The organism is Caballeronia sp. SL1002, from assembly GCF_057814995.1.
The window spans coordinates 1209105-1266775 of sequence record NZ_JBYMUW010000002.1 but is presented as its reverse complement, the minus strand read 5'-3'; the positions used below and the strand labels follow the sequence as shown (position 1 = coordinate 1266775).

General features: G+C 62.2%; 42 protein-coding genes and 1 pseudogene (2 of these 43 cut by a window edge). 31 read left to right on the top strand and 12 right to left on the bottom strand.

What is annotated here, in order from left to right:
* The 4 genes in view from AC3D25_RS08515 to pelG are tightly spaced (at most 37 nt apart) and all read left to right on the top strand, a layout consistent with a single transcriptional unit that may run on beyond the window.
* Nucleotides 1-623, top strand: the final stretch of a protein-coding gene (locus AC3D25_RS08515; RefSeq protein ID WP_488887979.1) for a PelD GGDEF domain-containing protein. Its footprint begins 874 nt before the window's first position; the window shows 623 of its 1497 coding nt (coding positions 875-1497); its start codon lies off the left edge, out of view; the stop codon is at nucleotides 621-623.
* 37 nt (nucleotides 624-660) lie between these two features.
* A complete protein-coding gene (locus tag AC3D25_RS08510) occupies nucleotides 661-1689 on the top strand; it encodes a tetratricopeptide repeat protein (RefSeq protein ID WP_488889642.1) in 1029 nt (342 codons plus the stop codon).
* Nucleotides 1686-3245 (top strand): GT4 family glycosyltransferase PelF, encoded by a 1560-nt coding sequence (gene pelF / locus AC3D25_RS08505; protein ID WP_488887978.1) that lies wholly within the window; start codon nucleotides 1686-1688, stop codon nucleotides 3243-3245. The genes AC3D25_RS08510 and pelF overlap by 4 nt, the downstream gene beginning before the upstream one ends.
* Nucleotides 3246-3281: 36 nt before the next feature.
* Complete coding sequence (pelG, locus tag AC3D25_RS08500) at nucleotides 3282-4652, top strand: exopolysaccharide Pel transporter PelG (protein ID WP_488887977.1); 1371 nt, start codon at nucleotides 3282-3284, stop codon at nucleotides 4650-4652.
* Between the two features lie 307 nt (nucleotides 4653-4959).
* Here the strand turns inward: pelG and AC3D25_RS08495 are convergent, their stop codons facing one another.
* Nucleotides 4960-5178: a hypothetical protein gene (locus AC3D25_RS08495; protein ID WP_488887976.1), complete on the bottom strand. Its 219-nt coding sequence runs from the start codon at nucleotides 5176-5178 to the stop codon at nucleotides 4960-4962.
* Nucleotides 5179-6060: 882 nt separating this feature from the next.
* Here AC3D25_RS08495 and AC3D25_RS08490 point away from each other — a divergent pair.
* From AC3D25_RS08490 to AC3D25_RS08450, 9 genes are all read left to right on the top strand, one after another.
* Nucleotides 6061-7026 (top strand): sugar ABC transporter substrate-binding protein, encoded by a 966-nt coding sequence (locus AC3D25_RS08490; RefSeq protein WP_488887975.1) that lies wholly within the window; start codon nucleotides 6061-6063, stop codon nucleotides 7024-7026.
* A gap of 358 nt (nucleotides 7027-7384) precedes the next feature.
* A complete protein-coding gene (locus tag AC3D25_RS08485; protein WP_488889641.1) occupies nucleotides 7385-9061 on the top strand; it encodes a sugar ABC transporter ATP-binding protein in 1677 nt (558 codons plus the stop codon).
* Nucleotides 9058-10062, top strand: a complete 1005-nt coding sequence (locus AC3D25_RS08480) for an ABC transporter permease (protein WP_488887974.1) — start codon at nucleotides 9058-9060, stop codon at nucleotides 10060-10062. The genes AC3D25_RS08485 and AC3D25_RS08480 overlap by 4 nt, the downstream gene beginning before the upstream one ends.
* Before the next feature lie 415 nt (nucleotides 10063-10477).
* The gene (locus AC3D25_RS08475) at nucleotides 10478-11530 is read left to right on the top strand and encodes a LacI family DNA-binding transcriptional regulator (RefSeq protein ID WP_488887973.1); all 1053 of its coding nucleotides are present in this window, start codon (nucleotides 10478-10480) and stop codon (nucleotides 11528-11530) included.
* Nucleotides 11531-11880: 350 nt separating this feature from the next.
* Entirely contained in the window at nucleotides 11881-13620 is a 1740-nt protein-coding gene (locus AC3D25_RS08470; RefSeq protein WP_488887972.1) for a methyl-accepting chemotaxis protein, read from the top strand.
* A 193-nt stretch (nucleotides 13621-13813) separates the two neighbouring features.
* On the top strand, nucleotides 13814-14575 hold the full coding sequence (locus AC3D25_RS08465; protein WP_488887971.1) for a 2-keto-4-pentenoate hydratase: 762 nt from the start codon (nucleotides 13814-13816) through the stop codon (nucleotides 14573-14575).
* Between the two features lie 768 nt (nucleotides 14576-15343).
* Nucleotides 15344-17266: a PrkA family serine protein kinase gene (locus AC3D25_RS08460; RefSeq protein ID WP_488887970.1), complete on the top strand. Its 1923-nt coding sequence runs from the start codon at nucleotides 15344-15346 to the stop codon at nucleotides 17264-17266.
* A gap of 212 nt (nucleotides 17267-17478) precedes the next feature.
* Nucleotides 17479-18744 carry a YeaH/YhbH family protein gene (locus tag AC3D25_RS08455; protein WP_488887969.1) on the top strand — a complete coding sequence of 422 codons (1266 nt, stop codon included), beginning with the start codon at nucleotides 17479-17481 and terminating at the stop codon, nucleotides 18742-18744.
* Nucleotides 18745-18872: 128 nt separating this feature from the next.
* Nucleotides 18873-20396, top strand: a complete 1524-nt coding sequence (locus AC3D25_RS08450) for a SpoVR family protein (RefSeq protein ID WP_488889640.1) — start codon at nucleotides 18873-18875, stop codon at nucleotides 20394-20396.
* Nucleotides 20397-20486: 90 nt separating this feature from the next.
* On the opposite strand, the gene AC3D25_RS08445 is transcribed toward AC3D25_RS08450, so the two are convergent.
* Nucleotides 20487-21548, bottom strand: a complete 1062-nt coding sequence (locus AC3D25_RS08445) for an AI-2E family transporter (RefSeq protein ID WP_488887968.1) — start codon at nucleotides 21546-21548, stop codon at nucleotides 20487-20489.
* Between the two features lie 245 nt (nucleotides 21549-21793).
* Between AC3D25_RS08445 and rarD the strand changes: the two genes are divergently transcribed.
* Entirely contained in the window at nucleotides 21794-22684 is an 891-nt protein-coding gene (rarD, locus tag AC3D25_RS08440) for an EamA family transporter RarD (protein WP_488887967.1), read from the top strand.
* 34 nt (nucleotides 22685-22718) lie between these two features.
* Here the strand turns inward: rarD and AC3D25_RS08435 are convergent, their stop codons facing one another.
* Nucleotides 22719-23714 carry an aldo/keto reductase gene (locus AC3D25_RS08435; protein WP_488887966.1) on the bottom strand — a complete coding sequence of 332 codons (996 nt, stop codon included), beginning with the start codon at nucleotides 23712-23714 and terminating at the stop codon, nucleotides 22719-22721.
* A 308-nt stretch (nucleotides 23715-24022) separates the two neighbouring features.
* Here AC3D25_RS08435 and AC3D25_RS08430 point away from each other — a divergent pair, with 308 nt between their 5' ends.
* On the top strand, nucleotides 24023-25273 hold the full coding sequence (locus AC3D25_RS08430) for an IS256 family transposase (RefSeq protein WP_488887153.1): 1251 nt from the start codon (nucleotides 24023-24025) through the stop codon (nucleotides 25271-25273).
* On the opposite strand, the gene AC3D25_RS08425 is transcribed toward AC3D25_RS08430, so the two are convergent.
* Entirely contained in the window at nucleotides 25270-25701 is a 432-nt protein-coding gene (locus AC3D25_RS08425; RefSeq protein WP_488887965.1) for a hypothetical protein, read from the bottom strand. The two genes, AC3D25_RS08430 and AC3D25_RS08425, sit on opposite strands and share 4 nt — an antisense overlap.
* Nucleotides 25702-25988: 287 nt before the next feature.
* The gene (locus AC3D25_RS08420; protein ID WP_488887964.1) at nucleotides 25989-27389 is read right to left on the bottom strand and encodes a DHA2 family efflux MFS transporter permease subunit; all 1401 of its coding nucleotides are present in this window, start codon (nucleotides 27387-27389) and stop codon (nucleotides 25989-25991) included.
* A gap of 129 nt (nucleotides 27390-27518) precedes the next feature.
* On the opposite strand from AC3D25_RS08420, the gene AC3D25_RS08415 reads away from it, so the two are divergent.
* Both AC3D25_RS08415 and AC3D25_RS08410 read left to right on the top strand, forming a co-directional pair.
* Complete coding sequence (locus tag AC3D25_RS08415; RefSeq protein ID WP_488887963.1) at nucleotides 27519-28379, top strand: LysR family transcriptional regulator; 861 nt, start codon at nucleotides 27519-27521, stop codon at nucleotides 28377-28379.
* A 361-nt stretch (nucleotides 28380-28740) separates the two neighbouring features.
* Entirely contained in the window at nucleotides 28741-30318 is a 1578-nt protein-coding gene (locus AC3D25_RS08410) for a tannase/feruloyl esterase family alpha/beta hydrolase (RefSeq protein ID WP_488889639.1), read from the top strand.
* Between the two features lie 22 nt (nucleotides 30319-30340).
* Here the strand turns inward: AC3D25_RS08410 and AC3D25_RS08405 are convergent, their stop codons facing one another.
* Nucleotides 30341-30670 carry a DUF2917 domain-containing protein gene (locus AC3D25_RS08405; RefSeq protein WP_488887962.1) on the bottom strand — a complete coding sequence of 110 codons (330 nt, stop codon included), beginning with the start codon at nucleotides 30668-30670 and terminating at the stop codon, nucleotides 30341-30343.
* Between the two features lie 377 nt (nucleotides 30671-31047).
* Nucleotides 31048-31287 (bottom strand): alkylphosphonate utilization protein, encoded by a 240-nt coding sequence (locus AC3D25_RS08400; RefSeq protein ID WP_488887961.1) that lies wholly within the window; start codon nucleotides 31285-31287, stop codon nucleotides 31048-31050.
* 223 nt (nucleotides 31288-31510) lie between these two features.
* Between AC3D25_RS08400 and AC3D25_RS08395 the strand changes: the two genes are divergently transcribed.
* On the top strand, nucleotides 31511-34876 hold the full coding sequence (locus AC3D25_RS08395; RefSeq protein WP_488887960.1) for a DEAD/DEAH box helicase: 3366 nt from the start codon (nucleotides 31511-31513) through the stop codon (nucleotides 34874-34876).
* Nucleotides 34877-34993: 117 nt separating this feature from the next.
* Here AC3D25_RS08395 and AC3D25_RS08390 read toward each other — a convergent pair whose 3' ends face one another.
* Both AC3D25_RS08390 and AC3D25_RS08385 read right to left on the bottom strand, forming a co-directional pair.
* Complete coding sequence (locus AC3D25_RS08390) at nucleotides 34994-36898, bottom strand: hypothetical protein (RefSeq protein ID WP_488887959.1); 1905 nt, start codon at nucleotides 36896-36898, stop codon at nucleotides 34994-34996.
* A gap of 19 nt (nucleotides 36899-36917) precedes the next feature.
* On the bottom strand, nucleotides 36918-37091 hold the full coding sequence (locus AC3D25_RS08385; RefSeq protein WP_488887958.1) for a hypothetical protein: 174 nt from the start codon (nucleotides 37089-37091) through the stop codon (nucleotides 36918-36920).
* A gap of 414 nt (nucleotides 37092-37505) precedes the next feature.
* Here AC3D25_RS08385 and AC3D25_RS08380 point away from each other — a divergent pair, with 414 nt between their 5' ends.
* The 7 genes and pseudogenes from AC3D25_RS08380 (at nucleotide 37506) to AC3D25_RS08350 (ending at nucleotide 49189) form a co-directional block, all read left to right on the top strand.
* A complete protein-coding gene (locus AC3D25_RS08380; protein WP_488887957.1) occupies nucleotides 37506-37859 on the top strand; it encodes a YciI family protein in 354 nt (117 codons plus the stop codon).
* 195 nt (nucleotides 37860-38054) lie between these two features.
* Entirely contained in the window at nucleotides 38055-38453 is a 399-nt protein-coding gene (locus tag AC3D25_RS08375; RefSeq protein WP_488887956.1) for a VOC family protein, read from the top strand.
* A gap of 62 nt (nucleotides 38454-38515) precedes the next feature.
* Nucleotides 38516-39739, top strand: coding sequence for an RNA polymerase sigma factor (locus tag AC3D25_RS08370; RefSeq protein WP_488889638.1), 1224 nt, complete (start codon nucleotides 38516-38518; stop codon nucleotides 39737-39739).
* Between the two features lie 173 nt (nucleotides 39740-39912).
* Complete coding sequence (locus AC3D25_RS08365) at nucleotides 39913-41373, top strand: ISNCY family transposase (RefSeq protein ID WP_488887955.1); 1461 nt, start codon at nucleotides 39913-39915, stop codon at nucleotides 41371-41373.
* Nucleotides 41374-41610: 237 nt separating this feature from the next.
* Complete coding sequence (locus tag AC3D25_RS08360) at nucleotides 41611-42042, top strand: SRPBCC family protein (RefSeq protein ID WP_488887954.1); 432 nt, start codon at nucleotides 41611-41613, stop codon at nucleotides 42040-42042.
* 789 nt (nucleotides 42043-42831) lie between these two features.
* Nucleotides 42832-48324, top strand: coding sequence for a YadA-like family protein (locus tag AC3D25_RS08355; RefSeq protein WP_488887953.1), 5493 nt, complete (start codon nucleotides 42832-42834; stop codon nucleotides 48322-48324).
* 301 nt (nucleotides 48325-48625) lie between these two features.
* Nucleotides 48626-49189 (top strand): annotated as a pseudogene (locus AC3D25_RS08350) (hypothetical protein).
* A 207-nt stretch (nucleotides 49190-49396) separates the two neighbouring features.
* Here AC3D25_RS08350 and AC3D25_RS08345 read toward each other — a convergent pair.
* Nucleotides 49397-49537: a hypothetical protein gene (locus AC3D25_RS08345; protein ID WP_488887952.1), complete on the bottom strand. Its 141-nt coding sequence runs from the start codon at nucleotides 49535-49537 to the stop codon at nucleotides 49397-49399.
* A 130-nt stretch (nucleotides 49538-49667) separates the two neighbouring features.
* Here AC3D25_RS08345 and AC3D25_RS08340 point away from each other — a divergent pair, with 130 nt between their 5' ends.
* The 5 genes from AC3D25_RS08340 (at nucleotide 49668) to AC3D25_RS08320 (ending at nucleotide 56171) form a co-directional block, all read left to right on the top strand.
* Complete coding sequence (locus AC3D25_RS08340) at nucleotides 49668-51614, top strand: putative bifunctional diguanylate cyclase/phosphodiesterase (protein ID WP_488887951.1); 1947 nt, start codon at nucleotides 49668-49670, stop codon at nucleotides 51612-51614.
* Nucleotides 51615-51702: 88 nt separating this feature from the next.
* A complete protein-coding gene (locus AC3D25_RS08335; RefSeq protein ID WP_488887950.1) occupies nucleotides 51703-52605 on the top strand; it encodes a DUF3034 family protein in 903 nt (300 codons plus the stop codon).
* Nucleotides 52606-52619: 14 nt separating this feature from the next.
* Complete coding sequence (locus tag AC3D25_RS08330) at nucleotides 52620-53057, top strand: group I truncated hemoglobin (RefSeq protein ID WP_488887949.1); 438 nt, start codon at nucleotides 52620-52622, stop codon at nucleotides 53055-53057.
* Nucleotides 53058-53198: 141 nt separating this feature from the next.
* Complete coding sequence (locus AC3D25_RS08325; RefSeq protein WP_488887948.1) at nucleotides 53199-53813, top strand: methylamine utilization protein; 615 nt, start codon at nucleotides 53199-53201, stop codon at nucleotides 53811-53813.
* An 18-nt stretch (nucleotides 53814-53831) separates the two neighbouring features.
* Entirely contained in the window at nucleotides 53832-56171 is a 2340-nt protein-coding gene (locus AC3D25_RS08320; protein WP_488887947.1) for a putative bifunctional diguanylate cyclase/phosphodiesterase, read from the top strand.
* A gap of 26 nt (nucleotides 56172-56197) precedes the next feature.
* Here AC3D25_RS08320 and AC3D25_RS08315 read toward each other — a convergent pair whose 3' ends face one another.
* Nucleotides 56198-56479: a hypothetical protein gene (locus AC3D25_RS08315; RefSeq protein ID WP_488887946.1), complete on the bottom strand. Its 282-nt coding sequence runs from the start codon at nucleotides 56477-56479 to the stop codon at nucleotides 56198-56200.
* A gap of 214 nt (nucleotides 56480-56693) precedes the next feature.
* A complete protein-coding gene (locus AC3D25_RS08310) occupies nucleotides 56694-57158 on the bottom strand; it encodes a hypothetical protein (protein ID WP_488887945.1) in 465 nt (154 codons plus the stop codon).
* On the opposite strand from AC3D25_RS08310, the gene AC3D25_RS08305 reads away from it, so the two are divergent.
* Nucleotides 57123-57671, top strand: the 5' end (the start) of a protein-coding gene (locus AC3D25_RS08305) for a hybrid sensor histidine kinase/response regulator (protein WP_488887944.1). The gene runs 1332 nt beyond the window's last position; only the first 549 of its 1881 coding nucleotides appear in the window; its start codon is at nucleotides 57123-57125; its stop codon lies off the right edge, out of view. The genes AC3D25_RS08310 and AC3D25_RS08305 overlap by 36 nt on opposite strands.

The following is a 57671-nucleotide window of genomic DNA, read 5'->3' as shown; positions in this document are numbered from 1 at the left end:
TCGTGCTCGCGCATCCGCAATCGGTGGAGAGCGCGAGCGAGTTGCGCACGCGCTATCAGGTCGTCGCGCCCTTGCTCGATGCGGGCGGCGAGCGCGTCGCGCTGCTGGTGGTCGAGCGCATGCCGTTTCTCGCGCTGACCCGCGACAATCTCCAGTTTCTGGTCGTGCTGTGTGGCTACTACGCCGACGGCGTGCGCCACGCGGGCATCACGCGCGCGGTGATCGACGCGTTTCCGCGCTGTCCCTACGACTTCGCGCTCGACTACGCGCGGCTCGTGCGGCTTTATCAGGATACGAAGATCGAGTCGTCGCTGGTCGGGCTGGTGTTCGATTCGAGCGAGCGGAGCGCCTCGCTCTACGATCACGTGCTGCGCTCGCGCCGCTCGCTCGACGTGCAGTGGCCGGTGCGCACCGACGCGGAACGGATCGTCGTCACGCTGATGCCGCTCTCCGGCGAAGGCGCGGTGGACGGCTATCTGCTGCGTATCGAAGATAACCTGCGCGCGCAGTTCGGGATCGACTTCGAGGCGGCGCACATTGGCACGTATTCGATCCGGGTCGGACGCGCCGAGCCGGTCGATGCGTTGCGCGGGTTCTTGAGGCTGTGCCATGCCCACGCCTGAAACGCGCCGTTCCGGACGCTTGAGCGCGATGCTGGCGATGGTCGCCGCGCTCGCGGGCGTCGTGCTGCAAGCGAGCGTATTCGCGCTCGCCGCCGGCGACGGACCGCAAACGGCGTTGCTGCTGCGCTGCCTCGGTGTTCAGGCGGTCGCCGCCGCGCTGATCGCCTTCGCGTCGTGGCGCGTGCTGCCGCGCCGCTACCGGATGCCCGCGACGGGCGCGTGGTTCTATCTGTGGGTGTTCAATTTCGCGGTGCCGGTGGGCGGCGTCCTCGCGAGCGTCGCGGCGATGGCGCTGGCGCTCGCGTTGCCGAGACGAATCGAAGCGCGCGGCGTGGAATACGTGGAAGAACCCGAATTCGCGACGCATCTGATCCCGCACGTTTCCTACGGGCGCGGCGCGCGGCTGAAGGCCGAATTGCAGAACGCGGAGGCCGCTACCTCGCTGCGCATGACCGCGCTGCTCGCGATGCAGTCGATGCCCGCGCATACCATCAGCCCGCTCTTGCGCGGCATGCTGGCCGATCCGCTCGACGATATCCGGCTGCTCGCCTACGGCATGCTCGATAGTCAGGAAAAGGCGCTCACGCAGAAGATTCTCGCCGAGCGCCCGAAACTCGCGAACGCGACCGATCCCGACGAGCGTTATCGCGCGGGCAAGGCGCTCGCCGCGCTCTACGGCGAACTGATCTACGCGCATCTCGTGCAGGGCGACGTCTACCGTAACGCCGCCGATCAAGCCGACGGCTACGCCGCCGCCGCGCTCGCCATCCGGCCGGACGACGCCGCGCTCTGGCGCATGCGCGGTCGGCTCGCGCTGGACCGGGGCGCGCTCGACGACGCCGATCACATGCTCGCCCGCGCGATCGAGTGCGGTTTTGCCCGCGACCGCATGCTGCCGTATCTGGCCGAAGCGGCGTATCTGCGAGGCGATTACGATCGCGTGCGCGCGCTGCTCGCGCAGATGAGCCTGTCCGCCACGCTGCCCGTGATGAAGCCGGTGCTTGGCTACTGGACGCCCGCCGCTTCGCCCGAGCCGCCAATCCTGAACGTGAATCGACCGACATGAATACCACCGCCACCTGGCCCGCGCTCGATACGAACCTGCTGAAAGCGTCGAAAGCGGACGTCGTCCTTCTGCTGGAAGGCACGTTTCCCTACGTGAGCGGCGGCGTGTCGAGCTGGGTGAACCAGATGATCCGCGCGTTTCCGGATCTCACGTTCGCGCTGTGCTTTCTCGGCAGCCGGCCGCAGGATTATCCGAAGCTCTCGTTCGCGCTGCCGGACAACGTCGTGCATCAGGAAAACCATTTTCTCTACGATTTCCCGCCGCCGCCGCGTGTGGAAGGCGGACGCGGCGATGCGGCGGCGTTCGGCCAGTCCGCCGAACTGCACGACGCGCTGCGCAACCCCGCCATGCGCGAGGCGGCCGGGCAGATGCTCAAAGGCATGCTGAAAGACCTCGCGCCCGGCGGCAAGCTCTCCGAAGGCGAATTTCTGTACTCGCGCGAAGCGTGGAACACGATCACCGAGCAATATCGGGCGCGCTGCACCGACCCGTCGTTCGTCGATTATTTCTGGACCGTGCGGATCATGCACAAGCCGCTCTGGCAACTCGCGCGGATCGCGGAAAGTTTGCCGATGGCGGGCGTCTATCACACCGTGTCCACCGGTTACGCGGGCTTTCTCGGCGCGCTTGCACATTACCGCACGGGCCGGCCGCTGCTCGTGTCGGAGCACGGCATCTATACGAAGGAACGCAAGATCGACTTGTTCCAGAGCCAGTGGATTCGCGATAACCGCAGCATTTTCGAGCGCGACGTCTCGCAGGTCGGTTATTTCCGCGACCTCTGGGTGCGTTTTTTCGAGACGCTCGGGCGCGTGTGTTACGACGCCGCCGCCGACATCATCGCGCTCTACGAGGGCAACCGGCTGCGGCAAGTGGACGACGGCGCGAACGCCGCGCGCACCGCGAATATCCCGAATGGCGTGAACCTGCCGCGCCTCGCGCCGCTTCGTGCCCAGCGCGCGGCGAAGGTGCCGAAGACGCTTTGCCTGATCGGCCGCGTGGTGCCGATCAAGGACATCAAGACCTTCATCCGCGCGATGCTCACGGTGACGCGCCAGGAACCGGACGCCGAAGCGTGGATCGCCGGTCCCGAGGATGAGGACGAAGGCTACGCGAACGAATGCCGGAGTCTGGTGGAGAGCCTGGGCCTCGCCGACAAGGTGAAATTCCTGGGCTTTCAGAAAATCGACGAACTGCTGCCGAAATGCGGCGTGCTGATCCTCAGTTCGATTTCGGAGGCGCTGCCGCTCGTCGTGCTCGAAGGGTTCGCGGCGGGCGTGCCGTCGGTCACGACCGACGTCGGCTCGTGCCGTCAGTTGATCTACGGGTTGCCGGGCGAGGACGCGGCGCTCGGCGCGGCGGGCCGGGTGGTGCAGATCGCCGATCCGCGCGCGCTCGCCGACGCCGCGCTCGATCTGCTTCAGGAGGACAACTGGCGCGCCGCGCAGGCAGCGGGGATCGCGCGGGTGGAGCGCTTTTATACGCAGGACATGATGATCGGCGCGTATCGCTCGCTTTACACGCGGCTGATCGCGGAGCCGGATTCGGCGGCTTGACGGCGCCACTTTACTTTCAGTAATCGAGGAACGGGCATGGCCGGAATCGGCTTCGAACTGCGCAAGATGCTCAAGCGCGACACCCTCACCGGGATGATGCAGGCCTACGCCTACGCGGGCCTGATCAGCGCGGGGCCGTGGATTCTGTCGATCGTCGGGATTTTGCTGATCGGGATTTTCAGTCTGCCGTTCGTGCTGCCGACCGCGCTCATCACGCAGTTCCAGGTGTCGGTGACGTATCTGATTTCGCTCAGTCTCGTGCTGACCGGTCCGCTGCAACTGGCGTATACGCGCTTCACATCCGACCGGCTTTTCGAGAAGCGCGCCGATCTCGTGCTGCCCAACTTCCACGGCGCGGCGCTCGTGATCTCGGCGGTGGCGGCGCTTCTGGGCGGACTCGCGGTCGTGCTGCTGTTTCCGGCGCAGAGCGCGGCGTATCGGCTGCTGATGCTTGGCGGTTTCGTCGTGATGAGCAACATCTGGCTCGCGACCATTTTCCTGTCCGGCATGAAGCAGTACATGTCGATCCTGTGGGTGTTTTTCTTAGGCTACGGGCTGACGACGGGCGCGGCGATCGCGCTTAACGGCTTCGGCCTGACGGGACTGCTCGGCGGGTTCGTCGGCGGGCAGACGGTGTTGCTGGCGGGACTGCTCACGCTCATCTACCGCGATTACACCGGCAGCCGCTTCATGTCGTTCGAGCTGTTCATGAAGCGTTACCGCTATCCGACGTTGATGGCGACCGGCCTGCTGTACAACCTGGGCATCTGGATCGACAAGTTCATGTTCTGGTATGCGCCGGGCACGGGCCAGGCGGTGATCGGGCCGCTGCGCGCCTCGATCATCTACGACATTCCCGTGTTCCTCTCCTATCTCGCGATCATTCCCGGCATGGCGGTGTTCCTGATGCGTATCGAGACGGATTTTGTCGAGTATTACGACGCTTTCTATGGCGCGGTGCGGGAGGGCGCGTCGCTGCAGCACATCGAGCGGATGCGCAACGCGATGGTGGAGTCGTTGCGCAACGGGCTCTACGAGATCATCAAGGTCCAGGCGACGGCCGCGCTGCTTTTGTTCGCCATCGGCACGGCGTTGCTGCAGTGGCTGCGCATTTCGCCGCTTTATTTGCCGCTGCTTTATGTGGATGTGATCGCCGCGAGTTTGCAGGTGATGTTCATGGGCGTGATCAACGTGTTCTTCTATCTCGATAAGCGGCGGGTCGTACTTGCTTTAGTCGGGCTGTTTGTTGTGCTCAACGTGGTCTTTACGGGGGTGACGCTGGCGCTTAATCCCGGGTGGTACGGGTATGGGTTTGCCGGGTCGCTGCTCGTTGTGGTGTTGCTGAGCCTGGCTTGGCTCGATCGGAAGCTTGAGACGCTGGAGTATGAGACTTTTATGCTGCAGTGAGGGGTCGCTGGCGCTTGGGGTTTGGTTTGGGTACTTTACGGGCTTTGGCTTTGCTGGCACCCATTGCTTTTGTTTGCTTGCGCTTTTCGGGAACCTGCTTTCGTGTAGGTTTATTAGCACGCCGCCATGCGCGGCAGGAGTCACTTTCTTTGGCTAGCTGCAAAGAAAGTAAGCAAAGAAAGCAGCACGAGTTCGGCGCCGTGGGTCGGCTTCAGGGTGGGCGGGGTAAGCCGTTTGATGCTCGGGCGCTTTTTTGTGAACTTGCTTTCGTGTCGGTCTATTTGCACGCCGCTATGCGCGGCAGCAGTCACTTTCTTTGGCTAGCTGCAAAGAAAGTAACCAAAGAAAGCAGCACGGGATTTGGCGCCGTGGGGCGGCTTGAGGGTGGGCGGGTTACACCGTTTGATGTTCGGAAGCTTTCTGGGAACTTAATTTCGTGTAGGTCTATTAGCACGCCGCTATGCGCGGCAGCAGTCACTTTCTTTGCTGCTGCAAAGAAAGTAACCAAAGAAAGCAGCTTATCCATCTAAGTGTCCACCACACATAACCTCGCGGATAGGCGCGCAAGCTGATTAGGCTAACTCGCGTTCGTTCGGATTGGCACAGCTCCCGTCAGTTCCATCCTCGCTGCGCTCGGACGACGGGCCCACTCAAAAACCGCGGCTTCCGTTTCCTCCATGGCCTCGAACTGGCATTGGCATTGGCATTGGCATTGGCATTGACGTTGGTATTGGCAACGGCAACGGCAGTGGTAGTGGTAGTGGCAGTGGCATTGGCATTGGCAGTGGCATTGGCCGTGGCATTAGCAGTGAAAGTGGCATTCGTGTTGCCGTTAGGTTTTTAATATTGCCGTGCTGGCAGGCACTTTGTGCCTGCCGGGATGAATGAGCGGTTCCACTCTGTAGTGTGGTGCGATGGCCGAATCAGCTTGCGCGCCACTCCCGGATACGGTTCGTGGTGGACACTTAGACGGATAAGCTGCTTTCTTTGGTTACTTTCTTTGCAGCAGCAAAGAAAGTGACTGCTGCCGCGCATAGCGGCGTGCTAATAGACCTACACGAAAGCAAGTTCCCAGGAAGCACAAGCAAACAGAAGCCAACAGCGCCAGCAAATCAACCGAGTGCAAGTTCCCTGAAAGCGCAAAAAAGTCAGTGGGTGAAACCAAACGGAACCGAAGCCAAACCTAAACCCAAACCCAACCCAACCCAACCCAGGCACACAACGTGCCGCACTAGGGCCGACAGCAATTGCAGCAACGCGTCGATTCCGCCACGCTCAGAGTTCGGGCACCCGGCGGCACGTCCGTTCGTCGCAACCGCCGCCCGAACCCCAAAAAAACGCTGCCAGCGTCAACCCCGGCTGCCCAAAAAGCTCAAAAACTCGAACACCGATAAAAACGGAGATCCGCATGAACAAAATCATTCGACGGCGCGTGCTGCGCGCCACGGCTGCGCTCGCGGCAGTCGCCATCCTGCCGCTTTCGATCACCGAGGCGCTCGCGCAAGGCACGAAAAAGCCAAAAGTCGCGCTCGTGATGAAGTCGCTCGCCAACGAGTTCTTCCTCACCATGGAGACCGGCGCGAAGGAGTATCAGCAGCACAACCCGAACATGTTCGACCTCATCACCAACGGGATCAAGGACGAAACCGACACCGCCAACCAGATCCGTATCGTCGAGCAGATGATCGTCTCGAAAGTCGATGCCATCGTCCTCGCGCCCGCCGATTCCAAGGCGCTCGTGCCGGTCGTGAAGAAAGCGGTGGATGCGGGCATCATCGTCGTGAATATCGATAACCGGCTCGATCCCGACGTCCTGAAATCGAAGGATCTGAACGTGCCGTTTGTCGGCCCGGACAACGCGAAGGGCGCAAAGAAAGTGGGCGATTACCTCGCTAAGCGTCTCAAGTCCGGCGACGAAGTCGGCATTATCGAAGGCGTTTCCACCACCACGAACGCGCAGCAACGCACAGCCGGCTTCAAGGAGGCGATGACCGCGGGCGGCATGAAAGTGGTCGCGCTGCAATCCGGCGACTGGGAAATCGACAAAGGCAACGCCGTCGCCTCGCAAATCCTGACCGCCAATCCGAACGTGAAGGCGCTGCTCTGCGGCAACGACAACATGGCGATCGGCGCGGTCTCGGCCGTGCGCGCCGCCGGCCGCGCGGGCAAGGTGCAAGTGGTTGGCTACGACAACATCAATGCAATCAAGCCGATGCTCGCCGATGGCCGGATTCTCGCCACCGCCGACCAATACGCGGCGAAACAGGCGGTTTTCGGCATCGATACCGCGCTCAAGGCGCTTTCCGGCCATAAGAAGCAGTCGGAACTGTCGGGCGTCGTGGAAACGCCGGTCGATCTCGTCGTGAAGAAATAAGCGCCTGCATGCGCGGTTTTGCGGCTCCCGACGGCTTTCAATCGGCTTCCGCGAAAGCCGCAAATGAGCGGCAAAACGAGGCGCGAAACCACGGCCGAACGCGACGCCGGGCGTTTTCCCCGCGCCCGGATACGCGTTTCGCGGGGCGCGATTTCTCTTCATATGAATGCTCAAGTTTCGCGCCGGGCCGCCGATAAAGCACTGACGAGCGTATGGATCAGGACAGCCGGCGGCACGGGACGACGCGTTCCCAGCCGTTGCTAAACGCGCCGTCAGCGTTTCTCATGCACACCGCTTATCACCGGTCACCGCCGCGCGCGGTGGCTGGCCGACCGGCGGGCGTACCGCCAGGAACATGATGCAGAACGACGCTCAACCTGTCACTGCCGATGCTTCTACCGTATTGACCGTTCGCGGGGTCGGCAAGACCTACGCCGAGCCGGTGCTCGCGGACGTCTCGCTCGATCTGCGCGCGGGCGAGGCGCTCGCGCTCACTGGCGAGAACGGCGCGGGCAAAAGCACGCTATCGAAGATCGTCGGCGGGCTGGTCGTGCCGAGCGCGGGCACGATGACGCTCAACGGCGCGGCCTACGCGCCCGCGAGCCGCAAGGACGCGGAAGCGCTCGGCGTGCGCATGGTGATGCAGGAACTGAATCTTCTGCCGACGCTGTCGGTGGCGGAAAACCTGTTCCTGAACCGTTTGCCGTGGCGCGGGCCGGGCTGGATCGACCGGACGAAGCTGCGCGAGCAGGCGCGCCACGCGATGGCGCAGGTCGGACTCGACGCGATCCATCCGGATACGCTGGTCGGCGGCCTCGGCATCGGGCATCAGCAGATGGTGGAAATCGCGCGGAATCTGATCGGCGATTGCCGTGTGCTGATCCTCGACGAACCCACCGCCATGCTGACCGCGCGCGAGGTGGACCTGCTGTTCGAGCAGATCGACCGGTTGAAGGCGCGCGGCGTCGCGCTGGTCTACATTTCGCACCGGCTGGACGAATTGCGCCGGGTCGCCGAGCGCGCGGCCGTGTTGCGCGACGGCCGGCTCGTGCATACCGGCGACATGCAGGGCCTCTCGAACGACCGGATCGTCACCCTGATGGTGGGCCGCGATATCGGCGAGCGGATCGATCTGGGCGAGCGGCGGATCGGCGATACGGCGCTCAAAGTGACCGGCATGACGCGCGGCGAGGTCGTGCGCGACGTCTCGTTCTCGGTGCGCGCGGGGGAGATTTTCGGCATCAGCGGGCTGATCGGCGCGGGGCGCACGGAACTGATGCGGCTCATCTACGGCGCGGACCGGGCGGACGCGGGCACGGTGGAAGTGGTGAACGGCCATATGCTCAAGCCGGTGGCAATCGCGTCGCCTGCCGACGCGGTGAACCACGGCATTGCACTGATCACCGAAGACCGCAAGGGCGAAGGCTTGCTGCTGCCGCAGCCGATCGCCGCGAACATTTCGCTCGGCAATTTGCGCGCGGTGTCGGCGCACGGCGTCGTGGACGGCGCGCGGGAAACGGCGCTCGCGCGGCGGCAAATCGACGCGATGCGGATCCGCAGTTCGGGTCCCGCGCAGCCGGTATCGGAACTGTCGGGCGGCAACCAGCAGAAAGTGGTGATCGGCCGGTGGCTCGCGCGCGATTGCCGCGTGCTGCTCTTCGACGAACCGACGCGCGGCATCGACGTCGGCGCGAAATTCGATATTTACGGCCTGATGGGCGCGCTCGCCCGCGAAGGCCGGGCGCTGGTCGTGGTGTCGAGCGACCTGCGCGAACTGATGCTGATTTGCGACCGGATCGGCGTGATGTCGGCCGGGCGGATGAACGCCGTGTTCGAGCGGGAAGGCTGGACGCAGGATGCGCTGCTGGCCGCCGCTTTCGCCGGCTACGCGAATCGCGAGGCGATCCTCACCGCGCCGATCGAGCCCGACGCGAAGGCGCCCGACACCGGCGCGGGCACCGGCGCGGGCACCGGCGCGGGCACCGGCGCGGACACCGACGCGGGCACCGCCGCGGACACCAGGAGCACTGAATGACGACGCAACCGGAACAATCCGGAAACAAGCCGGACGCGGCAGTCGTGAGCGCGAAGCCCGCGGGCACGCGGCTCGGCTTTTCGAACTATCTCGGGCTCGCGGGCGCGCTCGCGGCGATGATCGCGCTCTTTTCGGCGCTCAGTCCGCATTTCCTGACCTACGACACGTTCAGCACGATCGCGAACCAGATTCCCGATCTCGTCGTGATGTCGGTGGGAATGACCTTCGTGCTGATCATCGCGGGGATCGACTTGTCGGTCGGCTCGGTGCTGGCGCTCGGGGCGTCGGTCGTGAGCGTCGCGGCGCTGCAGTGGCACTGGAGCGCGTTTCCGGCGGCGCTCTTGGGCCTCGCCGCCGCCGCGCTCACCGGCACGGTGACCGGGCTGGTAACGGTGGCCTGGCGGATTCCGTCGTTCATCGTGTCGCTCGGCGTGCTCGAAGCGGCGCGCGGCCTCGCCTACCAGATGACCAATTCGCGCACGGCGTATATCGGCGATGCCTTCGATTTTCTTTCGAATCCGATCGCCTTCGGTATCTCGCCCGCGTTCTTGATCGCGGTCGCCGTGATGGTGCTGGCCCAACTCGTGCTGACCAGAACCGTTTTTGGCCGCTATCTGGTCGGGATCGGCACGAACGAGGAAGCGGTGCGGCTCGCGGGCGTCAATCCGCGTCCGTACAAGGTGGTCGTGTTCGCGCTGATGGGCGCGCTCGCCGGCCTCGCGTCGCTGTTCCAGATTTCGCGGCTCGAAGCCGCCGATCCGAACGCGGGCTCCGGCCTCGAACTGCAGGTGATCGCGGCGGTGGTGATCGGCGGGACGAGCCTGATGGGCGGGCGCGGTTCGGTCATCAGCACGTTTTTCGGCGTGTTGATCATTTCCGTGCTGGCGGCGGGACTGGCGCAAATCGGCGCGAACGAGCCGACCAAGCGGATCATCACCGGTGCGGTGATCGTGGTGGCCGTCGTGCTGGATACGTACCGTAGCCGACGGACGCGCATCTAATCCGTTGGTATTTTATGCAGGACACGGCGCATAAGCCGAGCCAGCGCGAGGCGGGAAGGGCATTGAAAACGGAGCCTTCCCATCGCACCGGCATAAATTTGTGTAGAAAATTGTGGAAATAGACTAAATAAGGGCGCTTTTTTGGCGTTATACAGGACTGGAAGCTGTGGTAAAGCGGGTTGCAAGGCCGAATTAGCTGGGAGCAGGCGAGAGCAGGCTCAAGCAGACGCCGGGCAGGCGAAAATCCAGCGGCAAGCAGGCGCATAAGCGTGTAGGCAAGCAGTAGCACGGTCGGGGTGTATTGCCGTGTACGTGGCCGGTCTGACCGGTTGCAAACGCGTGAGCGGCGTGGATAACGCGCTGCCCACCATTAAAAGAGCAAAGAAGCAGGACCAAAGCTAGAGAAGGACGAAGTATGGCGACGATTAAAGACGTGGCAGCCATTGCGGGAGTGTCGTTCACGACGGTCTCCCACGTAGTGAATAATTCCCGGCCCGTTTCGGCGGATGTCCGGGCGAAAGTCGAGCGCGCAATCCGCGAACTGGATTACGTGCCGTCGGCGGTCGCGCGCTCGCTGAAGGCGCGCTCCACCGCGACGATCGGGCTGCTCGTGCCGAACGCGACCAATCCGTATTTCGCGGAACTGGCGCGCGGTGTGGAGGATGGCTGCGCGAAGAACGGCTACTGCGTGTTCTTCTGCAATTCCGACGACGATCCCGCGAAGCAACGCAGCTATTTGCGCGTGCTGCAGGAAAAGCGCATCGACGGCCTCGTGATCGCCTCGGCGGGCGAGGACGCGGTGCTCGCGCAATGTCTCGCGAGTTCGCGCGAGCCGCTCGTGATCATCGACCGCAATATTGAAGGCGTCTCGGCCGATCTCGTGCAGATCGACCACGAGAAAGGCTCGTATCTCGCGACCCGGCATCTGCTGCAACTCGGTCACGTCGATATCAGCTGCATCACCGGGCCGATCGCCACGGCGGTCAGCGCGATGCGCGTCCACGGCTTTATCCGCGCAATGGCGGAGCGGGGGATCGAGATCGAACCGCACGCCATCGTGGAAAGCGATTTCTCGGCGACCGGCGGTTACACGGCCGCGTCGACGCTGTTCGACACCATCAGGCCGAGCGCGATTTTCGCGTGTAACGACATGATGGGCATCGGGGCGTTGCGGGCAGCGGCCGAACGCGGCATCAACGTGCCGCGCGACTGTTCGATCATCGGCTTCGACGATATCGAACTGAGCCGCTACACGTATCCGGCGCTGTCGTCGGTCGGTCAGTCGGTGCGCGAACTCGGCGAAATGGCCGCGCAAACGTTGATCGACCGGATCGTCGGCAAGCTCGGCGGCACGACGCGCCGCCGCGTGGTCGCGCCGCGGTTGATCGACCGTGAATCGACGGCGGTGGTGTCGACGTCGCGCCCGCCGCTGCGTGCACGCACTGCGCGCGGCGTCACCGAAGTCTGAGCGTCGCTCGTTGAGTTAAATTGAATCACCCGCGGAGCCGCTTCAGGCTCCGCGTTTTCCATCCGCCTTCCATCTTCTCCCGCCTTTTTCCGATGCGTCTCTCGCGTATCGCGTGTCCCGTGCTGCGTTGTCCCTGACTGACGAAATAAACGTGCTCTGATTTCCACTAAAAGCACACTTGTTCACATCTTTCGTTTCCTCACACGAAAAGAAATTGCTCAAGTGCGCCGTTCCCACGCCGTAATAGCTGGATAAGCGGACCCGATGAGGCCGCCTCGGCCGGCGACGCGGATGACCGTACGGCTGCACCCGAAGCATCACTTACACAACACGTCCCGCGAAGGAAAATCATGAACAAGAGTTTGACGATCAAGGCCCGTCTCGGCATATCGATGGCATTTTTGGGCGCGCTCCTCGTTGCGATCGGCGTTCTCGGGCTGATCGGCATGAGCCGCACGAACGACGCGTATCAGGATACGTTCGGCAATCAGATGCCGAGCGCCGTCGCGATTGGCAACACGGAGCTGTACGCCGCGCGCGAACGTCTCGTATTCGACCGCGCCGCGCTCCTGACCGACCCGGCCGAAGCCGCCGCCCAGATGGACCGTGCGCGCCAGATGCGCGAACGCGCCGAAGGGTTCTGGAGCAAATACACGGCACTGCCGTCCGGTCCAGGTGAAAAGCAACTGGCCGACGCGTCGCACGACAAGCGCATGAAATTGCAAAAAGAAGTCGATACGGGCTTCGACGCGATCAAGGCGGGCGATCACGACAAGATCATCGTTCAGGCGAAGGCCATGCAGGCCGCCTACAACGAGTTGTCCCTTGCCGACGACGCATTGCGCAAATATCAGTTCGACAACGCCGAAGCCGGTTTTAGTGCGGCTCAAAGCGCGTTCGGCACGTTCCGGATCGTGAGCATTTCGGCCATCGTGATCGGTCTGGTAGCCGCCGTGTTCGCGTGGCTGTCGCTGCGCCGCGCTATCGCCCGTCCGCTCGACGAAGCGCTCGGCCACTTCGAGGCGATCGCTGCGGGCGATCTGCGTCATAAGGTGAACATCGTTTCGCGTGACGAAATGGGCCTGTTGCTGGAAGGGCTTTCGAAGATGCAGGCTAGTCTCGTCACGACGGTGCAGACCGTGCGTTCGGGCAGCGAGTCCATCGCGTCGGCCACCAAGCAGATCGCGGCAGGCAATATCGATTTGTCCTCGCGTACCGAAGAACAGGCTTCCGCGCTGCAGGAAACGGCGTCGAGCATGGATCAACTGACCGGCACCGTGAAGCAGAACGCCGACAACGCCCGCCAGGCCAGCGCGCTGGCCGCGAGCGCCTCGGAAATCGCGAACAAGGGCAGCACGGTGGTCGCGCAGGTCGTCGGCACGATGGGCGATATCAACCAGAGCTCGGCGAAGATCGCGGACATCATCACGATCATCGAGGGAATTGCGTTCCAGACCAATATTCTCGCGCTGAACGCGGCGGTCGAAGCGGCCCGCGCCGGCGAAGAAGGGCGCGGTTTCGCGGTCGTGGCAGGCGAAGTGCGCTCGCTCGCACAGCGTTCGTCGGCGGCGGCGAAGGAAATCAAGGAACTGATCGATACGTCGGTCGAGCGCGTGCAGTCCGGCACCACGCTGGTGGACGAAGCAGGCCGCACGATGACCGAGATCATCGGCGCGGTGCAGCGCGTCACGGACATCATGGGTGAGATCGCGGCGGCGTCGGAAGAGCAATCGAGCGGGATCGACCAGGTGGCGCGCGCCGTCACGCAGATGGACGAAGTGACGCAGCAGAACGCGGCGCTCGTGGAAGAAGCGGCGGCGGCGGCGCAGTCGCTCGAAGATCAGGCGGGCAAGCTTCGCCAGGCGGTGTCGGTGTTCCAAGTGGCCGAGAGCGGTACGGGTTTCTCGACGCCCGTTGCCACGCCCGCGCTGAAGCGCCCGCAGCCGGTGACGGTGAAGGCTTCGGCGGCCGCGCCGAAGCGCGTTGCGACGCCGGTGGCAGCAACGGTCACCGCGGCACCTGCTGCTGCGCCGGTCAGCGCACGCGTCGCGGCGCCGGTCGCGGCCAGCGGCGACTGGGAAACCTTCTGAAAGTGTTTTAAACAAAGGGCCGTAACCGGCGCCTGAAGCGCCGGGCCGGGATTGAACCTGGAGAAACGCGCGCCGCGAGTCACCTCGCGGCGCGCGTTTTTTTATTCGCGGGAAGGTTGTGCGCGCGGGATCGGCCTGGACGCCCGTACACTGGCGGCACTGCGCCACCGACAATCCTAAGGGGAGATCCGCCATGACCGCATCGTCACTCGCCGCGCAACTCGTGCACGCCCGCCGCCACCGCACGATGATCGAGGAACTCGCGAGCGCCGACATTCCCGCCGATACCGCGTCCGCCTACGCCATCCAGCACGAAGTCCTGCAGTTGCAAAATGCGCGGATCGGCGCGTGGAAGATCGGCGCGCGCTCGCCCAGCGCGCTGGCCGCCGCCGCGCCGATCGATGCGACGCTCGTGCACGCGTCGCCCGCGCAGCTCGAACGCGAGGCGTTCTTTCGCGTGCTGGTCGAACTGGAGATCGCGTTCCGGTTCGAGCACGCGCTCGCGCCGCGCGCCGAACCTTACACGCGCGAGGAAGTGTTCGCGGCGATCGGCGGTATCGCGGTGGCGATCGAAATCGTGGACAGCCGCTTCGCGCAATGGCCGAATCTCGCGCCGCTCGCGCAACTCGCCGACGCGCAGAACAACGGCGCGCTGATCGCGGGCAAGTTCGAGCCTTACGCGGTCATCGCGCCCGGCTTCGACTTCCTCGCGCCGACCCTCGACCTGACCCTCGATGGCGTGTCCATCGTGCCCGGCACGGCCGGCAACCCGGCGGGCGATCCGCGCGAACTGCTGGTCTGGTTCGTCAATCATTGCTCGCAGACCGGGCACACCGTCGAGCCGTTCTGGACCCTCACGACGGGTTCGTACACCGGCGCGCACAGGATCGAGGTTCCGGGCGTGGTGCATGGCCGGATCGACCGGATCGGCGAGATCGAACTCACGCTGGCCTAGCGCACCCGGGCCAGCGCGATGGGCATGAATGCGCGGTCGCAAGCGATTGCGACCGCGTATTCATGGCGCTATCGCCCGTTGGTTTGAGCGTCTTCCCACGCGCGTTTCACGTTGAACAAAACCTCCGGCGTGAGCTGAATAAATCCACGTGCGCAATACGGGTATCGGCGGGTATCGGGGATATTCGCGCGTGTTGCCGCGCACGCTCTTTGAGTAAATGTGAAAGGCGTAAGCGAAGATTACGGCGCGTGGAATTCGAACGCGATATGCATTCGATCCCGGCTATCGAGACCTGTGCGAACGACCGGACGTGCGGCCCCGCACGATGTATGAAATTTGCGCCCGCGCGGGTGCATCGGAACGCCGTTTCCGCGCGTATTCAATGAGTTGGCCGTGTGCTGACCGAGACTGCGATGCGGCGTTGCGACCTGCTGCAAGCCTTGTGTAGTACAAGCCCGGCGCGCCTGAACAAACGGCGTGCCCGTTGAGCGCGGGTCGCGGTGCGGGTCGCATGCAGGTCGCAATGCAGGTCGCGGTGCAGGTCGTAGAGGAGGCTTCCCGCAAGGTGTCCGCGTGCGTTTCGCGAGTCGGGACTGAGGATTGTAGGTGAACGAAAATAATCCACCAAGCTAGGAATAGTTCGAAGTAAATCAGCAACGCAATTGCGTGAAAAAAAATTCGAAAGGGTTTAGGATGAATTCAAGCGATGTCGTTTCGATTAGGCGCGCCGCGCACGCCATCGCTTTCTGACTTCGGCGAGGAGGTAGCATGGATATCTACAGCAGTTTCGCGACCCGCTTCGAAAAAACCCGCGAGGAGGAATTCTCGCTCGAAGAGTATCTCGCGCTCTGCAAAGAAGATCCTGCCACGTATGCAACAGCGGGCGAACGCATGTTGACGGCCATCGGTGAACCCGAACAAGTCGACACACGTCTCGATCCGCGTTTATCGCGTGTGTTTGCGAACAAGGTCATCAAGGTGTATCCGGCGTTCCGCGAGTTCTACGGAATGGAGGAAGTGATCGAGCAGGTCGTGTCGTACTTCAGGCACGCGGCTCAGGGTCTTGAAGAGAAGAAGCAGATTCTCTATCTGCTCGGACCGGTCGGCGGCGGCAAGTCGTCCATTGCCGAGCGGCTAAAGCAACTCATGGAACGCGTGCCGTTCTATTCAATCAAGGGTTCGCCCGTCAACGAGTCGCCGCTCGGTCTGTTCGACTACGACGAAGACGGTCCCATTCTCGAAGAGCAATACGGCATTCCGCGCCGCTACGTGAAGGGCATTCTGAGCCCGTGGGCGGTCAAGCGCCTTCACGAATACAACGGCGATATTCGCAAGTTCCGCGTGGTGCGGCGCTATCCGTCCATCCTTCGTCAGATCGGTATCGCCAAGACCGAACCGGGCGATGAAAACAACCAGGACATCTCGTCGCTCGTCGGCAAGGTGGATATCCGCAAGCTCGAAACCTATTCGCAGGACGACGCCGACGCCTACAGCTATTCCGGCGGCCTGTGTCTCGCGAATCAGGGCTTGCTCGAATTCGTCGAAATGTTCAAGGCGCCGATCAAGGTGCTGCACCCGTTGCTCACCGCCACCCAGGAAGGCAACTTCAAGGGCACGGAAGGATTCGGCGCGATTCCTTTCGACGGCGTGATTCTCGCTCACTCGAACGAGTCGGAGTGGAAGGCATTCCGCAACAACAAGAACAACGAGGCGTTACTCGACCGGATCTTCGTCGTGAAGGTGCCGTACTGCCTGCGCTACGGCGAAGAGATCAAGATTTACGAGAAGTTGCTGCGCAATTCGTCGCTGGCCGAAGCGGTCTGCGCGCCCGGCACGCTCAAGATGATGGCGCAGATGGCCGTCCTCACGCGTCTGCACGAGCCGGAGAATTCGAGCCTCTTTTCGAAGATGCAGGTGTACGACGGCGACAACCTCAAGGACACCGATCCGAAGGCGAAGTCGTATCAGGAGTATCGCGATTTCGCGGGCGTGGACGAAGGCATGACAGGCGTCTCCACACGCTTCGCGTTCAAGATTCTCTCGCGCGTCTTCAACTTCGATTCGACCGAGGTGGCAGCCAACCCGGTGCACTTGATGTACGTGCTCGAACAGCAGATCGAACGCGAGCAGTTCCCGCCGGAGATGGAGCAGAAGTACCTGTCGTTCATCAAGGACGTGCTGGCTTCGCGCTACGCTGAATTTATCGGTAAGGAGATTCAGACCGCTTATCTGGAGTCGTATTCGGAGTACGGGCAGAACATCTTCGACCGCTATGTGACCTATGCCGACTTCTGGATTCAGGACCAGGAATTCCGCGACCACGATACCGGCGAGAGTTTCGATCGCGCGGCATTGAATGCGGAACTGGAAAAGATCGAGAAGCCGGCGGGCATCAGCAACCCGAAGGATTTCCGCAACGAGATCGTGAATTTCGTCTTGCGGGCGCGGGCGGCGAATGGCGGCAAGAACCCGGCGTGGATCAGTTATGAAAAGCTGCGCGTGGTGATCGAGAAAAAGATGTTCTCGAATACCGAAGAACTTTTGCCGGTGATTTCGTTCAACGCTAAAGGATCGGCGGAAGAACAGCGCAAGCACGAGGACTTCGTCAACCGCATGGTCGCGAAGGGCTATACGCCGAAGCAGGTTCGGCTCTTGTGCGACTGGTATCTGCGGGTGCGCAAGTCGTCTTGATCGCCGTCGCGCGGCGTCGTGACGAAACAGTGATAACCGACGTGTCAGGCTCGCGCCGGAACGGGATCGGAGCTTAAGCTTCAAGACCGGTCCGGGCCTCGCGAGCGCCCAAGCGAGGCGTGAATCCCGGCGCCAGCCGCTCACGCGGCAGCGGCGCGAGCAGCGCCTCGCTTCCTCGCCTTTAGCGTCGTTTCTAACGCGGGAGACTGGATGTGCTGCATCAAATCATCGACCGCAGGTTAGCTGGAAAGAACAAGAGCATTGCCAATCGCGAGCGGTTTCTCCGCCGCGTCAAAAACTACATTCGCCGCGCGGTGTCGGACGCCGTGCGCGACCGTAGCATCAAGGATATCCAAAGCACCCAGAGCATCACGATTCCGAAGAAGGACATCGCGGAACCGTCGTTTCGGCATGGTCCTGGCGGCAAGCGTGAACTCGTGCATCCGGGCAACGCGGATTACATTCGCGGCGACAAGATCGCGCGGCCGCAAGGTGGCGGCGGTGGCGGTGGCAAGACCGCGAGCAACGAAGGCGAGAGTCAGGACGACTTCGTGTTCGAGCTGTCGCGCGAAGAGTTCATGCAGTATTTCTTCGACGACCTCGAACTGCCGCGTCTCGTCAAGACGCAACTGCTCGCCGTGCCTACCTGGAAGAATGTGCGCGCGGGTTTCGCGGCGGAAGGCACGCCAAACAATATCGACGTCGTGCGGTCACTGCGCAGCGCGCTAGGGCGACGTATCGCGCTCGGCTATCCGCTATCCAGCCAGTTGCGCGAGATGGAACGCCAGCTCGAAACGCTCAAGGACGAGAAAGGCGATGCCGAAGACATCGCGCGGCTCGAAGCGGATATCGTGATCCTGAAAGGGCGGATCACGCGCATTCCGTTCATCGATCCGTTCGATCTGCGTTACGTGAATCGGGTGAAGCAGCCCACGCCGTCGAGCAAGGCGGTCATGTTCTGCCTGATGGACGTGTCCGGTTCGATGGACGAGCAGCGCAAGGATTTGTCGAAGCGCTTCTTCATTCTTCTCTATCTGTTCCTCAACCGGAACTACGAGAAGATCGAAGTGGTGTTTATCCGCCATCACACGCGGGCCGAGGAAGTGGACGAAGAAACCTTTTTCCATTCCACCGAAAGCGGCGGCACGGTCGTGTCCAGCGCGCTCGAACTCATGAAGAAAATCATGGACGAGCGCTATTCGCCGACTGAATGGAATATTTACGGGGCTCAGGCGTCCGACGGCGACAACTGGACCGACGATTCGCCGAAGTGCCGGAAGCTCCTGTCCGACGACATCCTGCCCAAAGTCCGGTATTTTGCCTATATTCAAGTGGCGCCCGAAGAGCAGAATCTGTGGGTCGAATACGCTCAGCTCGCGCACAGCGCGCCTGAACTCGCCATGAAGAAAGTCGAATCGGCGGCGGACATTTATCCGGTGTTCCGCGAACTGTTCGAAAAACAACAGGCGGCGGCATGACGACACGGCATCTGAATAACGAAGCACGCGGTTATCACCTCGAACCGGATCAGCCCGAAGGCGAAAACGGGGCGTCGAAGCTCGAACGGTCTGCCGGCGCGTCCAGTGCGGCGGCCAAGGAAGACAGCATGAATGTTGCCGAAAGAAGGCCGTTGCCGTGTCCGTCGGACTGGACGTTCGAGTTGATCGAGGAATACGACACCGAGATCGCCCGGGTCGCGCGCTCCTACGGTCTCGACGTGTATCCGATTCAACTGGAACTCATCAGCGCAGAGCAGATGATGGACGCGTATGCGTCCGTCGGCATGCCCGTCAATTACCGGCACTGGTCGTTCGGCAAACACTTTCTCTCGACCGAAAAGAGTTATCGGCGCGGGCAGATGGGTCTCGCGTATGAAATCGTCATCAACTCGAATCCTTGCATCGCATATCTGATGGAAGAAAACACGATGACGATGCAGGCGCTCGTCATCGCGCACGCGGCTTACGGGCACAATTCGTTTTTCAAGGGCAACTACCTGTTCCGGCTGTGGACGGACGCCCACGCGATCATCGATTACCTCGTCTACGCGAAGAATTACATCGCGGAATGCGAAGAGCGGCATGGGATCGACCGGGTGGAAGAGTTGCTCGACTCGTGCCACGCGCTGATGAATTACGGCGTGGATCGCTATAAGCGTCCGCAAAAGTTGTCGCTCGCGAAGGAAGCGGCGATGCGGCGCGAGCGCGAAGCGTATTTGCAGTCGCAGGTGAACGAGTTGTGGCGCACGTTACCCAAGGGCCGCGAGCATACCGCCGAGGAAACCGAGAGCCGTTATCCGCCGGAACCGCAGGAAAATCTGCTGTATTTCGCGGAAAAGAATGCGCCGCTTCTGGAGCCGTGGGAGCGGGAAGTGATCCGGATCGTGCGGAAAGTGGGGCAGTATTTTTATCCGCAGCGGCAGACGCAGGTGATGAACGAGGGCTGGGCGACGTTCTGGCATTACACGTTGCTTAACACGCTCTACAACGAAGGGCGTCTCGAAGACGGCTTCATGATGGAGTTCCTGCATTCGCACAGCAACGTGGTGTATCAGCCGCCGGTCACGAAGCAGTATTACAGCGGCATCAACCCGTATGCGCTCGGTTTTTCGATGATGAGCGACATTCGCCGCATCTGCGAAAACCCGACCGACGAGGACCGCGAATGGTTTCCGGAACTCGCGGGCAGCAACTGGCTCGACTCGCTGCATTACGCGATGCGCAACTTCAAAGACGAGAGTTTTATCGCGCAGTATTTGTCGCCGCATCTGATTCGGGAAATGCGCCTGTTCTCGATTCTCGACGACGACATGCGCGATTCGCTCGAAGTGTCCGCCATTCACGACGGCAGCGGATATCGCTACGTGCGCCAGGCGCTCTCGCGGCAATACGACATGCATCACCGCGAGCCGAACATCCAGGTGTATTCCGTCAACACGCGCGGCGACCGCAGTCTCACGTTGCGCCACTTCATGACCGACAACCGCCATTTGTCCAACGACAGCGACGAAGTGCTCAAGCACATGGCGCGGCTGTGGCAATTCGACGTCTATCTGGAAAGCGTCGATGAAAACGGCACGGTAAGGAAGCGCTTCGAATGCAAGTACGTTCCGCCGGAATCGCGCGGCTAGAACGTGTGAGGCATGGACGGCTTCAACAAAAAACCGGCTCGAAAGAGCCGGTTTTTTATTAGCCACGAGGCAATCGCTTGCCGAAAACCGTCAGATATCGCGACCCGATTCCTCGGCTTGCGTGAACAAATCCCAGCTTGCCATGAAGAGCGCGGCAATCAGCGGTCCGATCACGAAGCCGTTGATGCCGAAGAGCGCCATGCCGCCAAGCGTCGAAATGAGCACCACCCAGTCGGGCATCTTCGTGTCCTTGCCGACCAGAATCGGCCGCAGCACGTTATCCACCATCCCGATCACGACCACGCAGAAAAAGATCAGGATGACGCCGCGCCAGATATCGCCCGCGATCAGCAAATACGCGGCGGCCGGCGCCCAGATCAGCGCGGCGCCGATCGCCGGAAGCAGCGACAGGAAGCCCATCAGCACGCCCCAGAGCAGCGCGCCCTGAATGCCGAGAATCATGAAGATCACACCGCCGAGAAAGCCCTGAACCGCCGCAACCGCAATATTGCCCTTGACGGTCGCGCGCACGACGGTCGTGAATTTCGCGATCAGATGCTGCTTGTGCGTTTCGTCGAGCGGCAGCGCGCGTCGAATGCGCCGCCCGATCTCCCCGCCGTCGCGCAGCAGAAAGAACACGAGATACAGCATCACGCCGAAGCTGATGACGAACTGAAACGTGTTCTGGCCGATGCTCAACGCCTGCGACGCGACGAACTGGCTGATCTGCGCGGCGCCGTCGGTCAGGCGGCGCTGGATGCCGGGAATGTCGTCGAGTCCGAAACGGCCGAGGAGCGTCTGGACCGACGTGGGCAGCGCGTGCAGGCCTTCCTGGAAGTAGTGCGTCATGTTGGGCTGATTGCCCTTGATCTGCACGTAGGCGAGGCTGATTTCCTGCGCGAGCGTCCCCGCGACGAAAATCAGCGGCAGGATCACGATCAGCACGATGAGCGCGAGCGTCGTCAGTGCGGCGAGATTGCGGCGCTTGCCGAAGCGCGCGGCGAACCAGCGTTGCAGCGGCTGGAACAGAATGGCGAGAATCGTGCCCCAGAATATCGCGCCGAAGAACGGCAAGAGAATGTAGGCCAGCGCGATCGTCACGGCGAACAGCAGGATGTGGAAAAACTTCTGATGCACGGAACGGTTGTTCATAAGGACTCTGAGGGTTCTGGAAAGCCGCGGTCGACGTTGGCGAGCGTTCCCGGTGCGCGGGGCGCACGGCTTGGGGCCGTATCGCGCAGACAGCCGGCATGCTAACACGCGTGTTTTCCGTGGCTTACGGCGTGCTGCGGGCGTGCTTGAGTTTCGAACGCGCATCGCATTCGTCTAGAATTCGTGGCTTGTCGCGGCGCCGACGCTTAAGCCGCCGCCAGCAACCGCATGAGTGACGGATAAAAATGAATCCAGGCGTCGTCTACGCAATCTCGGCCTTCACCATCTGGGGCCTGTTTCCGATCTACTTCAAGGCCTTACATTCGATCAGCGCGCCCGAAATGCTCGCGCACCGGATGGCGTGGTCGATGGCGTTTCTGTTCATCGTGCTCACCGTGCGCCGGCAGTGGCGCTGGCTGCGTCCGGTATTGAGCCAGCGCCGCCTGCTCGCGCGCTTCGCCGCGAGCGCCGTGCTGCTCTCGGCGAACTGGGGACTGTATATCTGGGCCGTGAACGACGGGCGGATCGTGGAGGCGAGTCTCGGGTACTTCATCAATCCGCTCGTGAACGTGCTGTTCGGCATGGCGTTTCTCAAGGAACGGCTGCGCGCGCTGCAATGGGTCGCCGTCGGCATCGCGCTCGCGGGCGTGCTGTGGCTCACGTGGCAAACGGGTCATCCACCGTGGATCAGTCTCGCGCTCGCGCTGACGTTCGGCGGTTACGGCCTCTTGCGCAAAACCGCGAAACTCGGCGCGCTAGAAGGGTTGACGCTCGAAACCATGCTGTTGTTCCCGGTAGCGGTCGCGTTTCTCGCATTTCTGGGCTTGCGCGGCGTGAGCGGTTTCGCGGACGCATCCACCGGCACGCAGATCCTGCTCGCCGCCGCCGGGCCGATCACCGCCGTCCCGCTTCTGCTGTTCGCCGCGGGCGCGCGGCGCATTCCGCTCTCGATGCTCGGATTGATCCAGTACATCACGCCGACGCTGCAGTTGCTGATCGGCGTGCTGGTGTACAGCGAACCGTTCGACGGCGACGATCTGATCGGTTACGGCGCGATATGGGCGGCGCTCGGCGTCTATTCGTTCGAAGGGATTTGGCAGGCGCGGCGCGCAAGGCCGGCGGCTCTGACGTCGTGATGCGTTGACGCTTCAGAGGCCGGCCCGTGCGTTTTTATCGGGCAGCGTCGCCGTATCGATATTCGACGCTGGCGTCGTCGAGCTTTGCTTTCAGGTCGGCGTCGAGCGTGAGGTCCACGGCGGCGAGCGTGTCTTCGAGTTGCTCCGGCCGGCTCGCGCCGATGATCGCCGAGGTCACCGCCGGATTCGCCAGCACCCACGCCACCGAGGTTTTCGCGAGCGATCCCCCCGTCTCGCCGACGATCTTCTTCAGCGTTTCAATCGTGTGAAACTCGCGCTCGTGCCAGTAGCGCTGCTGGTACATTTCGCCGGCTTTGCCCACGGTGCCGGTGAAGCGGCCTTCGCTCGGCGCGGCGTCGTGGCGATGCTTGCCCGTGAGCAATCCGCCCGCGAGCGGGTTATACGGAATCACGGCGAGCCCTTCTTCCTGCGAGAGCGGCAGCAATTCACGCTCGATCTGCCGAAACAGCAGGTTGTAACGCGGCTGCACCGACACGAACCGCGCGAGCCGCAGCGTGTCCGAGCGGCCGAGCGCGCGCGCGAGCCGATAGGCCAGATAATTCGACACACCGATATAGCGCGCCTTGCCGTGCCGCACGATGGTGTCGAGCGCTTCGAGCGTCTCGTCGATCGGCGTGTCGCGGTCGTCGGAGTGAAGCTGGTAGAGATCGACGTAATCGGTATTCAGGCGCGTGAGCGAGGCGTCGATGGCATCGAGCAGATGCTTGCGCGACGCGCCTTGCTGCCACGCCGCCGGGCCCATTTTGCCGACCGCCTTGGTCGCGAGAATGAAGTCGCTGCGCCGCCCCTTGATCCACCGGCCGACGATTTCCTCCGTGCGGCCGGTGGCGGTGTCCGTTGCGCCGAGCGGGTAGACGTCGGCGGTATCGATGAAGTTGACGCCCGCGGCCGCTGCACGGTCCATGATGGCGTGGGACACGCTTTCCTCGGTTTGCAGGCCGAAAGTCATCGTGCCCAGGCATAGTCTCGATACGTTCAGGCCAGTGCGGCCGAATTTGCTGTATTGCACGGGGGGTCTCCTTGGGGTCGACGGTTTGTCAGGATAGCGCTGGCGCGCGGGGCTTGCTTGGACGGTGGTTTTTGCTGGCGCGGTTTGCTTTTGTTTGCCTGTGGTTTCTGTGAACTTGCATTCGTGTGCGTTTATTAGCACGCCGCTATGCGCGGCAGCAGTCACTTTCTTTGCTGCTGCAAAGAAAGTAACCAAAGAAAGCAGCTAGTCCGTCTAAGTGTCCACCACGAACCGTAACCGGGAGGAGGGTGTAATTAGTTTTGTGTAAACGGTCATTTGGCAGGAGACTGCCTGTAACAGGAGCGACGATGACCGTAGCCAAACGCAACAAACGTGCGAAACCCGATCCTGAACTCGTCAAGCTGGCGGACAGGTTGCTGGCGAATTACCAGAAACCCGAGGACCTGGTTGGCGAGAACGGCCTGCTCAAGCAGCTCACCAAGATGCTGGTTGAGCGGGCGCTGGAGACCGAGATGTCCGAGCATCTGGGGCACGGCAAGAGCGAGACCGTCACCAACGCCACGGGAAACACCCGTAACGGTCACAGCGCCAAGACGTTGCAGGGTGAGTTCGGCGAACTACCGCTCGATATCCCGCGTGATCGTCAAGGCGCGTTCGAGCCGAAGCTGGTAGAACGCCATCAGACCCGCTGGTCGGGCTTCGACGACAAGATCATCTCCCTGTACGCACGGGGCCTGAGCGTGCGTGAGATTCAGGGGCATCTGGAAGAGATGTACGGCACCGAAGTGTCGCCCACGCTGATCTCCGCGGTGACCGACGCGGTCAGCGAGGAGGTGAAGCTCTGGCAAGCTCGCCCACTCGACGCGCTGTACCCCATCATTTATCTCGACTGCATCCACGTCAAGGTGCGCGACAGCGGTGCGGTGCGGACTAAGGCGGTCTATCTGGCCATTGGTGTGAACATGGACGGCCACAAGGAAGTGCTGGGACTGTGGATCGCCCAGACCGAGGGGGCGAAGTTCTGGCTGCAGGTGGTCACCGAGTTAAAAACACGCGGCGTGCAGGACATTTTTATCGCCTGCGTCGATGGGCTCAAAGGCTTTCCCGAAGCCATTGAAGCGGTCTATCCGAAAGCAGCCGTGCAGCTTTGCATCGTGCACATGGTGCGCAACTGCCTGAACTTCGTGTCGTGGAAAGTGCAGCGCGAAGTTGCCGCCGATCTGAAGATGATCTACACATCAACGACAGTCGAACTGGCCATGCAAATGCTCGAAGCGTTCGAGGCCAAGTGGGACAAGGACTATCCGTCAATCGGGCAGAGTTGGCGGCGCAACTGGGCACGCGTCGTTCCATTCTTCGACTATCCGCCGGAAATCCGCAAAGTGATCTATACGACCAACGCCATTGAATCGATCAACATGAGCCTGCGCAAGGTGATCAAGACCCGCAGCTCGTTTCCGACCGACGACGCCGTGACCAAGCTGTTTTACCTGGCGCTGAACAACATCAGCAAGAACTGGACGATGCCAATCCGCGATTGGAAGGCAGCTTTGAACCGCTTTACTATCCAGTTCGAGGACAGGCTGATGCCCCGTTAAACCACAACCTGTTTACACAAAATTCGGGACACCCCCACCGGGAGTGGTGCGCAAGCTGATTCGACCATCGCACCACTCAACAGAGTGGAGCCGCTCATCCATCCCCGCAGGCACAAAGTGCCTGCCGGAACGGCATAACCGAACAAACCATACCAACCGAACAAACCGAACAAACCGAACAAACCGAACAAACCGAACAAACCGAACAAACCGAACAAACCGAACAAACCAAACAAACCGAACAAACCAAACCAAACCAAGGCAAACCAGGCAAACCAAACCAAACCAAGGCAAACCAAACCAAACCAAGGCAAACCAAACCAAGGCAAACCAAGCCAAACCAAACCAAGGCAAACCAAACCAAACCAAGCCAAGGCAAACCAAACCAAACCAAGCCAAGGCAAACCGAACAAAACAAACCAAACCAAGCCGCCCGGTGTTGTTGGTGTGCCCGTCGTCCGAGCGCAGCGAGGACGGAACTGACAGGCGCTGTGCCAAAACGAATAACTGCGAGTTAGCCGAATCAGCTTGCGCGCCTATCCGGCTAGTTATGTGTGGTGGACACTTAGACGGATAAGCTGCTTTCTTTGGTTACTTTCTTTGCAGCAGCAAAGAAAGTGACTGCTGCCGCGCATAGCGGCGAGCTAATGGACCTACACGAAAGCAAGTTCCCAGACACGACAGGCAAACAAAAGCAAAAGCGCCAGCAAAAACCCTAGAGCGCCGAAGCAGACCCAGACCCAGACCCCGACCCCGCCCGCACCCCCGGCGGCCCCAGCCGCCGAAACACCAACGCCGATGCCAGCGTAATCCCGCCGACACAAACAAAGCTCAGCCGAAACCCGAGCGCGGCCGACCCAAGCTCACCCTCGAACACCTGCACCAGCGCACCGCCGATCGACACCCCCAGCCCGATCGCCAGCATCTGCACCATCGAGAACAGGCTGTTGCCGCTCCCCGCGTCGCGGATCGAAAGACCCTTGAGCGTGACGCTGTTCATCGCCGCGAACTGCATGGAATTACTCGCGCCGAACACGGCGAGAATCGCGATTTCGAGCGCGAGCGGCGTGTCGGGGGAAAAAGCCGCGAAGCCGATAATCGACCCGCCCACCAGAATCGTGTTGACGAGCAGGAACGTCTCGTAGCCGTATCGCCGCACGAGCGGCGCGATCCAGCCCTTCGCGATCACGCCGGCGAACGCGGCAGGCAGCATCAGTAAGCCCGAATGCAGCGGGCTGTAACCCAGTTGCAATTGCATCAGGAGCGGCAGCAGAAACGGCACGGCGCTCGAACCGATCCGGCAGACCAGATTGCCGATCAACCCGACGCTAAAATTCGGCTCGCGAAAGAGCGCCAGGCGAAAGAGCGGATTGTCGCTGCGCCGTGCGTGCGGAATATAGGCGAGCGCGGCGACGAGGCTGATCCCGAACAGGACCGCCGCGACCGCGCCGCGATGCGTCGGCGCCGGGCTGTCCAGCGCCATCGAGAACGCGACCATGCAAAGCGAAAGCAGCCCGCAGCCGATGAAATCGAAGGGCGGTGCGTCGCCGATCGCGTCGTCGGGCAAAAACCGCAGCGCGGCGACGAGGCCAAGCACGCCGATCGGCACGTTGATCAGGAAAATCCAGTGCCACGTGAACGCCTCGACGAACCAGCCGCCGAGCGTCGGCCCCACGATCGGCCCGACCTGTCCGGCAATCGAAATAGCCGCGAGCGCCGATACATACGCCTCGCCGGTCACGCTGCGCAGCACGGCAAGCCGGCCGATCGGCAGCAGCATCGAGCCGCCGATGCCCTGCAGCACGCGCGCGACGATCAACTGGTTCAGCGTGTGCGCGCTCGCGCAGCAGAGCGAACCGAGCACGAACAGGAGAATGGCGACGAAATACACGCGGCGCGTGCCGAACCGGTCGGCGAGCCACCCGGACGCCGGCGTGAGGAGCGCCATCGTGAGCGTGTAGGCGACAACCACCGGTTGCATCGCGAGCGGCTGGGCGTCGAGGCTGCGCGCCATCGTGGGCAAAGCGGTATTGACGATCGTCGTGTCGAGCGCCTGCATGAAAAAGCCGACGGCGACGATCCATAAGAGCGCCGTGTGAGAAGACTGTCTGGTCATGTGCGATGTAAGGCGAGGGAGATTCCAGCGGGCTTTTCAGCCATGGTGAAATGTTAATGACTGTCGCCGTAATCGGGAACCCCGTTAGCCACATTGACTGTGATCGAAAAAGTCGATAACAATGCGCTCATGCTCAATCCGGTTTGGCTGAACACGTTCGCGACGGTGGCCGCGTCGCAGAGTTTTACCGACGCCGGCCGCCAGCTCGGGCTGACGCAATCGAGCGTATCGGAACACATCCGGCGGCTGGAGGAGAGCGTCGGGCGCCGGCTTTTGACCCGCGACACCCACTCGCTCGCGCTCACGGCCGACGGCGAAGCGATGCTCACGCACGCGCGGCTGATTCTGGAGGCGATGTCGCGCGCCGAGTCGCAGTTCCGCTCGCCGCGCCTGAAAGGTCGCGTCCGTCTCGGTTCGTCCGACGATCTCGCGCTCGGCCCGCTGCCGAGCGTGCTCGCCGCCTTTCGCAGCGCGCATCCGGACGTGGAACTGGAGATCACGATCGGCATGACCGGGCGGCTTTACGAGCTTCTCGACGCGGGCACGATCGATTTACTGATCGGCAAGCGGCGCGTCGGCGATCCACGCGGGCTGCTGCTTTTCACCGGGCGGCTGGAATGGCTCGCGAAGCCAGGCACGATCGTCGATCTTTCCGCGCCGCTGCCGCTCAGTCTCGTCGCCGAACCGAGCGTGACGCGGGCCGCCGTCCTCGATGCGCTCGCCAAATCCGGCGCAAGCTGGCAAATGGTGTGTACGAGCAGCAGCCACGCTGGCTGCATCGCTGCGGCGCGCGGCGGGCTGGGCCTCACGGTGCGCTCGAATTTCCTGGCCGCGCGCGGACTCGCGCCGCCGGAAAACCGGGCGGCGCTGCCGGAGTTGCCGGAGGTCGAATTCATCGCGCTGGGCGCGGGGCACCTGAGCCGGCCCGCGGAAACGCTGCTGAAACTGATCCAGGATAGCGATCTGCGTGGCGAGTGGCCGGGCGAATGAGCACCGAAACCCGCGCGGCGCGGAACTTGCGGTGGCGCGAATGCAACGCAACGCGGCGCCCGGGCGCATCCGGCGATTGCGCGCGCCAAAAGCCTTCTTATATATTGAGCACCGTCTCCGAATACCGCCCTTTAATTTACCGGACGGCGCGTTTAATCCGTGAGTGTGCCCCGTTGCGTGCCCGGATTCCGTGCCCCGATTCCGTGCCCCGATTCCGTGCTCCGAATTGTGTCCCCGATCCTTCGTCCCATTCAATGAACGCAGTTCAAGCCGCCCGTTTCCGCCCCATTTCAGCCGGTGTCGTGCGACCGTGATCTTCGCCGCCCGACGCCTGATCGTCTCATTGCTCGTGCTGTGCGCTATGCCCGCGCAGGCCGCATCGAACGTCGCAAAAAACTGCGCCGCGCTGGAAGGCAAGGCCGTACCGGCGTCGATCATCGGCCTGCCGACGCGCGGCGCGATCGTCACCGGCGCGACGCTCGTCACGGCGGCGGCGCCCGGAAATCGCAACGGCGAATATTGCAGGATCACGGGCAGCATCAAGGCAGTGGTCGATACGACGCCGGATATCCGCTTCGAAGTGAACCTGCCGAGCCGCTGGAACGGCCGCGCGCTTCAGATGGGCGGCGGCGGCTACAACGGCGTGATCGTGAGCGGCACGGAGCCGATGTCGTTCGCGCCCGATTCGACGCCGCTCGCGCGCGGCTACGCGACCTTCGGCTCGGATTCCGGCCACACCGGTAATTCGGGACGCGCGGACTTCGCGGCGAACGACGAAGCCATCGTCAATTTCGGCTTTGCGCACCTGAAGAAAACCCACGACGTGGCGCTCGTGCTGATCGCGATGGGCTACGGGCGCGGTCCGGAGAAAACGTACTTCGCGGGCGGATCGACGGGCGGGCGTGAAGGCTTCACCGTGATCGAGCGCTTTCCCGCCGATTACGACGGCGTGATCGCCAATGCGCCCGCGATCAACTTCGCCGGCGTCCGGTTGATGGGCGCGAAAGTAGGGCAGTTGTCGTATGCCAAACCGGGCGGATTCGTCGGGATCGCGCAGCAGCGGCGCGTGTTCGAGACGGTCGTTCACGAATGCGACGCGCTCGACGGCGCGACCGACGGCATCGTCAGTAATGTCGAGGCGTGCCGCAAGCTCGAACCCGCGATCATCGCGTCGCTGCGCTGCGAGAACGGCCAGCGGCCCGCGCTGCGCGAGAGTTGTCTTTCCGACGCACAGTTGGCCACGCTCGAAGGACTGCGCGACGGATTGCAATTGCCGTATGCGCTCGCGCATGGCGTCGACGAATATCCGGGCTACAACGTTTTTCAGGGCGCGGATTTCACGAGCGGGCTCGGGCTCGGCGATTCGCCGGCGCTCGTGCAGCCGCCGAGTTTCGCCGCCAACGGCTATCTGTACGCGCAAGGCGACGCGTTCCTCAAATACTTCCTTACGCGCGACGCGTCGTTCGCGAGCCTGAATTTCGATATCGCCGATCCGGGCCGTTATCGCCAGCGCCTCGTGTCGCTGTCGTCCACGGTGGGCGCGATGAATCCCGACCTGTCCGTGTTCATCGCGAACGGCGGCAAGCTCATCACCATGCACGGCCTCGCCGACGAAGTTATCAGCCCGAACCAGACCATCGCGTTCTACCAGAATCTCGTCGATCATTACGGCCAGGCGACCGTCGATGCGTTCATGCGCCTCTACATGGTGCCCGGCTTCCAGCACGGCAACGGCGTATTCATTCCCGCGTGGGACGAACTCGGCGCGCTCGACGCGTGGGTCTCGCGCGACATCTCGCCGGAAACGCTCAACGGCACCGATATCGCCTCGGCGACCAACGGCCGCTCGCGCCCGATCTGCCGTTATCCGATGTATCCGCGCTATCTCGGGCACGGCAGCATCGACAACGCGTCGAGCTTTCATTGCGTGAATCCGTAATCCGCCGCGCGCGCTTGCCTGTTTAAAACACGCCGACACCCGGCGACGCACGCGGCAGCCATCTCCCCAGCACTCGTGCGCAAACGCGCTGCAACCGGCTCGTCGGCGACGTGCGGTAAGACGTGATCGACAGTGCAACCGGGTGCGCCATCTCCGATGAAATCCACACGCGCTCACCGCGCACGAGCCGCGCGATTTCGCCGGCTTCCAGCCAGTAGTCGTTGAGATCGCCGTGACGCGTGAGCCAGATGCGCACGTCGTGTGCGCGCAGTTCGGCATCGCGCGCGACGCGCCACGAGAGCGTCACGCGTGGTTGTAGATCGAAATACACCACGATCTTCGTGCGGGCCACGGCAACTTCCGTGGCGGCTTCTATTGCGAATGCGCGGGACTTCGAAACGTCTTTTATCGGTGCTCTCCACGTTGTGAGCCGAGAGACGGAGTCGCGCATCCAAAAAACAAAAGGCCCCGTCTGGATCGGCGGGGCCTTCGGAAACGACAGTGATGCTGTTCGTCTTAGCGCACGCGCGCTCCCGATGACCCGCCAGTGGCGTTCATTGGGTTGCAAATCGCGATTCGCGCGTGAAGACGGAGTGAGTGCATGGACCTGAGTATCGTGTGGCGTCGTTGCGCTGTCAATATCGAGATAGCGGAATTTACGAGAGGGCGCGAGGTGCCGGATTCGCGGCGCTTACTGGAAATTCGACGCTGCGGCGAGCGCCGCGCACCTCACACTTTCTTGACGAACGCGGTCTTGAGTACGAGTCCTTTCACCTTCTCCACGTTGCACTCGATCTCCTCCTCGTCGGCGGTCAGGCGGATATTTTTCGCGATCGTGCCGCGTTTTAACGTGACCGACGTACCCTTGACCTTGAGGTCCTTGATGAGTTGCACGGCGTCGCCGTCGGCGAGCAGGTTGCCGTTGCTGTCGCGAACCTTGAGCGCGTCGCGGTCGTCGGAAGAGGTCATGGTGAGGGTGCGTCCGTTGAAGAAAGTGAAATGACAAGCCGAATGGGGCGCCATTATAGTGCCGCCGCTCGCGCGTTTCGACGCGGCTATCCCATAACTGCGCCGGCGCGAAAAGGTGCTATTTTTGTGGTTTGAGCGCGCCGTGCGCTACATGTATCGGAGTTGAGCGACTCTTCGAGAATTATCTTATGCAATCGCACACTTTTAAACTGAATTAATACGGATGCCTAACGCTATTGCCACTGTTAATTACACCCGCGAACAAATCGACGGGTGGTTCGACGCGCGCGTCATCATGTTGGGTCGCGCGTGCGTCGATGCGGTGGCGAAACTCGAATGGCACGGCGCGACGTTGCGGGGAAAAGTGCGGGGCGCGGGGCGCGCGTCGAACGAAACCGAGGTGACGTTCGAGGCGCATGCGGACGGCGCGCTGGAAATTCATTGCCGCTGCTCGTGTCCCGGTGCGCCGGGCTGCGAGCACGCGGCGGCGCTGCTCATGCGCGGCATCGAGCAAAAGCCCGAGTTGCCCGGCAACGTGCGCCCCGAAGTGCTGCGATGGCTCCAGACGTTTCGCGGACAACTCGACGCGCCGCGCCGGGGAACGCGTCGCGCTTCATCCACGGAGCCGGTGTATCGGCTGTCTTACGTGATCGGCGAGGCGAGCGGCAGCAGCGCGCCGGCACGCGACGGCGTGGGCATCGTCAGTTTATTCAAGGCGCGGCTGAACGGCGATGGCTCGCTGGGCGCGCTCAGTCAGCGTTGGGACAGCGTCGAAATGGCGCTGGTGAATCCGCCCAAATTTCTCCTCGACGAAGATCTGGCGATCATGCGCACGTTGCTGCGAGACCGGCCGCGCGCGCGGCGCGGGCTGGAACTCGCGGGTGAGAGCGGCGCAACCGCGCTCGCGCAAATGATCGCGACGGGCCGCGCGATGACCCATCTCGGCGGCACGCTCAAGCCGTTGATGCTGGACGCGGCGCGCGGCGGGCGGATCGAGTGGAGACCCGAGCGCGACGAACGTCTGCGTCCGCTGTTGCATACGGATCCCGTCTCGACCCGCGTGCTCGCCACGCAGCCTCCATGGTTTATCGACGCAGGCGCGCAAGGTGAGCGCTCGCCGGCCACGGCCGGGCCGGTCGATGTGCCGTGGTCCCCGGCGCTACTCGAAACGTATTTGCAGATGCCGCCGCTTTCACTCGACGAAGCCGCGCTCGTCGGCACGGTGCTGCGCGAAAGCGCATCCACGTTGCCGCCGCCGCCCGCGCCGGACAGTCCGTTCGTGCGCGTGATCGACGTCGAGCCGGTACCGGTTCTCACGCTCGGCACGCTGCCGGTGTACGCGGTGAGTACGTCGGGTGCGACGAACGTGACGAACTCAACAAACGCGCCGGTCCGCGATGCGCATCGGGCGAGCACGCTGGATTATGCCGCGATCCATTTCGATTACGACGGCGTTCAGCTCGACATGGACGACGACGCGAGCCTGCTTGCGTCGTCGTCGGGTGGCTTCGTCCACGTGAAGCGGCACGAGAGCGCCGAGCGCGCGCGCCTCGGCCAGCTGAACGTGGCCGGGCTCGCCCGCATTCCCGCCGCGCGCGCCTACGGCCCCGAGCCGTTCCCGTCGCCGGTGTTCGGCTTCGACGACGCCGGGCAATGGGATGCGTTCGTCGCGGCTGCGCTGCCCGAGTTGCGCGCGAGCGGCTGGCGCATCCGGATGACGCCGGCCTTCCGCCTGAACGTGATCGAAGTCACCGAAATAGAAGGGTCGGTGAGCGAATCGGCCGATGGCTGGTTCGATATCGATATGGGTATCACGGTGGCGGGCCGGCGCGTGAAGCTCGGGCCGTTGCTCGTGAATCTGCTGCGCGCCGACCGCCGCTGGCTCGCGGCGCTCGACACGATCGCCGACGACGAGCCGGTCGAACTCGTCACCGAGCGCGGCGAACGCGTGATGCTGCGTGCGCATCGGCTCAAGCCGGTGGTGCGTGTGCTGATCGACCTGTTCGACGATCTCGGCGCCGCGAAACTGCGCGTGTCGCGGCTCGAAACCGGGCGGATCGAGGCGTTGCTCGAAACCGGCCGCTGGGAATTTCAAGGCGACGCGTCGCTCCGCCAGCTTGCGCAATACTTGCAAACCGGCGGCGGTCTTCGCGAAATACCCATGCCGCGCGGGCTCGCCGCCGAGTTGCGGCCATATCAGCGGCAAGGACTCAACTGGATGCAGTTCCTGCGCGAACACGGGCTTTGCGGCGTGCTCGCGGACGACATGGGTCTCGGCAAAACCGTGCAGACGCTAGCGCACATTTTGTGCGAGCAGGAAGGCGGGCGGCTCGACCTGCCTGTTTTGATCGTGGTTCCGACCACGCTCGTTCACAACTGGCGCGACGAAGTTCGGCGGTTCGCGCCGTCGCTGCGCGTGCTGGATCTGCACGGTCCGAAGCGCCAGGACCGCTTCGATGAAATCGGCAGGCACGATATCGTGCTGACCACGTACCCGCTGGTCTGGCGCGATGCCGAACGGCTGGCGGCGTATGCGTTTCACCTGCTGATCCTCGACGAAGCGCAGTACGTGAAGAATGCCGGCACCAAGGCGGGCGCGGCGATTCGCGCATTGTCGGCGCGTCATCGGCTGAGTTTGACCGGCACGCCGCTCGAAAATCATCTCGGCGAATTGTGGTCGCAGTTCGATTTCCTGCTGCCCGGATTTCTCGGCAGCCAGAAGGATTTCACGCGCCGCTGGCGCACGCCGATCGAAAAATCGGGCGACACCGTGCGGCGCGACCTGCTCGCGCGGCGCATCCGCCCGTTCATGCTGCGCCGCCTGAAGGACGAGGTTGCGCGCGATTTGCCGCCGAAAACGCTGATCGTGCGCAATGTGGAGCTGGAGGGCGGCCAGCGCGATCTTTACGAGAGCGTGCGCGCGGCCATGCAGGACAAGGTGCGCTCGGCGATCGCGGCGCAAGGGCTCGCGCGCAGCCGGATCGTCGTGCTCGACGCGCTGCTCAAACTGCGGCAAGTGTGCTGCGATCCGGCGCTCGTCAAGCTGCCGAGGGCCGCGAAGGTGAAGGAATCGGCGAAGCTCGAATTGCTGCTCGAGATGTTGCCGGAGTTGATCGATGAAGGTCGCCGCGTGCTGGTGTTTTCGCAATTCACCGGCATGCTCGGGCTGATTGCGAGCGCGCTCGACCGGGCCGGAATTGCCTATGTCACGCTGACGGGCGAAACCGCGGATCGGCGCGTCCCGGTCGCGCGCTTCCAGCACGGGGAGGTGCCGCTCTTTCTCATCAGCCTGAAGGCGGGCGGCGTGGGACTGAATCTGACGGCCGCCGACACGGTGATCCACTACGATCCATGGTGGAATCCGGCTGCGGAGAATCAGGCCACCGACCGGGCGCACAGGCTCGGACAGGACAAACCGGTTTTCGTCTACAAGCTCATCGCGGCGGGCAGTATCGAGGAGCGGATCGTCGCGATGCAGGCGCGCAAGGCGGCGCTCGCCGGCAGCATGTTGTCGGGCGACCCGCTCTTCGCGAAGAAATTTTCGGAGGATGAAATCGAGTCGTTGTTCGAGCCGATTCCGTCCGAATGAAGCGCGAACTAGAACGCTGGCGACGTGTGAGCGAAGCCATAAAAAAAAGCCGCTTCCGATAACACCGGAAGCGGCTTTTCCATACCGGTCGCAACCAATCGACCTTAGCGGTCAACCTTAGCTGCCGACATAACCCGTCGGCGTGGTCGCGTGCGCCTTCGCGACCGTCGCGTTCGACGACACCACGTATTGCGGCGATTCCGTCAGTCCCAGCGTCAATGTGCCGTTGCTGTAGGCGCGCGCGCTCGGGTTGCCCATCGAGTCGATCACCTGCACCGTGCCGCTCGTGCCCGGCGCATCGACGGCGAGCGAGTACGACTTGGTGTGCGTCCAGCTAAAGACCCGGCCGGCCGGCCAGACGTCGTTGTCATGCATCCACAGCGCCGTGACCACCTTGCCGCCGCCGACCTGCTGGAATGAATACGCGTAGACGCCGGACGGCGTGCTCTTCACCGGCCCGAGCGTGGTCGTGCCGTCGAGGACGCGGGTCATCGCGGCAACCGCCATCGCGGCGGGCTTCGGGCTCAGGTTAGTCGCGCCGAACTGGCCTTGGCTGTGGTCGAGGTCGAAGAACGTGCCGTAACCCACTTCATCCGGATAATCCGCGCCGTAGAACACATAGGTCTGGTCCGCGCCTTCGCCGAGCAGAATGATGTGCGTGCGCGCGACCACCGCGCCTTGCGCGAACAGCACGTTCGGCGTCGGATAGTTCTCGGAGTATTGCGAGCCGAGGTCGTAGCTGATGCCGGTTTCCGTGACGAAGAGCTTCATGCCCGGCTTGTACTCGGCGGCCATTTCAGCGCGCAGGTTGCGCATTTCGTTGGGCAGCGAGTTGGCGGCATCGGCGGCGTTCGCGTCCGTGTGATGGCGCTCGGGCGGATGCGACGGCGACGTGCCCGCATCGTAATAACCGTGCGTCGCCACGCCGTCGATGTAATTCTTGAAGCCGAGCGGGGCGAGCGCCTTCAGACGATCCGTCGTGAGCGACGGGAACGGATCGGCCGGACCCATCACGACAGCGCGGCTATCGGTGGAATGCAGCCCGTCATGCGCCGCGCGATACATCGCGACGAGGTTCGCGTTCGTGTCCTTCCAGTTCGGCTCCCAGGTCACCTGGTAGTAATTGGCCGACTGCTTCGGGTAATAACGCGCGCGGATCGACTCCGTTTCCGTGCCGATGCGGCTCATGTAGTTCTGGTAGTAGTCGAGATCGCTCGGCGCGTAGCTGAAATCCGGCGACTGGCCGTGCGAGCTGAGCCAGCCCGGAACGCCGTCGAGCCGCACGAGCCGCATGACATCGCCCGACGTGTAGAACGAATCGAGATGGTTCGCCGACGGGTTGAAGGTATTGCGCCCGTTCGGCTCCATGTTGTACATCTGGCGGTCGTCGATGGTCGACGTGATGCCGAGCGCGCTCAGCAAGGCGCCGTTGTCGTTGAAACCCTGCATGCCGAAGCGGTGCTGGTCCTGCTTCGTGTAGTTCACGGCGGGCAGGACGCTGCCGAGATCGGGCAGCACGCCGAACGTGGCGATGCCGTTCGGCCGCGTTCCCGCGTTCTGCACCTGGCCGCCCGCCGTCGCGAGCGAGGCCGAGACGGCGAAGTAACCGGCGACCGTGGACGTGCAGGTCAGCGTGTTCGTTTTAGCGCCGGCGGACGCGGCGAAACTGCCGCTCGTGACGATATCGCCGATGTTGTTGGTGATCTTCCATTTCAGCGTATCGGCCGCGTCCGGACGCGTCGTGATCGCGATCCGGAACGTGCTGCCCGACGCGTAGATGCGGCTGCCGTCGGCGGTGGGCGTATCGACGGTGATTGCGCCGCCGCTGCCTTGCGCGCCCGAAACGGCGGGCGACGTGCAGGTCATTTTCGGTTTGACGGCGGCGTTGGCGACGGCGGTGAGGCTGGCGTCGCTGCTATCGGTTGCCGCGTGGCTCGCGGCGCTGAGGGAACTGTCGTCGTTGCCGCCGCAGCCGGCGAGAGCGAGCGCGAGGGCGGAGAGCAGGAAAGGGGAGGATTTCATCGGAAGTCGTGGATACGGATTAGCCGGGGCTTGAATCAAAGGCCACAGCGACGCAATGTGCGTCAGGTTCGGGCGGAGACAGCCTGGTGTTGTCCGTCGGAATCGACGGCGTCAGGCCGATGAACGTCTGCACAGTGGTCGCGTCGCGAAAACCGACGCGGAAAGCCTGTCGCAAACGTTTGCGGTCGATCATGGGATCGATCGGTAAAACAATTCGGGCTCTTTTGGCCCAGATTCGACGGGGGAGACGAACGGACAACGAGGTGCTGCTTAAAGCGAAAAAAGCGGCGGAAAAAAGCGGCGGAAAAAAACGCGGTTGTGAAAGTCGCGGGGGCGTACGTGCGCGGGGCGCGTGTCGAATCGGAGCTTTTCAACAGCTTTTGACTGTCTTTCCCGAACCAGCTCGACAACGTTTCCGGCAGGCAAATCATACGTCTACTTAGGGTTACAGTCGGTAATATGAAGTAACGACTCGTAACGTATGACAATTCCGATGATTTCCGGAGCCTATGCCGAACGGCCGTATTGCGCTTGGCCCGCTGCGAGCCGGATACTCGGGTGATGGTGGCTGGTCACCGAAACCGCTGAATCCCGCGAGGAGAATTCGATGTCGTACTTGTTGCTGATCGTGGAGCCCGTTGGACAACGCGACGAGCGAACGCAGGAGGAGGGCCGCGCGTTGTACGAGCAGATGCTGCGTTTCGCCGATAAATTGCAGGCGCGTGGCGTGTTGCTCGCCTGCGAATCGCTGAGTTCGCAGCGCGACGCGGTGCGGGTTCAGGGAGCAGGCGGCGAACGCCGGTTGATCGACGGGCCGTTTGCGGAAGTGAAGGAGATGGTCGGCGGCTTCTTCCTGCTCGCTTGCGAGACGCGTGAAGAAGCGGTGGCGATTGCCGGCGAATGTCCGGCCGCCGCGTGGTGTACGGTGGAAGTTCGCCGCGTCGGTCCGTGCTTTACCTGATTTTTTTTTGCCGCGGCGTGTCGATTCGGTTGCGGCTCGCGCGTCGTCAGGAAGATAGGCGAGCGATTCTCGGCGCTGTGTTTCGCCTTGTCACGAAACGCGCGCAGACTTTCTCGATCCCAGACCGGCCGGCATAGATCCGATCACGCTGGCCGGTGCCGGTTGAACCATTCGAATGCAACTACGGAGCGCAGCATGCACAAGCAGATTTACGTGAACCTTCCGGTCAGCGATCTCAAGCGTTCACGCGCGTTTTTCGAGGCGCTCGGGCTCGATTTCGAGCCGCGCTTCACCAACGATCAGGCCGCGTGCCTGATCCTCGGCGAAAACATCTTCGCGATGCTGCTCACGACCGAGTTTGCCAAGGGCTTCACCGCCAAGCCCATCGCCGACGCGCGCGAAACCACCGAAGTGCTCGTTTGCCTGTCGTGCGAGAGCCGCGCGGAGGTCGATGGACTGGTCGAAAAGGCGGTCGCGGCGGGCGGAAAATCGCCGCGCGCGCCGCAGGACTACGGCTTCATGTATGGGCGCGGCTTCGAAGATCCGGATGGTCATCAGTGGGAATTGATGCACATGGATCCGCAAGCGTCGTGAGCGGCCAGGAAAAAGCGGAGAAGGGCACGTCGATCCATCGCGCGATCGAGGCGGTGTGGCGCATGGAATCGGCGAAAGTGATTGCGAGCGTTGCGCGAATCGTGCGCGACGTGGCGCTTGCCGAGGAATTCGCGCAGGACGCGCTCGTGTCCGCGCTCGAACACTGGGGCGGCGCGGGCGTGCCCGACAATCCGGGCGGGTGGCTGATGACGACCGCCAAGAACCGCGCGTTCGACCGCTTGCGGCAGGACGCGATGCACGCGCGCAAGCACGAGCAGCTCGGCCATGAACTCGACGCACTGGAGGCGCACGTGGTGCCGGATTTCGTCGATACGCTCGATGCCGCCCGCGAGGACGACATCGGCGACGATTTGCTGCGGCTCGTTTTCACCGCGTGCCATCCGGTGTTGTCGGTGGATGCGCGGGTCGCGCTGACGCTGCGCCTGCTCGGCGGCCTCACCACCGACGAGATCGCGCGCGCGTTTCTCGTCCCCGAACCGACCATCGCGCAGCGGATCGTCCGCGCCAAGCGCACGCTGAGCGCCGCGCGCGTGCCGTTCGAAGTGCCGCAGGCCGATGCTCGCGCAGCGCGGCTCGGGTCCGTGCTCGAAGTGATTTATCTGATTTTCAACGAAGGCTATTCGGCCACTGCGGGCGACGACTGGATGCGTCCCGGGTTATGCGAGGACGCGTTGCGGCTCGGGCGGATTCTCGCCGGGCTGGCACCGGACGAAAGCGAAGTTCACGGACTCGTCGCGCTGATGGAGATCCAGGCCTCGCGCATGGGCGCGCGCGTGGATGCCGATGGTCGTCCGGTGTTGCTGCCCGATCAGGATCGTGGCCGCTGGGATCCGCTGTTGATCGGGCGCGGGCTTGCCGCGTTGACTCGCTCCGAGGCACTCGGCGGAGCGCGCGGACCGTACGCGCTGCAGGCGGCGCTCGCCGCGTGCCACGCACGCGCGAAAACCGCGGCGGAGACGGACTGGCCGCTGATCGTTGCGCTCTATGACGCGCTGGCGCAGGTCGCGCCGTCGCCGGTGGTCGATTTGAACCGCGCCGTGGCGGTCGGGATGGCATTCGGGCCGGAGGCGGCACTTGCGATCGTCGACGCGCTCGGCAGCGAGCCGACGCTTGCGAAATATCACTGGCTGCCGACGGTGCGCGGGGATTTGCTGGAAAAGCTCGGCCGTATCGACGAGGCACGCGCGGAGTTCGTTCGGGCGTCTGCGTTGGCGAGGAATGCTAGGGAACGGGCGTTGTTGTTGGGACGGGCCGGGGAGCGGTGAATATTAGAGGCATGGTTATGGTCGCCGTTCTTCAGTTTACATAAGATAAATTATCGATGTTTTCGTTTGTTAGCGTTCAATAGTAGTGTCGGACTTTAGAGCAATAGAAATGTCGTACCTCGGTGGTTTCGGCGCACGCTAAAGGGTCCTCAGTCTGGATCGGAGCACGCGTCATGGACACTTCTGGACGGATTAGCATGTCGATGCGCGAGGTCGGACGGATCAAGGTCATTCAGGGCGTGATCGATGGTTTGCTGATGCCGTGGCGGGCCGCGGAGCAGCTCGCGCTGTCGGTGCGTCAGGTCGAGCGTCTGTGCTTGCGTTACCGTGCCGAAGGTCCAGCCGGCTTGATCTCTCGCCGGCGCGCCCGTGCGAGTAACCACCAACTGACGCCCGGTCTGGGCAAACGTGCTTTGGCGCTGATCGCCGCGCGTTATCCGGACTTCGGACCGACGTTTGCGTGTGAGAAACTTCGCGAGGCGCACGGTCTGGATCTATCGATTGCAACGGTGCGTCGACTGATGGTCGATGCCGGTCTCTGGATTCCGCGCAAACTGCGCCCGCCGAAGATCCACCAACCGCGTAATCGCCGTGCGTGCGTAGGCGAACTGATTCAGATCGACGGCAGCGATCATCGATGGTTCGAGGACCGGGCGCCGGCCTGCAGTTTGCTCGTATTTATCGACGATGCTACGAGCCGTCTGATGACGCTGCACTTTACGCAAAGTGAATCGACCTTTAGTTACTTCGAAGCGATGCAGCGTTACCTGGAGGCGCACGGCAAGCCGATGGCCTTGTACAGCGACAAGTTCTCGGTGTTTCGTGTGAATGCCAATAATTATGAAGAAAAGACCTTTGGCAAAGGCATTACGCAATTCGGGCGTGCCTGCTACGAGCTCAACATCGACACCTGGTGCGCGAACACGAGCCAGGCTAAAGGACGCGTCGAGCGGGCCAATTTGACGCTGCAGGATCGGCTGGTCAAGGAGTTGCGTCTGCGCGATATCAGCTCTAGAGAAGCCGCCAACGCGTACGCACCCGCCTTTATCGCCGACTACAATAAACGCTTCGGCAAGCCGCCGAGAAGTGATTATGACGCGCACCGCGTGGTGCGTGACGACGAACTGCTTGCGTCGATTCTCACCGTGCGCGTGTTGCGCAAGGTCACGAATTCTCTGACGGTGCAATACGATCGCGTGATGTATTTATTGGAGGATTCGGCTGCCAATCGAGCGCTGATTCATCGCTATGTCGACGTCTTTGAATTCCCCGACGGAAACGTTGAAATTCAGTGCCACGGCCGCCCTCTTACGCACACCCGCTACGACCGTTTATCGGAGATTGATCAAGGTGCGGTGGTGGAAAACAAACGTCTCGGCCATGCGCTGCTGATTGCGCAAACGCTACAGGCGCAGCGCGACAATCGTCCGATCGGAAGTTCACCGTCGCGAACCCATCGCGGCGAAGCCGTGAATCCTCGCAAGACGCTGCCGGGACTGAAAGAGCAGCGAGCGATTAACCGCGATGACTTCAACGAAGTGATTGAAAAGACCGCACAAAGCTGGAAAAGGCCCGCAGAAATGGACGTTGAACCGATAAAGATAGCGACCTCAAAAGCGAAGCCAAAGCACTGAGGTACGACATTTCAATTTAATTCCAGCTACGACATTTGTATCTAGCCTCGACACGACATTGTTGTCATTCATTCATCCTCGACATCAATTAGCTGTATTGGTGTTCTGTAGATCCCAAGTTCAAAAGGCGCGGTTTGACTAAGTACAACCACGCCTTATCCTCCAATCAGCGTCAACCCGGGCGCAATCCAATTAACCGTGCGCGGCTAAGCAAATCTCATCCAAGAGGAAGTTTCCATGAACACCACCGAACCATCATCCTGGACCAAGTCCTATAGTCGTGAAATCGGCGCCGCTGCGCAGGTCGTATGGGCAACGCTTATCGATATCGCGAACTGGAAGTCGTGGAATCCCGGCGTAAAGTCGATCCAGATAGATGGAATGTTCACCACAGGCACTTGGTTTTCGATGACATTGCCGGATAACGAGGTGATCCGCAGCAAGCTTGTCGAAGTTAGCGAACCGCATCGTTTCATCGACGAAACCTGGGTCGGCGAAACACTGATTCGTGTCGAACATCAGATCGACGCGTTATCCGCGAATCGCAGCCGGGTCACCTACGCCATCAGAACCGAAGGCGTCGACGCGCATGAGATCGGCGAAGCCGTGAGCGCGGATTTTCCGGACGTGTTAGCCGGTTTGGCAAGCCACGTAGCTTCGGCAGAGTAATTCGGCGAAAGCCGATCGCCGCGTGATCGAGACTTTCCCTGAGTGCTCGGCGCGACGGAATTGCGAAGCAATAGCCTGACTCGCGCAATTCAGGAAACCATAAGAGCGCCCTGCTCTTGGCCGTTCAGCTACGACCTTCCTTGAATTCGCATGGGCATCATCGATACAGAACGGCGTCCTAACTCCAGGGCGAATTCCTAAACCAAACGCCCGGTCTGGCCAAGCCAGAACCACGTCGGGCGCATCCAGTCAATCCGCGCGACTGCCACGCTGCGGACGCACGGGCTGCTTTGCGCCGTCGCGATGCCGCTCTCATCGCACCAAACTCAAACCAAGCGCGACAAATCAAACGAGTGGATTTTAAGCAAGGCAGCGAGACACTTATTCCAGAAACGATCCTAATAAGACACCCGGCCGAATCCTAAAACCGATGTCATTTTTCGACAGCGATCCAAAGCAATTAAGAATGTTCCCGTTTATGTCTTATGGCTTAAGTCTGAGAATGAATTTCTGATTTGGCGGTGCTGTGACGAATTTCATGGCTTCCGGCAGTCAATGCTTTATCTGGCATCAGCGCGTACTCGAACCATACCGGTCCCGGTAGCGCGCCTGCGAAGCACAGCGTCCAGCAGCAGCTTTTGTTCGACTCGCGTGATCCCTTCTTTCACGCGTGCCCAGACAAGCATGGTTCTGGCCACGGGTGAAGGTCGCCGTCCTGCGAGCACTGAGCAGCTCAAGTCGAAAGCCGCCCATCAAATCGTCGTTCTCATTTGCGAAATTATTGAAATCATGAACAAGACATATCGTGTTGTATGGAATGCGGCTTCCGCTACCTGGGTTGCAGCTTCGGAATTCGCGCGTGGCCGCAGCAAGAAATCCGGAAAAAGCGCCGCCGCAGTGCTGGCGCTGACCGCAGCAATGGGCGGCGCCGGCCTTCCGTCGGTGGCTCACGCCTACGTCGCCGGCACCGGCGCCAGTCAAGGCGATCCTGGCAACACGGTCGTCGGTGACGGCGCCTCGGCCGCTGCTGGCGCATGCGGCACGTCGACGACGAAGGATCCGAGCGGCAACCCTACTCCGCTGAGCACCAATCCCAGTTGCGCCACCGTTATTGGCAACGGCGCTTCGGCGACCACGGTGCCCGGCACCACCGTGGTGGGCGACCACGCAAGCACCACGGGCAACTTCTCAGTTGCGACGGGCGCGTATTCCACGGCAGACGGACAATCGACGGCCGTCGGCGCCGGCGCCACCGCGAACGGCGGTGACGCAACCGCGGTGGGCTTTAGTTCCTATGCAACAAATCAAGATTCTACGGCGCTGGGAAGTGGCGCAATCGCGCAAGCGAATGGGGCAACAGCAGTCGGTCGGCTTTCCAATGCGTCGAGTGTGAATTCCATCGCGATGGGGTACTCGGCAGTTGCAGCGGCGACGGACGCCGTCGCGCTGGGCGATACCGCGTCAGCCAATGGGCTGAACAGCCTCGCGCTTGGTGCGCGGAGCACCACGAGTGGTCGAGGCTCTATCGCGATTGGCGAACAAGCATCGGCGATAGGCACGGCGGCGGGCGGCGCCATCGCCATCGGTAGCACTACCGATGCCTGGGCAGCAGCGAGCGCGGGCGGCCTGAATGGGATCGCGATCGGTTCGGGGGCGGCAAACTTAGGTTCGGGAGCCGACAACGCGTCGTTCGGTCGTAGTGCGACCTCAGGCGACGCGACTGCCAATACAGCGAACAACTTGGCGGTCGGTGCTAGCTCCAAGGCGACCGGTGGCAGCAGTAGCGCGATCGGGGCCGGAGCGCAGGCAACAGCGCTATATGCCATCGGCGTGGGCGGCAGGGCAACTGGACAGAACTCCATCGCGATTGGTAATGCCGGCCTCGGAAGTACGTTTTCCAAGGCCTCTGCAACCAGCGCAGTCGCGGTGGGCGCATATTCCAACGCGTCGCTGGCGGATGGCGTCGCGCTCGGCAGCAACTCGTTGACCACGACCGACAAGGGCGTGGCAGGCTATACGGCGGCAGGCGCCAACGCAGCGCAGTCGGCGGCCATTGCCGCAACGACCAGCACGCTGGCGGCGGTGTCCGTCGGCAATTCATCGGCCGGCAAGTTCCGCCAGATCACTAGCGTAGCCGCCGGCACGAACGACAGCGACGCGGTCAACGTCGCACAGTTGAAAGGCGCGGTTTCGGGTTCGGTCGCGGATGCAGTGAAGTACGACGACAGCACGCACGGCATTATGACGATGGGCGGTGCATCGTACGATCCGGCCACGAAGACGGGCGGCACGACGATCACCAACGTAGCCGACGGCGTGGCCGATAGCGATGCAGTGAACATGTCGCAGTTGAAAGAGACGAACACCAACGTCGCGAACATCGGCAACACGGTCACTGGCCTCGGTGACACAGTCACCGGCCTCGGTGACACAGTCACCGGCCTCAGCGACACAGTTACGACCCTCAGCGACACAGTCACGGCCATCGCTGGCGACACGAGCGATACCTACGTGAACGCGAACGGCCGAGGCGTCAAATATGCCCGCACCAACGACGCAGGTCTGACCGCGAGCGACGCATCCGCTAAGGGCCAGGGTTCGACGGCAATCGGCTACAACGCCGCGACCGACGCAACCGCAACCAACGCCATTGCATTGGGCAACGGCGCGAGCGCAAGCTTCGCCAACAGCGTTGCGCTCGGCGCAGGTTCGGCGACGACGACAGGCGCACAGACCGGCTATACGGCCTACGCCCTTGCCTCGCCGCAAACGTCGGCAGGTGAAGTGAACGTCGGTAATCGCACGATCAGCGGTGTCTCGGCTGGTGCAGCGGATCAGGACGCGGTCAACGTCGCACAGTTGAAAGGCGCGGTTTCGGGTTCGGTCGCGGATGCAGTGAAGTACGACGACAGCACGCACGGCAGCGTGACGATGGGCGGTGCATCGTACGATCCGGCCACGAAGACGGGCGGCACGACGATCACCAACGTAGCCAACGGCGTGGCCGATAGCGATGCAGTGAACATGTCGCAGTTGAAAGAGACGAACACCAACGTCGCGAACATCGGTAACTCGGTCACTGGCATCGGTGACACAGTCACCGGCCTCGGCGAAACGGTCACCGGCCTCAGCGACACAGTTACGACCCTTGGCGACACAGTCACGGCCATCGCTGGCGACACGAGCGATACCTACGTGAACGCGAACGGCCGTGGCGTCAAATATGCCCGCACCAACGACGCAGGTCTGACCGCGAGCGACGCATCCGCTAAGGGCCCTGGTTCGACGGCAATCGGCTACAACGCCGCGACCGACGCAACCGCAACCAACGCCGTTGCATTGGGCAACGGCGCGAGCGCAAGCTTCGCCAACAGCGTTGCGCTCGGCGCAGGTTCGGCGACGACGACAGGCGCACAGACCGGCTATACGGCCTACGCCCTTGCCTCGCCGCAAACGTCGGCAGGTGAAGTGAACGTCGGTAATCGCACGATCAGCGGTGTCTCGGCTGGTGCAGCGGATCAGGACGCGGTCAACGTCGCGCAGTTGAAAGGCGCGGTTTTGGGTTCGGTCGCGGATGCAGTGAAGTACGACGACAGCACGCACGGCATTATGACGATGGGCGGTGCATCGTACGATCCGGCCACGAAGACGGGCGGCACGACGATCACCAACGTAGCCGACGGCGTGGCCGATAGCGATGCAGTGAACATGTCGCAGTTGAAAGAGACGAACACCAACGTCGCGAACATCGGCAATACGGTCACTGGCCTCGGCAATACAGTCACCGGCCTCGGCGACACAGTTACGACCCTTGGCGACACAGTCACGGCCATCGCTGGCGACACGAGCGATACCTACGTGAACGCGAACGGCCGTGGCGTCAAATATGCCCGCACCAACGACGCAGGTCTGACCGCGAGCGACGCATCCGCTAAGGGCCAAGGTTCGACGGCAATCGGCTACAACGCCGCGACCGACGCAACCGCAACCAACGCCATTGCATTGGGCAACGGCGCGAGCGCAAGCTTCGCCAACAGCGTTGCGCTCGGCGCAGGTTCGGCGACGACGACAGGCGCACAGACCGGCTATGCGGCCTACGCCCTCGCCTCGCCGCAAACGTCGGCAGGTGAAGTGAACGTCGGTAATCGCACGATCAGCGGTGTCTCGGCTGGTGCAGCGGATCAGGACGCGGTCAACGTCGCGCAGTTGAAAGGCGCGGTTTTGGGTTCGGTCGCGGATGCAGTGAAGTACGACGACAGCACGCACGGCAGCGTGACGATGGGCGGTGCATCGTACGATCCGGCCACAAAGACGGGCGGCACGACGATCACCAACGTAGCCAACGGCGTGGCCGACAGCGATGCAGTGAACATGTCGCAGTTGAAAGAGACGAACACCGACGTCACGAACATCGGTAACACGGTCACTGGCCTCGGTGACACAGTCGTCGGCCTTGGCAATACAGTCACCGGCCTCGGCGACACCGTTACGACCCTTGGCGACACAGTCACGGCCATCGCTGGCGACACGAGCGATACCTACGTGAACGCGAACGGCCGAGGCGTCAAATATGCCCGCACCAACGACGCAGGTCTGACCGCGAGCGACGCATCCGCTAAGGGCCAGGGTTCGACGGCAATCGGCTACAACGCCGCGACCGACGCAACCGCAACCAACGCCATTGCATTGGGCAACGGCGCGAGCGCAAGCTTCGCCAACAGCGTTGCGCTCGGCGCAGGTTCGGCGACGACGACAGGCGCACAGACCGGCTATGCGGCCTACGCCCTCGCCTCGCCGCAAACGTCGGCAGGTGAAGTGAACGTCGGTAATCGCACGATCAGCGGTGTCTCGGCTGGTGCAGTGGACACCGATGCAGTGAACGTGGCGCAGTTGAAGGCCGTGGATGAGAGTGCGGTCAAGTACGACAAGAACGCCGACGGTTCCGTCAACAACGCCAGCATCACGCTCGCCGGCAATACGTACGACTCGGCGACGAAGACGGGCGGCACGGTCATCAAGAACGTAGCGCGCGGTGTCGACGGCGGCGATGCGGTGAACGTCGATCAGTTGAATGATATGAACACGAGCGTCTCGAACATCGGCGACACGGTCGCGGACATCGCCGGCGACACGAGCGACACGTATGTATCGAAAAACGGTGTCGGCGTACGGTACGGTCGCACTAACGAAGCAGGCGTGACCCCGAGCGATGCGTTTGCACAGGGCGCGGGATCGACGGCAGTCGGCTACAACGCGAGCACGACTGATACGGCGACCAACGCGCTGGCGCTCGGCAATGGCGCAACTGTCAGCGTCGCGAACAGCGTCGCACTCGGTGCGGGTTCCAGCGCGACGGGCGCGACGTTGGGCCAGCAGGCATTTCTCGTCGGCGGAACGGCATCGGGCGAAGTGAACATCGGCAACCGGCGTGTTACCGGCGTCGCAGCAGGCGCGACGGACACCGACGCGGTCAACGTTGCGCAGTTGAAAGCGGTGGAAACGAAGGTGGACAACGCCAGCGCCGCCGGCAACCCGGTCCAGTACGACAGCAGCAAGCGCGACAGCGTGACACTCGGCGGCTCCAGCGGCACGGCCATCACCAACGTTGCGGCGGGAAACGTTTCGGAAAGCAGCATGGACGCGATCAACGGTTCGCAACTGTTCCAGACGAATACTCGTCTCGACCAAATCACGCAGCAAATCGATAACTCGATCGTAGATCCGGCTGGCACCGCCGGCTCGTTCAAGACCGACGGCAAGAACGACGGTTCGGACAATGCGATGGTCAAGGATGGCTCGCGTGGCGTAGCAATGGGCAGCAATGCGCAAGCCAACGGCAACAACAGCGTCGCCCTCGGTAGCGATTCAGTAGCGGATCGTGACGATTCGGTGTCGATCGGTTCGGCGGGTCATGAACGCCAGGTCACCAACGTTGCAGCCGGTACGCAGTTGACGGATGCAGTGAACGTGGGCCAGTTGAACAATGCGAGCGCTGCGGCGCTCAACCAGGCTAACGCGTATACGGACAACCAGATCGGCAATCTCCGGCGTGATTCGTTCTCAGGTATCGCTTCGGCGATGGCGATGGCGGGCCTTCCGCAAGCGGTCATTCCGGGCAAGGGCATGACCGCAATATCGGGTGGGACCTACCGCGGTCAGTCGGCCCTCGCGCTCGGCGTGTCGGCGCTCTCCGACAGCGGCCGCTGGGCCTACAAGGCGACTGCTTCGAGCGACTCGCATGGCACGTACGGCGTCACGATGGGGGCCGGCTTCCATTGGTAAATCGTTCGTCCAGCGATGATCCGATGTCTTCCGACTGATTGTCGAATCCAGGTTATGGCGGCCGGCATGGTCGATTCGACAAAGAGCGTCTGAGACCGTCAGCGAACGGTTTCGGACACGGAGTAGGCCGATTCATAAAGCGGTTATCGAGCAACGCTTAAGGGCTGAAGCTCCTGCAAAGGAGCCTCAGCCCTTTTTTTTGCATCGGCTTAAAGACGAGAAGCGCCCGCTCCCGGCCGGTGCGCGACACGCCGGCGACGTTATGTCATGATCGGCATAGCGCGAACCTTCCGACACTACCATGTCCGATTCGCTCAGCCCAGCCGAGGCGGATCATGCGATGCGTCACTGGACGCACCGTTCGCCCGGCCAGATCCGCACCGGCTTCACGCTCCACAAGCAGATGTTCTGCGAACTGCTGCTCAACACGCACAATCCCTACAAGCCGGCCGTTATCGATTGGCCAGCGCTCGATCCCGCAGCGCTCAGGCGCGTGAGACCTTCGAGCCTGTCATCCAGGAGGAGGCGCGTCATATTCTCTTCTTCGCGAACTGGATTGCGTGGTACAGACGCAATCTGCCTGGGTCCGAACGTCCCGCATTTCCTGAAAGTGTGCAGCGTATGGCTCGCGCTGATCCGCGACCGCATCTCGCTCGCGCGCGGCTTCGATTCCGACGGCGCTGCGCAGAACATGAATTTCCCGGCCAATGTGGGGGATTCGGTGGGCGGCGGCGTCTCGGTGTCGGCGCTGATCGACTTGTGTCTCGCCGAGAACGGCCGCCGCATGGCGGGCTACGACGCGCGTCTCTTGCGCCCGACCGTCGTGCCGAAAATCGCGCGTTTCGCGCGGCGCTTCCTTAAATAACGCGGCTTTCCGCGAGGCATTCGCGCGCTTTCACGCCGCAGCGGATGCAAGGAAAAAGCGGATTATCGAGCCCAGATGCATGACGTCCCTGGGTTCTGCGCAGAACGCGTCGAACCCGGCTGCCTTCGCGCGGCCGAGGTCCTCTTCGGACGCCGTCGCGGAATGCGCGATCAACACGGCGTCCGATGTCGGCTCGGTCGAGCGTACCTATTGCGTCATGTCCAGCGTCGACCTGCCCGGCATCGAGATATCCAGCAAGGCGACCTGTAGCCGCCAGCCCGCTGCGCTGTCAATGGCCGCGCGTCCCCGATATTCGGCTTGCGTGTCGTCGCGGGCTGCCGTGCGCATCCAAATTAGGGTCAATTAAAGTACGCGCCGCTACGGTCGATAAATAGGTCAGTGCGGATTCGTCACGGAGTCCGCGTGCTGTTTTCCACGTGCTTGGACGGGCGTGCTGCCGGTCTTATCGCCCTAACCCATGATTCACAAGATCCGCCTTTTGCCGCATCTGGAGAGCGTCAACGCAGAACTGATCCGATCGCAGTTCGAGGCGTTTTCGCGCCAGATTCCGCTGCTCTATTTCATCCTGGTCACCAATAGCGCGGCCGTTGCGTACACGCACCGGCATGCTGCGCCGATCTGGCTCTGGCTCTATTTGCCCGCCGCGATGGGTGCTTTTTGCGCGTGGCGCGTTTCGGTCTGGCTACGGCGCGGCGACGTGACGCTGTCGGTCGAAGAAATCGTCAAGCGCATGCGCGTGACGATCCAGGTTCTGGTCCCGCTCGGCGCGGCTTTTACCTTCTGGGGTCTTGCGCTTTATCCCTACGGAAACGCCTATCAGCAGGGCCACGTGGCCTTCTATATGTCGATCACGGTCATCGGCTGCATCTTCTGTCTGATGCACATGCGTACTGCCGCGCTGATGCTGACCGCCATCGTGATCGTGCCGTTCACGTTGTTCTTTTCGGCCACCGGCAACCCGGTTTTCGTCGCCATCGCAGTCAACGTGCTGCTGGTTTCGTTCGCGATGATCTGGATGCTGGTCACCTATTATCGCGACTTCGCGCGGCTGATCGAATCGCAAAAGGCGTTGCTGGCGAAGCAGGAGGAAACGGCCGCACTCAGCGACGAAAACCATCGGCTCGCCAACATCGACAGCCTGACGAATCTGCCGAACCGGCGCAGCTTTTTCGCCGAAGTCGACGCCCTGCTCTCTCGTGGCGGCGACGAGCCGCAAGGTTTCGCGGTCGGCATACTCGACCTCGACGGTTTCAAGCAGGTCAACGATCTCTACGGTCATGGTTTCGGCGACCGCGTGCTGGAACAGACCGGCAAACGGCTCGCCTCGCTCGCAAGCGATACGGTGATCGTCGCGCGGCTCGGCGGTGACGAATTCGGCGTGCTCGTCATGGATACGCATCTCGAAGACGAACTCATCGACTTTGGCGCTCAGCTCTGCCGCCTCCTTCAGGGACCCATCGTTCAGCCTCAGGCGACAGCACGCTTGTCCGCATCGCTCGGCTTCGCCGCCTATCCACAAGCGGGCGACAAGTCGGAACAACTGCTCGAACGCGCCGACTACGCGCTGTACTTCGCGAAGGAGCGGCAACGCGGCGGCACCGTGATTTTCTCGCACGATCACGAAACCGAAATACGCCGGATCGCAACCGTCGAGCAGGCGCTGCGGCGCGCGAATCTCGAGCACGAAATGTCGCTAGCGTTCCAGCCTATCGTCGATATTGCGGCGGGACGCGTGATCGCCTTCGAGGCGCTTGCGAGGTGGAACAGCCCGGCGCTGGGTAAGGTGACGCCGAGCGTGTTCATCCCCATTGCGGAACGCTGCGGCGTGATTCACGCGGTGACCGAAGTGCTGTTGTCGAAGGCACTGGCTTTCGCGCGCGCTTGCCCCGACGAGGTCCGGTTGTCGTTCAACCTTTCCGCTGTCGATCTCGCCTCGGAGACCGCGCTCGCTCGCATTGTCGAACTGACGCGCACGAGCGGCGTAGAGGCGAAACGCATCGATTTCGAAGTGACCGAGACGGCGATCATCAACGATTTCGATCGGGCGCAACGCGCGCTCATCGCGTTGAAGTCGCTCGGCGTGAACATCTCGCTCGACGATTTCGGCACGGGATATTCGAGCCTGAGCCGTCTTCATCTTCTTCCGCTCGACAAGATCAAGATCGACCGGAGCTTTGTCGACGATATCGACGGACGGCCGCGCGGACGCGACATCGTAAAGAGCATCAGGGATCTGGCCGCGAATCTGGGCATGGATTGCGTGGTCGAGGGCGTCGAAAATGCGACGCAACTGGACATTCTTCGCGCGTTGGGCTGCACGCTGATTCAAGGCTTTGTCTTTAGCGAACCGCTCACCGCCGACGCCGCCCGCGCCTATCTCGCCGGTTGCGAACTCAGCGCCTGAGTGGACACTTCAAGTTCTTCGCTTAACCGCCGTTATGACGGGTACGCAGACGAACTCGCGCACGAACGTGCGCACGCACGATAAGAACATGTTGAATATAAAAGCGACCACAGGGTCACGAAAATCCCGCTGGCTGGCCGTCGCCGCACTCGCTCTGATCGCTCACCCGGCCATCGCGGACGAAGCGCCTTCGACGAGCGGCAAGTTATTGCTGACCGGCGGTGTATCGCAAATCGAAGGCGCCGCGGGCGGTGGCCTCGTACCGTGGGCCGTGATCGACGGATACGGGACCGCCGGTCAACTCGGCGGCAATGCGCACGGCACTTATGTCAGGACGCAGGACTTCGCGCTCGCGACGTACGGCGTCGCGATGGGCGTTGCGAATCGCCTGGAGTTCTCGCTTGCGCAACAATCGTTCGACACGCGCAATGCGGGCACGAGCCTCGGTCTCGGCGCGAACTACAAGTTCAAACAGGACATTTTCGGCATGAAGGTGCGCGTGCTGGGCGAAGCGGTGCTCGACCAGGACACGTGGATTCCGCAGGTTTCGGCGGGTATCCAGTTCAAACATAACGAACAGGGCGACGTGCTCAAGGCCATCGGCGCCGCGAGTAATTCCGGCACGGATTTCTACGTCTCGGCGACCAAGCTCCTGCTCGCGCAAAGCGTGCTCATCAACGCAACGCTGCGGCTGACCAAGGCGAACCAGTTCGGCTTGCTCGGCTTCGGCGGCGACAAATCGAATGCTTATCACCCTGAATTCGAGGGTTCGGCGGCTTACTTGCTGTCGCGCTCGGTCGCGATCGGTGCGGAGTATCGAAGCAAGCCGGACAACCTGAGTTTCGCGCGCGAGCAGGACGCCTACGATGCGTTTGTCGCCTGGGCGCCGAACAAGCATGTCTCGTTCACGGCTGCGTATGTGGCGCTCGGCGACATCGCCACGTTCAAGCGGCAACGCGGATTCTATCTCTCCTGTCAGGCAGGCTTCTGATGCCCCGGTTTCCCATGAAAAAGCCCTTCCAGCATGGTGTATTCGCCGCGTTGCTCGCTATCGCGTCGCTACACGCCGCGACCGCGCACGCGGACGATTCGCTGTATCGCGCGTTCGGCGAAAAGCCGGGCCTCGTCAAGATCGTCGACGATCTCTACACCAACCTTCTCGCCGATCCGCGCACCGCGCCCTACTTCGAGAACGCACCGATCCGCCGTATCAAGGAGAAGCTCGTCGAGCAGCTTTGCGTGCAACTCGACGGACCGTGCGAGTACACCGGCCGTTCGATGAAGCGCACCCACGAAGGCCAGAATATCGACCGCGCCGCTTTCGATGCGCTGGTGGAAGACCTTCAGGACGCAATGGACAAGAACGGCGTCCCGTTCCATTTGCAAAACAAACTGCTCGCCAAGCTCGCACCGATGTACCGGGATATTCAGGACCGCGAGTAATCGAAAACGTTTGCGCGCGGCGGCGGAGCGGACTGCATGAAACCGTCGCCTTTCAAAAGGCTAAAGTTCGCAGCGGTAAGGCCGTTAGTCCGTATGAGCGCGCAACTTGCGCGCAACTCGCGACATCGGGAATATCGTCAAATGGTTTCAAGCAAACAAGTGATCGCAGGCATCGTATTCTGCGCAATGAGCTTGCCGCTGATCGCGGCGCATGCGGCAAGCCTGCGCGTGCAGATCGTCGATCAAACCGGCGCGCCGCTTCCCGACGCCGTTGTCTATGCGGTCCCCGCGAGCGGAAAAATCCCGGCGACGCGGCCCGCCGGCGCGGTGATCGACCAGGTCAAGCGGCGCTTCGTCCCGCTCGTTTCGGTCGCGCAAACCGGCGCGTCGATCACGTTTCCGAACAAGGACAACATCGAGCACGACGTCTACTCGTTCTCGCCCGCGAAGCGTTTCGAATTGAACCTGTACCACGGTATTCCCGCGAATCCGGTCGTGTTCGAGAAGGCAGGTCTCGTCGTGATGGGCTGCAATATTCACGATCAGATGGTGGCGTATCTGCTACTGGTCGATACGCCCTATTTCGCCAAGACCGACGCGACCGGCCGCGCAACGCTAGAAAATATTCCCGCCGATACGTACAAGCTCACCGCGTGGCACTACCGGCTCACCGATCCGAACGCACAGCCTGCGCAAAGTGCAACGACGAACGCGGACGCCGCCCATAAATTCACGCTTCAAGTGAAGCCCGAATAAGCCGTCATGCCGGAGTTCATGCGACTTCACAGTCTTCGCGCGCGAATCGCGGTCGTCTTCGTCCTCCTGATGCTGGTCGTTCAGGGCGCGGCGTATGTCGTCATCAGTTCGGTGATTACGTCGAATGCGCGCGGCAACGCGCAGGATCAACTCGCCGTCGCCGAACGTGTTTTTCGGCAGGTGCTGCGCTCGAACGCGGAAAAACTGACGCAGGCGGCAAGTATCGCGGCGTCGGATTTCGGCTTCCGCCAGGCCGTGGCGACCCACGACGAACGGACGGTGGCGTCGGCGCTCGAAAATCACGGCGATCGCGTGGCCGCGGATATCGTCATGCTCGTGGACCTCGACGGCAAGCTGATTGCGGATAGCAACGGGCTTGCGCATAAAGGGGCGAGCTTCCCTTTTCCGAAGTTGATCCGCGCTGCCGAGCGTCATGGCGATGCGTCGTCCATCGGGCTGATCGATGGTCGTCCGTATCAACTCGTGACCGTGCCGGTGAAGGCGCCCATCACCATTGCGTGGGTCGCGATGGGCTTCAGAATCGACGACAAGCTGGCGAGCGAAATGAGCAGCCTGACCTCGGTCGACGTATCGTTTCTCGATGAACGTCCCCATGGTGATTGGAGCGTGCTCGCCACCTCCCTACACGCAACCGCACAAGAAAACGCGCGGCACACGCCTTCGCCCGGCGATGAAGAATACGCGAACCGTCTCGTGATGCTTCAGGCGTCGGGCGAGCCCGTCGCGGCGTTGCTGCAACGATCGCTCGCCGATGCGCTCGCACCGTTTCACCGCCTTCAGACCACGCTTCTATTCATCACGCTGGGCGGCGTGCTGATCTCGATTATCGGCAGCGTTTTCACGGCACGCAGCGTCACTCGCCCGATCGTCGCATTGACGCGATTTTCGCGGCGCATCGGACAAGGCGATTACGCGGAACGGCTCGAAGTTCAGCAGCAAGACGAGATGGGCGAACTCGCCACCGCGTTCAATCAGATGCGAGACGGCATCGCCGCGCGCGAGCAGCGCATCACGGAACTCGCGTACCTGGACGGGCTGACGGGGCTGCCCAATCGCGCGCTTTTCAACGACCGTTTGCAGCAGGCCATCGGCGTTGCGGTGCGCGCGAACCTTCCGTTAAGCGTGATGATGATGGACCTGGACCGCTTCAAGTATGTCAACGACACGCTGGGGCATCCGATCGGCGACCTGCTGTTGCGCGAAGTAGGCACGCGCCTGCGCTCGGCGCTGCATCGGAAAACCGACACGGTCGCGCGCCTCGGCGGCGACGAATTCGCCGTGTTGCTGCCGACCGACGGTATCGAAGCGGCCACGACGATTGCGATGCGCCTGCTCAAGATGCTTGAAGAGCCGATCATGATCGAAGGTCAACTGGTGGATGTGGGCGCGAGTATCGGCGTGGTGAGTTTCCCGCATAACGGCACCGACATGAACGTACTGCTGCGCCGCGCGGATATCGCGATGTACACGGCCAAGCGCGCGAATCTGGGCTATGCGTACTACGACGAACGCCACGATCAGAACAGCGCCGAGCGCCTCACGCTGATGAGCGAATTGCGTCAAGCCGTCGAGCACGATCAGTTGACCCTGTATTTCCAGCCTAAAGTCGACCTGACCACGTGCGCGGTGAAATACGTCGAGGCGTTGGTGCGATGGGATCATCCGACCCGTGGCTTCGTCTCGCCCGACCAGTTCATTCCGTTTGCCGAGCAAACGGGGTACATCAAGACTATTTCGCGCTGGGTAGCGGATCGCGCGATTCGCCAGTGCGCGCAGTGGCAGCAACAGGGCATTCATCTGGCGGTGTCGGTCAACGTGTCGGCGCGCGAGTTGATCCAGTCGTCGTTGCCTGAAACGTTTCAGGCGATACTCGAAAAGTACGGCGTCGCGCCCGAATCGATCTGGGTCGAGATTACCGAGAGCGCAATCATGGACGACCCGAACCACGCGATCGAGACGCTCGACCGGTTGCATGCGCTCGGCATCCGTCTTTCGATCGACGACTTCGGCACCGGCTACTCGTCGCTGTCGTATCTGAAGCGCATGCCGGTGGACGAGATCAAGATCGACAAGTCTTTCGTCATGGGCATGGCCGACCACAAAGACGACGAAACGATCGTTCGCTCAACCATCGACCTCGGTCACAACATGGGCCTGAAGGTGGTCGCGGAAGGCGTCGAAACCGAAGAGATGCTTCAGCAACTGCAGGCGCTCGGATGCGATCTTGCGCAAGGCTTTCACTTGAGCCGCCCGTTGCCGCCGGCGAAACTCGAAGCGTGGCTCATGGACTGGAACATGCAACGGGAACGCGCGCTGGAATCCGGCGCGCTGTCCTGAGGCCGAGGGTGTAACGCTTCGCGCGGCTACTGGTCGAGCGGAATTACGTGATACACGTTGCTCCGGCCCTGCAGCTCGACCTCGATCAGGTTGTGTTTCTTAAGCGTGGCGATGGCGCTTCGCGTCGTCTCGACGCTCTTGCCCACGAGTTCCGCGATCTTCTCGATGCTGAGGCGGCAGGTCGGATCCTCTCGCGTCACGTCCGCGGCGATCACGGCCAGCACTGCATAGGCGGGCATGCCGACCTTGGAAATGAGTCCCTTCAATACCTCGTCGGAAAACAACTCGTTGCAGGCACCCTTAGCCATTGTTGTACCTCTCAGCAGTTTTATTCACTCGTTTTATTTAGGGACACACGAAGCTCGTCGACTTCTCGTCAAGGCTTTTCTATGGTCGTCTCCGATGGCCCGTGCCGCAAGCTGATTCTTCTTATCATGTGTCCAATAGCGTCGATTAGGTGAATTTCCCCGCGAAAGCACCGCCTTCGCGGAAAAACCAAAACCAATACGGCCCGCGCATTTTTCAGGCAGCCTGTTTTTGCAGCGCGCCATTAATGCCGGCACGCAACGGTCGGCGGCGCACGCTCGGCAATCGCACGGATATGCGAAAATCGCTGACGCACCTGCTCTGCACTGTCCGTATTCTCGACTTCGCGAGTTCACGCATACCCGCGCGTCGAATTGAGCGCGCGCCGACCATACCGTTGTAACCTCCATATCGATGCCCGCTGACGACAGCAAAATCTCCCTGCGTGAAGCTGCACTTATCGCCGAAAACGCGAGCTTGCGCGAGCAGCTTGCGCTCTTGCATCGCGCTCGCGGCGCCGAACCGGCACCTGCGATTGTTAAACCGGGCGACCCGCTCGGGGCCGAGCGCGATCTTCGCGATCTCGCGGCTTCGCTGGAACAGCAGGTAGAAGCGCGCACTCGCGAACGCGACCGGATCTGGGAAATGAGCCGCGACATGCTGGCGGTCGCCGATGAACACGGCGTGCTCCTCAGCGCGAATCCGGCGTGGACGCGCGTGCTCGGCTGGCCTGCGGAAGAAATTGTCGGTGCGACATCGGCGTGGATCGAGCACCCCGACGATCACGAAAAAACGCGCGAAGAGATCGTGCGTCTGTCGAACGGACACACCACGCTCGCCTTCGAAAACAGACTGCGCACGACGCGCGGCGATTACCGGCTTCTTAGCTGGACGGCGGTGCCCTTCGAAGGCCGCATGTATTGCGTCGCACGCGATGTGACGGACGATCGCGCGCGCGAAACCGCATTGCGCGACTCGATGGATTTCGCGCGGCTCGCGCTCTCGGCGGTGAGCGGGGTCGGCGTGTGGACCTATGAGGTCGCGAGCGATCTGTTCTTCTGCGACGCGGCCATCTCCGATGTCTACGGCATCGACGCGGCGATAGCGGCGCAGGGAATCAAGCGTGAAGCGTTTCTCGCGAACGTACATCCGGACGATCTGGCCGGATTGCGCACGACGATGGCGGGCGGCCTC

Excerpts from the sequence above, each read along its gene's own strand:
- AC3D25_RS08465 (WP_488887971.1), top strand. The coding sequence starts at position 13,814 with ATGACCGCATCGTCACTCGCCGCGCAACTCGTGCACGCCCGCCGCCAC.
- AC3D25_RS08345 (WP_488887952.1), bottom strand. The coding sequence starts at position 49,537 with ATGCGCACGGCAGCCCGCGACGACACGCAAGCCGAATATCGGGGACGC.
- AC3D25_RS08355 (WP_488887953.1), top strand. The coding sequence starts at position 42,832 with ATGAACAAGACATATCGTGTTGTATGGAATGCGGCTTCCGCTACCTGG.
- AC3D25_RS08380 (WP_488887957.1), top strand. The coding sequence starts at position 37,506 with ATGTCGTACTTGTTGCTGATCGTGGAGCCCGTTGGACAACGCGACGAG.
- AC3D25_RS08430 (WP_488887153.1), top strand. The coding sequence starts at position 24,023 with ATGACCGTAGCCAAACGCAACAAACGTGCGAAACCCGATCCTGAACTC.
- AC3D25_RS08365 (WP_488887955.1), top strand. The coding sequence starts at position 39,913 with ATGGACACTTCTGGACGGATTAGCATGTCGATGCGCGAGGTCGGACGG.
- AC3D25_RS08470 (WP_488887972.1), top strand. The coding sequence starts at position 11,881 with ATGAACAAGAGTTTGACGATCAAGGCCCGTCTCGGCATATCGATGGCA.
- AC3D25_RS08450 (WP_488889640.1), top strand. The coding sequence starts at position 18,873 with ATGAATGTTGCCGAAAGAAGGCCGTTGCCGTGTCCGTCGGACTGGACG.
- AC3D25_RS08400 (WP_488887961.1), bottom strand. The coding sequence starts at position 31,287 with ATGACCTCTTCCGACGACCGCGACGCGCTCAAGGTTCGCGACAGCAAC.
- AC3D25_RS08370 (WP_488889638.1), top strand. The coding sequence starts at position 38,516 with ATGGAATCGGCGAAAGTGATTGCGAGCGTTGCGCGAATCGTGCGCGAC.
- AC3D25_RS08495 (WP_488887976.1), bottom strand. The coding sequence starts at position 5,178 with ATGGATAAGCTGCTTTCTTTGGTTACTTTCTTTGCAGCAGCAAAGAAA.
- AC3D25_RS08330 (WP_488887949.1), top strand. The coding sequence starts at position 52,620 with ATGAAAAAGCCCTTCCAGCATGGTGTATTCGCCGCGTTGCTCGCTATC.
- rarD (WP_488887967.1), top strand. The coding sequence starts at position 21,794 with ATGAATCCAGGCGTCGTCTACGCAATCTCGGCCTTCACCATCTGGGGC.
- AC3D25_RS08385 (WP_488887958.1), bottom strand. The coding sequence starts at position 37,091 with ATGATCGACCGCAAACGTTTGCGACAGGCTTTCCGCGTCGGTTTTCGC.
- AC3D25_RS08315 (WP_488887946.1), bottom strand. The coding sequence starts at position 56,479 with ATGGCTAAGGGTGCCTGCAACGAGTTGTTTTCCGACGAGGTATTGAAG.
- AC3D25_RS08485 (WP_488889641.1), top strand. The coding sequence starts at position 7,385 with ATGCAGAACGACGCTCAACCTGTCACTGCCGATGCTTCTACCGTATTG.
- AC3D25_RS08410 (WP_488889639.1), top strand. The coding sequence starts at position 28,741 with ATGCCCGCGCAGGCCGCATCGAACGTCGCAAAAAACTGCGCCGCGCTG.
- AC3D25_RS08460 (WP_488887970.1), top strand. The coding sequence starts at position 15,344 with ATGGATATCTACAGCAGTTTCGCGACCCGCTTCGAAAAAACCCGCGAG.
- AC3D25_RS08510 (WP_488889642.1), top strand. The coding sequence starts at position 661 with ATGGTCGCCGCGCTCGCGGGCGTCGTGCTGCAAGCGAGCGTATTCGCG.
- AC3D25_RS08320 (WP_488887947.1), top strand. The coding sequence starts at position 53,832 with ATGCGACTTCACAGTCTTCGCGCGCGAATCGCGGTCGTCTTCGTCCTC.
- AC3D25_RS08480 (WP_488887974.1), top strand. The coding sequence starts at position 9,058 with ATGACGACGCAACCGGAACAATCCGGAAACAAGCCGGACGCGGCAGTC.
- AC3D25_RS08415 (WP_488887963.1), top strand. The coding sequence starts at position 27,519 with ATGCTCAATCCGGTTTGGCTGAACACGTTCGCGACGGTGGCCGCGTCG.
- pelG (WP_488887977.1), top strand. The coding sequence starts at position 3,282 with ATGGCCGGAATCGGCTTCGAACTGCGCAAGATGCTCAAGCGCGACACC.
- AC3D25_RS08340 (WP_488887951.1), top strand. The coding sequence starts at position 49,668 with ATGATTCACAAGATCCGCCTTTTGCCGCATCTGGAGAGCGTCAACGCA.
- AC3D25_RS08395 (WP_488887960.1), top strand. The coding sequence starts at position 31,511 with ATGCCTAACGCTATTGCCACTGTTAATTACACCCGCGAACAAATCGAC.
- AC3D25_RS08420 (WP_488887964.1), bottom strand. The coding sequence starts at position 27,389 with ATGACCAGACAGTCTTCTCACACGGCGCTCTTATGGATCGTCGCCGTC.
- AC3D25_RS08390 (WP_488887959.1), bottom strand. The coding sequence starts at position 36,898 with ATGAAATCCTCCCCTTTCCTGCTCTCCGCCCTCGCGCTCGCTCTCGCC.
- AC3D25_RS08335 (WP_488887950.1), top strand. The coding sequence starts at position 51,703 with ATGTTGAATATAAAAGCGACCACAGGGTCACGAAAATCCCGCTGGCTG.
- AC3D25_RS08475 (WP_488887973.1), top strand. The coding sequence starts at position 10,478 with ATGGCGACGATTAAAGACGTGGCAGCCATTGCGGGAGTGTCGTTCACG.
- AC3D25_RS08325 (WP_488887948.1), top strand. The coding sequence starts at position 53,199 with ATGGTTTCAAGCAAACAAGTGATCGCAGGCATCGTATTCTGCGCAATG.
- AC3D25_RS08490 (WP_488887975.1), top strand. The coding sequence starts at position 6,061 with ATGAACAAAATCATTCGACGGCGCGTGCTGCGCGCCACGGCTGCGCTC.
- AC3D25_RS08375 (WP_488887956.1), top strand. The coding sequence starts at position 38,055 with ATGCACAAGCAGATTTACGTGAACCTTCCGGTCAGCGATCTCAAGCGT.
- AC3D25_RS08445 (WP_488887968.1), bottom strand. The coding sequence starts at position 21,548 with ATGAACAACCGTTCCGTGCATCAGAAGTTTTTCCACATCCTGCTGTTC.
- AC3D25_RS08360 (WP_488887954.1), top strand. The coding sequence starts at position 41,611 with ATGAACACCACCGAACCATCATCCTGGACCAAGTCCTATAGTCGTGAA.
- pelF (WP_488887978.1), top strand. The coding sequence starts at position 1,686 with ATGAATACCACCGCCACCTGGCCCGCGCTCGATACGAACCTGCTGAAA.